A 53,235-nucleotide genomic window follows, 5' to 3' on the forward strand; every position below is an offset into this window, starting at 1 on the left:
GTCGCTGCATATCGAGCCGAAGACGGCGGTGCTGCTTGAAGTGCTGGCCGAAGGCGGCGCCGAGATAATCGGCACCGGCAATCACGGTTCGACGCAGGACGATGTCGTGGCCTTCCTGCAGAGCCAGGGCATCGGCGTGTTCGGCCGTCGTGCCGATACGCTGGCCGACCATCACGCCAACCTGGCACGCGTGCTGGACGCGCAGCCCGACATGCTGCTCGACAATGGCGCTGACCTTGCCGCCGGTATCGCCGAGCGGGGCAAGGCGGCGTCCATCCTGGGCGGCACCGAGGAGACGACGTCGGGCGGCGACCGGCTGCGCGGCGAACTGGCTGGCAAGGTGCCGTTCGCCTCGATCGTCATCAACGACAGCCCGCTGAAGGCGATCGGCGAGAACAAGCACGCGGTCGGCCAATCGGTGGTCGAAAGCTTCATGCGCATCACCAATCTGATGATCCCAGGCCGGCGCTTCTGCGTCATCGGCTATGGCTGGTGCGGGCGCGGCATCGCGCAGTATCTGCGCGCGCTCGGCGGCCGCGTGGCGGTCGTCGAGGTCGACGAGATCAAGGCGCTCGAGGCCGCTCTCGACGGCTATCGCGTGGCACCGCTGGCGGAGTTGGCGCCGTGGGCGGAAGTGTTCATCACTGCCACCGGCCGCGCCGGCGTGCTGCCGGCCGAGGCGATCGCCGCCATGCAGGGTGGCGCGGTGCTGGCCAATTCCGGCCATTTCCCGTGGGAGATCGACACCGAGGGTCTCGCAGCCATGACCACCGGCACCACCGATCTGGACGGCACGTTGCGGCGTCTCGACCTTGTCAATGGAAGGCATGTCATCCTCATCGCCGAGGGGCGCATGTTCAACCTTGCCGGCGTCGAGCCGAAGGGCAATTCGATCGAATCCATGGATATCGGCTTCATGCTGCAGGCGCTGTCGCTGGAGCGGGTGGTGAAGGGCGAAAACCTGGCGACAGGCGCGCAGCCGGTGCCAGACGACATCAACCGGCGCATCGCCCGGCTGATGATGGCTACGATGGGTGCGGCACGCTGACTATACTTGCCCGCAATTCCTGATTCTGGTCCTGGAAAGCTCGCATGGCTGGCAAAATCGCGGAAGCGCCGGATTATTCGGTACCAGCCCTGGAAAAGGCGTTCGACATCATCGAACTGCTGGCCGAGCAGAAGGACGGGCTGAACCAGGGCCAGATTTCCGAGGCGGTCGGCCGCTCGATCCACCAGATCTACCGCGTGCTGCAGGCGCTGGAGCGGCGCGGCTACATCTTCCGCGACCGCCCGGCCGGGCTCTATTTCCTGTCGCCGCGCCTGTTCGAGCTGGCGCACCGGCACGAGCCGCTGCGCGGCCTCGTCCAGGCGGCGCTGCCATCGATGCGGCGGCTGTCGGACGCGATCCAGCAATCCTGCAATCTCGGTGTCCACAATGCCGGAAGGGTGCTGATCGTGGCGCAGGTCGAAAGTCCGGCGGCGTTCGGCTTTCGGGTGCGCGTCGGCGCCGAGTTTCCGCTGTTTGCCACCGCTTCCGGCCGCACGCTGATGGCGTTCCAGCCGCAGGACAGAGTCAGCCAATGGCTGCAAGCCTCTGGCATCCCTGACGAAAAGGCCGGTATGCGCGATGCGCTTGCCCGCATCCGCGCCGCCGGCCATGAGGAGGTCGCGGACGGGCTGCAGCCGGGTGTCATCGATCTTGCCTTTCCCGTCATCGGGCCGTTCGGCCAGTCCATCGCAGCACTCACCGTGCCCTATGTGGCGACCAGCTACAGCATGCTTGACCTTGCCACCGTGCGCCGCCATGCCGCGCAGGCGGCGCAGGAGATCGGGCTGGTGCTGGCGCCCGAGTCCTCAGGCCAAAGCGCGTCGTGACCGATCCCTCCGAACCGATCGTCAAAACCATCGCAATCGATACCGAACCGGCCAGGGTCTGGCACGTGCTGACGACGCCCGGGATGATCCCGCAATGGATGTCCGACGAGGAACTGACCGTCAGCCTTGAAGGGCATGCCGGCGGCGCGATCGTGATCCGTGGGCTTCTGCACGGCATGCCGTTCGAGAACCACGGCACCGTCCGGGCCTTCGAGCCCGAGAAAAGTTTCGCCTACAGCTACTGGAGTACGCTGTCGGCCTCGCGCCTGGCGGACGTGCCCGACAACCACACGCTGGTCAGCTTCACCCTGGCGCCGGGGGATGGCGGCACGCTGCTGACGCTGACGCTCAGCTACTTCGCCGAACCGGCGATCCGCCCGCATGCCGATCTCTACTGGGGGCCGACCCTGCAGATCCTGAAGGCGGTGTGCGAGCGGCGTTGAAGAGGGGCGCGATCACAGCCGCGCCGGTCTTTACCTGGGGCGCTTGGCCAGTGCCCTGATGCGGTCGGCGACATCGCTGTCGATCGGGTTGTAGACGGTCAGGTTCAAATCCGGCCGGCCGTCGACCGCGAAGGACGAATATTCCAGCTCGATGTCCCCCAGTTCCGGGTGCTTCAGACGCTTTGTTCCGTCGCCATGGGCGAGCACGTCGTTCTCCTGCCACAGCGTGGCGAATTCGGCGCTGCCGCTGCACAGTTCGTCCACCAGCTGGGTGACCTCGGAGACCGCGCCGGCGCGCGCCGCATCGGCACGGAAGGCGCCGACCACGAAACGGGCGAGGTTTTGCCAATCGTGCTGCTTGGCGCGGATGTGGGGCGTGAGGAACATGAAACGCAATATGTTGCGCCGGCCGGCGGGGATGGTGCCGTAGTCGGTCAGCACGATCTCGGCGGCGCGGTTCCAGGCGACGACGTCCCAGGTGGCGGTCTTGACCAGAGCGGGGCTGGCCTCGAGCGTATCGATGAGGCGCTGCAGCCGGGGGCTGACGCCCTCGTCGCCCCGGTAGCGGACCTCGGGCGGGCGCCCGAGCCCCAGCATGAACAGATGCTCGCGCTCGGCCTCGGTCAAAAGCAGCCCCTTGGCGATGCGGTTCAGCACATCGGCCGAGGGTGCGCCGCCACGGCCCTGTTCCAGCCATGTGTACCAGGTCGGGCTGATGTTGGCGCGCTGGGCGACCTCTTCGCGGCGCAGCCCCGGCGTGCGCCGGCGCCCGGAAAAGCCGAACGAGGCCGGGTCGAGCCGGGTGCGCCGGTCTTTCAGGAAGGCGGCGAGCGAACCGGGAGTGGGCATGCTGTCAGGCACCCTGTTAGAGATTATACCATGATAAGATCACTACTTTAATGGAATAATAGACCGTCGATAGTACGCAGGCAACCGCAGGAGATTTTGCATGCGTATCTTTCTCACCGGCGCGACCGGTTTCATCGGCTCGGCCATCGTTCCCGAACTCATCCAGGCCGGCCATCAGGTGGTCGGCGTCACCCGCTCCGATGCCGGTGCCGAGGCGCTGGCCGCCGCTGGTGCCGAGGTGCATCGCGGAACCTTGGAGGAACCGACAAGCCTGCGCGCCGGTGCGGTGGAGGCGGACGCTGTGATCCACACCGCGTTCGACCATGATTTTTCGCGCTTTGCCGAGAACTGCGAAAAGGACAAGCGTGTCATCGCGGCCCTAGGTGAAGCGCTCGCCGGATCCGACCGGCCGCTGGTCATCACGTCGGGCGTCGGCATGGGTAGCCCCGGACATGGCCAGCCGGCGTTCGAGGACGTCTTCAACGCCAGCCATCCCAATCCGCGCATCGCCTCGGAACTCGCCGGCAATGCCTTGCTGGAGGCCGGCGTCAATGTGTCTGTCGTGCGCCTGCCGCAGGTGCACAATCCGGTCAAGCAGGGGCTGATCACGCCGCTCTTCGAGATCGCGCGCCAGAAGGGCGTCTCGGCCTATGTCGGCGAAGGCCGCAACCGCTATTCGGCGGGGCATCTTCTCGATGCCGCGCGGCTCTACCGGCTTGCCGTGGAAAAGCGCCAGCCGGGCGCGCGCTACCACGCCGTCGGCGAGGAAGGCGTCGAGGTGCGCGCTATCGCCGAGGCGCTTGGCCGGGGCCTCAAATTGCCGGTCGTCTCGATCGCGCTGGAAAAAGCAGCGGAGCATTTTGGCTGGATGGGAATGTTCGCCCCCATGGACCTGCCGGCATCGAGCGCGCTGACCCAGGCACGGCTTGGCTGGCATCCGACGGGCCCGACGCTGATCGCCGATCTCGACGCCATGCGGTATTGAGGCGCTGCGGCCTCAGCCGGGGCTGACGGCGTAGCGCAAGTGGATCAGCCCATGCGCAAGGGTTTCGCAAGATGTCAGCGACAGTTGCATCTTGCCGGCGAGGCCGCTTTTGCCGAACTCGACAAAGCCCTGGTTTCCCGCCCGCGCATCGAGCGCGGGCGCAACCAGAAGGCTGAGTTCATCGACAAGCCCGGCCGCGAAGAAGGAGCCGTTGATGCCGGCGCCGCCTTCGAGCAGCAGGCGGCTGATGCCGAGTTCGTGCGCGAGCACATCGAGCACCGCGGCGAGGTCGATATCAGCCGTCTCCGACACGATATAGGACACGCCGTCGGCGGCGAGCTCGGCCAGATGGCTGTCGGAGACGCCGTGCCCGAGCAGCACCACGACATGGTCGCCTCCGACATCGGGCTTGGCAAAGTGCAGCTTGCCCGAGGCATCGAGCGCCACGGCAAAGCTGCCGGCATCGCGTTGCGCGAAAAGATGCGGCCGCTCGACCTTGCCGAATTGCGCCGGCGGGTGCGCTCCGGCCTTGCTCATCTCGGCCATGGTGACACGGCCGACGATCCAGGCGTCACCTTCGAGATCGCCGTGGATCTTCTCATAGAGGCCCGACCACTCCGGTACCCCGCCATCGGGGCTCGCCGTGTAGCGGCTCGGATGAAGACTGCCATCGAGCGAGGCGAGCATATGGCAGACGATGTGCGGCTTCATGCAATTCTCCGGGATGGCTGGTCTTACGGAATGGGCTCGGCGCGGTTCAAACTAGGGCCGTGGCGCGAGAATGGAAGCCGGGCAGCCCAGCTCCATCAAAATTCCGACAATTCCGATAATTGGCCGCCCGGCACTGTTATATCGATGTTGCACAAATGGTTGACCCTGGGTTAGCATCCATTTGCTGATGCCGATGGGAGGCAGTTTTTGCAACGGCAATCAGCTGGAGCGGCATGCGCCATCCCGCGCAAGGAGGATGCTCCAACACTTTGAACCGACGCATGATCCCTTCCCAAGACCGATCCCGGTCTTGGGGATTGTGCGTTCTTGTGGAGGAGATCAACCATGAACAGACGTGAATTCCTGATGACGTCCGTGGCCGCGGGCGCCATGATGCTGGCCGCGCCGTCGGCGTTCGCCGAGGACAAGCTCACCATCCTTGGCTCGGTGCCCAATCTCGGCTTTCCGTTCTTCGTGCACATGCTGAACGAGATCAAGGCGGAAGCGCAGGCGCAGGGCGTCAATTTGACCGAAAGCGACGGCCAGAACTCGGCCACCAAGCAGACCGCCGATATCGAGGCGGCACTTGTGCAGAAGGTCAACGCCATCGTCATTTCGCCGCTCGACGTCAACGCGCTGGCGCCGGCCATCGAGGAAGCGGTCAAGGCCGGCGTCCCCGTGGTGACGATCGACCGCCGGGTCGACGGTGTCCAGGGCATCCTCGCGCATGTCGGCGCCGACAACGTCAAGGGCGGCGAGGCGGAGGCCAGTGCCATGGTGGCGGCGTTCCCCAACGGCGCCAAGCTGTTCCATCTGCAGGGCCAGCCGGGTGCCGGTCCGGCCATCGACCGCAACAAGGGCGTGCACAATGTGCTCGATCCCTTGAAGGACAAGTACCAGATCATCTTCGAGCAGACCGCAAACTTCGCCCGCGCCGAGGCGCTGTCGGTGACCGAGGCCGGCCTCGCCGCCAACGGCAAGCCGGACGCCATCATCTGCGCCAATGACGACATGGCGCTCGGCGCGCTCGAGGCGTGCGCGGCGCGCAACTTCACCGACGTCAAGATCTACGGCTTCGATGCGCTGCCGGAAGCGCTGGTTGCCGTGCGCGACGGCAAGCTCGCCGGCACGGTCGAACAGTTCCCCGGCCAGCAGTCGCGCACCGCCGTGCAGATCGCGGTCGCCTACGCCAAGAACAAGACCGAGCCGAAGGAGAAGCTGGTGCTGCTGACGCCGATCGTCATCGGCAAGGACAATCTTGATAAGGCAGAGAGGTTGAGCGAGACGAAGTAGGGCTTGGCGGAGAAAGGCTCATTGGTAAGGCCGGTGGGGCACGCCCCCCCTCTGGCCTGCCGGCCATCTCCCCCACTTGGGGGGAGATTAGCAGCTTCAACGCCGGCGCATCTTCTGCAACGTTGGCGATTGGCGAAAGCCTTCGTGACAGGCAATCTCTCCCCTTGTGGGGGAGATGTCCGGCAGGACAGAGGGGGGCGTGCCCCGCTGACCTGCCACAAACCGGGAGCCACCCTTGCCAGATGAACCCGCATCCGTCCTGCTCGCCGTCGAAGGCGTCACCAAGCATTTTTCCGGCGTCACCGCGCTGAGCGATGTCTCACTCGACATCCGCCCCGGCGAAATCCTCGGTCTGCTTGGCGAAAACGGCGCCGGCAAATCGACGCTCTTGAAAATCCTGTCGGGCGTCATGCCGTCGTCCAGCGGGCGCATCATTTTCGACGGCGCCGACTATGCGCCGTCCAGCCCGCAGGATGCCAAGCGGCTCGGCATCGTCACCATCTACCAGGAACTCAGCCTGATCCCGACGCTGACCGTGGCCGAGAACATCTTCATCGGCCGCGCGCCGGTCGGGCCGCTCGGGCTGGTCAGCTGGAAGCGCATGGAGCGGGATTCGCGCGACATCATCGCCCGCGTCGGCCTTTCCATCGATCCGATGACGCCGGTCTCGGCGCTATCGGTCGCCGAACAGCAGCTGGTCGAGATCGCCCGTGCCCTGTCGCTGAAGAGCCGGCTGATCATCATGGACGAGCCGACCTCGGCGCTGACCGAGACCGAGGTGCAGCGGCTGTTGTCGATCATGGACCGGCTGCGCCAGGACAAGGTCGCCATCATGTTCGTCACCCACCGGCTGGAGGAGGCCTCCGCCATCTGCGACCGCATGACCGTGCTGCGAGATGGCCGGCTGGCCGGCCATCTCGACCGCCAGGGCGGGCCGATCCAACTGCCGCGGATCATCGAGAAGATGGTCGGCCGCGCGGCGTCCGAACTTTATGCAAGGCCGGCACAGCGCGCGGTGGCCGGCGATATCGTGCTGTCAGTGCGCGGCTTGCGCACTGTGCGCGATCCCGAGGCACCGCATGCCATCGTGCTCGACGGTGTCGACATCGACCTCAAGGCCGGCGAGATCCTCGGCGTTGCCGGCCTTGTCGGTTCAGGTCGCACGGAGCTGGCGCGCGCCATTTTCGGCGCCGACCGCATCGCGGCGGGCACGATCACGCTCGACGGCAAACCGATCGCGCCGGCCTCGCCCGCCGATGCCATCGCGCTCGGCATCGGCCTGGTGCCGGAAGACCGCAAGCACCAGGCGATCTTTGCCGCCCTCGGCATCCTGCCGAATTTCTCCGTCGCTTCGCTCGGCGCATTCAGCAATGGTTTCGGCTTCATGGCCGAGCGGCGCGAGCGCGACGCGCTGTCGGGTTTCAGAAAGATGCTGTCGATCCGGATGGCCTCGGCCGAGCAGGCGATCGAGGGCCTGTCGGGCGGCAACCAGCAGAAGGTGATCCTGGCGCGCTGGCTGGCGCGCGATCCAAAAGTGCTGATCGTCGACGAGCCGACGCGCGGCGTCGATGTCGGCGCCAAGGCGGAGGTGCACCAGATCCTGGTGCAGCTGGCGGCGCGCGGCATCGCGGTGATGATGATCTCGTCCGAACTGCCCGAGGTGCTGGCGGTGTCGGACCGCATCGTCACCATGCGCCGGGGCCGCATCACAGGCGAGATGCCGGGTGTCGAGGCAAACGAGGAAAAACTGATGGAACTGATGGCGCTCGACAGCCAAGATGCGCGGGGCAAGACGCCCGGGGGGCAAGACGCGCGGGGCCAGGACGCACAGGGACAGAACGCGGAGGGGCAGGCAGGATGAGCATCGCCGAAGAGCAGAACCAGCGCGGCGGCGTGACGATCGCGCGGCTCCTGATGAGTTTCGGGCCGCTGCTGTTCCTGGCGGCGCTGGTCGTCGTCTTCACCGTGCTGAAGCCGAGCTTCATCGATCCGATCAATCTGTTCAACATCACGCGGCAGATCTCGATCACCGGGCTGATCGCGCTCGGCATGACCTTCGTCATCCTCACCGCCGGCATCGACCTGTCGGTCGGCTCGCTGCTTGCCTTTTGCGGCATGGTCGCCGCCGTCGTCGCCAAGGGCGGTGCGGCCAACACGCTGTCGCTATCGACCTCGGGCACGCAGGGTTATGGCTGGTTCGCGGCACTGCTTGCCGCCGTCATTGTCGGCGCCGCCGCCGGTGGCGTGCAGGGGCTCGCCATCACAAGGCTGAAAGTGCCGCCCTTCGTCGTCACGCTGGGCGGGCTGACGGTGTTTCGCGGACTGACGCTGACCATCTCCAATGGCGGCCCGATCTCGGGCTTCGACGCCTCGATGCGCTGGTTCGGCACGGGGCTGATCGGCCCGGTGCCGGTGCCGGCGATCATCTTCGCCATTGCCGCGATCCTGTGCCACATCGTGCTGCGTTACACACGCTATGGCCGCGCCGTCTATGCCGTCGGCGGCAATGCCGAGGCGGCGCGGCTGTCAGGCCTGCGCGTCGACCGCATCCTGGTCTCGGTCTATGTCATCGTCGGCTTCTTCGCGGGGCTCGCCGCTTTCGTCCTGTCGGCCAGGCTGAACTCTTCCGAAGCGGTCGCCGGCATCGGCTACGAGCTGACGGTGATTTCCGCCGTCGTCATCGGCGGCACCTCACTGTTCGGCGGCATCGGCTCGGTCGGCGGCACGGTGGTGGGGGCGGCCCTGATCGGCGTGCTGCAGAACGGGCTGCAGTTCAACAATGTCTCGTCCTACACGCAGAGCATCGTCATCGGGCTGATCCTGATCCTGGCGGTGGCGTTCGATCGGTGGCTGAAGTCGCGGGTGAGGCGGTGAGCGCTTCTTCCTTCCCCCCTTGTGGGGGAAGGTGGATCGGCGCGAAGCGCCGAGACGGATGAGGGGTGCCGGACGGAACGAGGCGTTGATGATTTTGCGCCGATACACCCGGCACGGAACAAGCGTCGCGCCAAGCTGGAGCACCCCTCATCCGTCTCGGCGCTGACGCGCCGATCCACCTTCTCCCACAGGGGGAGAAGGGAAGACCGCGCATGACCCGCGCAACGTCTCCTCAATCACCCGCGCCTAACCCAGCACCAGCTGCCCGTCATGATCAAACCGCTACCCCCCATTTCCCGGCCCGGTTGCAAAACGATCGGGCCTTGCTAGAAAGGCGCGGGGCGGGTGGCATCGTGAGAGACCTCATGTTTGCCGACATCATCAGGCCGATCAGCTTGAGTTTTTCGCTGTTGCGGCGCTTCTGGCCGCAGCTTGTGGTTCTGGTGCTGGCCGGGGTGCTGGCCGGCGATCTCCTGCTGCAGCTGGCGGCCAAGGTGGCGCTCGCCAATCATTTCGCCGGGCTCGCCATGCTGACGCTGGTGGCGCTGGCGCAGCTGGTGGTGACGGTGGCGATGTTCCATGTGCTGCGCCCCGGCCTGCCGCATCTCGCGGCCGCGCAGCGCAGCGCGGACAAGGCCGCAGACGAGCCGGCGGCCGACCGGCGCGGTTCGCGGCTGGTGGGCATGATCACCATCGCGCTCTTGCCGTTCTTCGCCTACTACGCCGCCTGGGGCTTCCTCGGCGATATCGTGCGGCAATATTCGCGCGAAACGCTCGACCAGGCCGATTTCGGCCAGAGCGCCAATGTGCTCGACGTGCTGGATTCACGCTGGCTGCTGATCTCGGTGGCGGTGTCCTGGCTGATCCGCCGGCTGGCCAAGTTCATGCAGACCAAGACAAAAACCGCCTCGTTCTGGCAGATCGTGGTGGTGATCTGCGAGACCAACTGGATCTTCGTCGGTCTCTACGTGATCAGCCGCTGGAAGGACACGGCGCTGCAATGGCTGATGAGCCGCTCCTTCTGGTCGATGGTGCAGGCCGCCGCCGACGGGCTGGCGAGCCCGGTGCCGATGGCGACGGCCGCCCCCATGGTGCCGGTCGAGCTCACCTCGATCGCGCCTTCGACGGTGGCGATCAATCTGTTCTTCTACATGCTCCTGCCGCTGATCTGGCTGGTGATGGCGGCGCTGATCTACGGCTATGACGTTCGCGACGATGCCGCGTTGATGCGCGTGCACAACCGGGTGGAGCGGTTCGGCAAGCGCTATGCCGGCCTGCCGAAATTCCTGCGCGATTTCGTCGAGCATTTCATCGCCGGCTACCGCTCGCGCTATCTGCCGATCGCCAATGGCGTGCGGCTGACGGTGAGTTCCAGCCTGCTGCTTCTGTGCACGCTGGTCATCGGCTATCGCCTCATCGACTGGGGTGCCGCCTGGCTGTGGCTCGGCGCGACACGGCTGATCGGCCCGCACGAACTCGATGTCTGGCAGATCTTCTCGCACGGCGTGACGCTGCTGTTCGGCAGCCCGTTCCAGGATTCCTCGACCGGCATTCTGATCGAGCCGATCAGGATATGTTTTCTGGCCGCTGTGCTGGAGACGGCGTTTTCGCTCAGCCCCCTTCGCCCCGTTTACGGGGGTGAGGCGCGGTCCGCGTAGCGGACGGAAAGCCAATTGCTTGGCTTTTTGAGCGGCGAATGCCCGGAGCGGCAGCGAAGGGCAGGTGCGGCGGATGAGAGGCAACGCTGACATGGCAAAACCTGGGTCCCGAGAGGACGCTCACTTCGGCGGCCTTTGGAACCGCAGATACCACGGCCGCTCGCTGCCCAGCCCAACAGCGGGCCGGATGGTCTTGATGGCGTCCTCCGGCACGGTGAAAGTGTCGCCGATGGTGAGGACGTCGCCCTTCCCAGCGCCGGAGAAGATCGCCGAGCTGCACTTCATCACGCCCTGCGGTAGGCTGACGCCGGCGATGACGTCCGGCAGCCAGCGGCGCCCGGCGGCGTCGGTCAGCATCAGCTTGCAGTCCAGCCACTGTTTTTGCAGGTCGGGGTCGCCGATGGTTACGGAGAAGGTGGCGATGACGGCGAAGGCGTGGTCGGGCAGGCGGCCGGCCTTGCCGCCGCGCAGATCGGCGAGCTTCCAGTCGCTGCCGCCGAACGGTACGGATTGGCCGAAGTCGACATCCCTGGCGATGAGGTCCTCGCCGTGCAACCATTCGCGCACGCTGTCGTAGCAGGTCTCGGCCAGTGTCAGCGGCAGCAGGATGGCGAGGGCGACAAGGCTGCGCCGCCGCCATTTTTTCTCGGCCTGTCGGTCCGCCGCCGGCTCTGTCGATACGGCGGTCATGACTTGCCCTGCGGAGCGTCGAGATCATATTCGGGCAGGACATCCGCCGGTTGACCGTCCGTTCCGGTTTTCACCTCGTCGAGGCTGATGCGGGCCTGGGCATCGAGCGGGCCGAACTGGCGCGCTGATATCAGCAGCCTGGCGCCACGGATCTGGTCGGGCGGTACTTCGAACACGAACAGGCCACGTCTTTCCAGGCCTGGATCGACACCATGCGGTGGCATGTCCTGGCGGTAGCCAAGCCGTTCCGTCTGGTGGTAGCGCAGCCCGGTCGGACCTTGCCAGGTGCCGTCGGCGACCGTGGTGGAGGCAGCAGTGGCGGTGAGATTGGTGGTCACCACCGCCCACAGGCCGCTGGTGGTCAGCAGCTTTTGCTGGCCGAACTGGCTGGCTTTCAGCGCGCGGGCGAAGATCACCTTGTCGAGCCGGACATCGAAGCTGCGCGCATGCACCGTGTCGTGCATGGCGCCATCGACCGGGATCGGCGCGGTGAGGTCGGCATAATGCGGCTTCGAGACCTGCGTGCCGTAGCTCAGCGCCACGGTGGCGCAAAGGATGGCGAGATTGCCGAGCACGCGGATTTTCATGAGCCGTTTCCCGGCGCGTTCGGCGCCGGCACATCGGCGATCGGCAAGGTGATGGAGCCGAGCCGGTAGGGATTGAACCAGCCGGGCATGCCATAGAGGTTGTCGCGCGGTTTGAAGATCTCGGCGGTGACGCCGAAGCTCAGGCTGGCCGGGACAGTGGCGTCATCGGCCAGCGGCCAGACATAGGCCATGCGCTCGGTCATCCCGGGATGCAGTTCCGGCGTCAGTGTCGCATCGCGCGTCAGCGCGATCATCGGCATGGGGTCGGACAGGGCGAGCCCGTCCGGCTTGAAGACATTGTAATAGGCCTTGTCGGATTGCGCGGTGCGGTTGGTGAGGTCGGCCTCAAGCACCAGCGCCTTCTGGCCGGGCTTCAACAGCACGCCATAGACTTTGTCATGGCTGATATAGGCGCGCACCGGCTGCACGCGCCAGCGCCCGGCATCGATGGCGGTATCAAGCGGCAGTTGCGGCGGCGCGTGGGCGGGCAGGGCACCGAAGGCTCCCATCAGGCCGGCGACGAACAGCGCGGCGATGGTTCCCGCGCCGGCTGTTATCCAAGTCTGAGCTTTTGAGCGGGCGGTCTTGAACATTCCAGATCATGCACGTCGAACGAACAGCCACCCCTCAGCAATCTAGAAAGAAAATCCGGCGGATGGAACCCGGAAATGGCTGGTCCAGCGTGCCGGGTCTCAGGCTGCTTCGCGCGCCCACAGGCGGTGGCCGTAGCGGCGGAAGAAGCGCGCCACGAGACGCTGCTGCCTGGCCCTGGCGAGGTCGGGCAAGCGCCGCTCCTGGCGCCAGCGCGGCATGTTGCGCCAGCAGGCGATGAAGCGGGCGGTGTCCTCGATGGCCTCGTCCGCCGACAGCGCCGGGCCGATCGCGGCCAGGAACAGCGGTTCGGATTGTTTCAACGCGTCGATGACGGCCTTGCGCCGGAAATGATCCTGGCGGGCCTGCGCGATGCCGTTGCGGCGGATCGCCTCGAAGGCTTCGAGCAGAGCTGGGCTGTCGCCGGTGTAACCGCAGGCGCGGGCGAAATCGGCGGCATCCATTGTGGCTCCCGGGTCTGATACGGCAGGCGACTCACATTTGCGAGTTGATAAGAGCATAACTCAAAAATTGATAAAAGAGAAACTTGTGGGAAAGTGTTAAAACTGCGACTCGACTCCTGGCTCAAAACACAGGAATATACGAACAAATCAGGAACAAACGAGGTAGAGAGGCAATGGCATTGCCGGGCAGAAGACCAGTCATCGCGCATGTCGTCTCGATATCGGTCGAGTGCGCCGATTGCGGCCGCAACAGATGGTGGAAACCGGATGAACTCCGGCGTTTCGGCGTGACGGGCAGCACGCCGCTGGCGGAGCTTTCGGGCCGCATCGTCTGCTCGGCCTGCCGCGCCGACGGGCTGCCGGGCACGGCGATCTCGATCCAGGCGGCCTTCATAGACGAGCGCCAACGCGTGCGCAGCGAGGCGCAGATGCTGAGCGAGCGGGAGGTGTTGGTGGAGGAGTCGAGGCGGGCTTGAGGGGGGTGGCTTTCTTCCTTCTCCCCTTGTGGGAGAAGGTGGATTGGCGCGTAGCGCCAAGACGGATGAGGGGTGTTCCAGGGAACGCCGGCGTCTCACCATGGTGCATCTTGAGGTAGTGGTCTGACAGGTGAAGAGCGCAAGATCTCCTGCGCCGCGTTCCGTCACTCACCCCTCATCCGTCTCGGCGCTGGCGCGCCGATCCACCTTCTCCCACAGGGGGAGAAGGAAGAGGCGCTAATACCCCAGCAATTCCTTCAGCGGGATCACCCGCCAGACATGCTTGATGGCATAGCGGTTGAAGGTCAGCGTCTTCGGCGGATTGTATTGCTCGACCACCAGCTCGCCCGCTGTACGCTTGACCAGCTTCTTGATGAAGGCCTTGCCGTTCTTCTCGTTTTCTTCCGGAAACGTCTCGATCACCACATGGTCGCCGGGCACGGCGTCGCGGCCGCCGCAATAGATGAGGTCGCCGGGTTCGTAGCGCGGCACCATGGAGTCGGAGAGCACATGCAGCGCGAAGACTTTCGGCAGGTTGCGCACGCCCGGCGGGCGCTGGACGTAGCCGGCGGGCTCGCCATTGAAGGTGAAGTCGCCGTCATCGCCGCCGACCGCGGCACCCAGCACCTCGATATCCATTGAGCCGGCGGGCATCGGGCCGGCATCGGTGACGATCTCGGCATCCGCCACCGGCCCGGCATCGTCGAGGAAGACGACCTGCCCTTGGCCGAGCGCCACCGGGTCGACGCGCAGGAAGGCGGCGGTCTTCAACAGGTTCTCGGTCTTGGGCAGATTGCGGCCGGTTTCCCAATTGCCGACGGCGGCGACATCAGTGTCGTTGTGCTCGGCAATGTGGCGCATGACCAGGCCGCGCTGCTTGCGCGCCTGGCGTATCGCCGCCCCGACCTTGATCGACAGTTCCGTTCTTGCCATGGCGCCCATGTGAGCGATGAAAGCGGCTCTCGTCTATGAAAGAATGGCTTGCATCTATTTTTGAGTTATGCTTATATCTGGTCATGCAGAACCTGTCCAGTCTTCATGGCGCGGTCGCGCCAGCCTCGCGTGAGGCGAACAAGGCGACCGAAGTCGCCAGCCATTCCCTTCCGTCCCGGCCGTCCTCCCCGGCCGGGGCGAAGCCCGAGCGCCTTGATGCCTCGGGTCCGGTCTGCCCGTCCCTGGCGGCCGGAACGGCCGGAGCCGCCGCTCCCCTCGGCTCCGGCCCCCCATTCGACCGGCATGATGCCGGTCCATACGCGCGCTCCTGCACCCGCACGCAGGACGGCACCGTCATCCTGTTCGAGCCGATGACGGGCAGGGCGGTTTCCGCCCCTGACAGAAAGACAGCCGAGGCGCGGCTGGCGCGCCTGGCCGCCGGGCATTCGATCCGCTCCGGCTGATCCATCCCGCGAGCCGGCTTTCGCACCGAACACCCTGACCGTGGCCCGGACCGGGCCCGAACCCTGACGCCTAGCCGACGGCGCGCTCGCCGGCGCGGCCGAAGGCGGACCCCTGGATGGAGCCTGGACATGGCAAGCTATAGCGACGCCGAATTGCAAGAGATCGCCCGCTGGCTGAAGGAGGGGCTTTCGGCCTCGAGGATCGCGGCGGCGTTCAGTGCGCTGCGCGGCAGCCCGGTGTCGCGCAACGCCATCATCGGCATCGTCCACCGCAACGCCATGCTGGGCGCGATCGGCTTTGCCAATGGCCGGGGGATGCCGCCGGTTGTGAGACAGGCCGCCGGCGAACAGGCAATACGCAAGCCGGCGGCTGCAAAGCAGGGCAAGGCGAGCGGCAAGGCGGCCGCGGAAAAGCGCGTCGGCGTCCATGCCGACAAGGGTACCGCAGCGCGCAAGAGCAACGCCCGGGCCAGGCGCGATTCCTCGCCGGCCTGGCTGCCGCCGCGCCTGTTCGTGCGCGAGGTGGGCGTGCTGATCGCCGATGGCGAGGCCTACCGTCTCAAGGTGCCGGCGCCGCCGCGCGGACCCATCGGCCGCCAGCCGCATGGCGTGGCGATGCGCTTCATCGACTGCTTGTTTTCCCGCTGCCGCGCGCCGCTCGACCTGACGCTGGAAGAGGATCCGGAGAACGACGCGCCGGGCGGCCGGCCCGGCGCCGACATGCTGTGCTGCGGCATGCGGACCAAAGGGCTGAAGAGCTACTGCGGCTACCACCAGGCGCGGTTTCAACGCCGGGTTTGCCAGTGAGCCTATTTCGGTATCTGCCGGCCCTGTTTGGGCATCCGGCTTTGCACGCTGCGTGCCTCCAGCCGCATGGCGGGGCCGGCTTCGGCAACCAGGATGCCGGCGACGCGGGCAAAGCCGGTGAACACTTTCATCGCGTCGGATTCGGAAATCTGTGCCGCGATCGCGGCACTGCAGGCGTTGAGCGCGCTGCGGTAGACATGGCCGCGCCGATCGATCGGCCAGCGTTGCAGGAAATCGGCGGCATCGCTGACGCTGTCGATCTCCTCGACATGTCCATCCAGGCTTACTTTGAGCGGCGTTTTCATCGTACCCACGGCGTTCACCCTCGATCTCGGCGCGGCATTCAAGCCGACGCTCATAAACGCGCGAGGCCGCCAGGCGGTTGCATCGCCTTCGCGCGGGCTTCACGGGTTGGCGGCGGCGTCGAGCCAATCATGCGCCCGGCTTCTCGGCTTGACCACCAATATTCCCTGTTGCCGGGCGGCCTTGCTGAAGGCCTCGAAGGCGGTGCGCGGGCAGCAACTGCCTCCGACCGCCAGCCTGACCAGCCGCACGGCTTCGACATAGGCGGGTGCGGTCTTGTCGGGCCAATGGTGCCGCAACGCCGTTTCGGCGTCGGCGACCGAGCCGACCAGCATGGTCTTGTTGTCGCAAAAGCGCAGCGTAATCGGCATGAAAGCCGTCATCGAAACACCTCCCTCTGGCATGGTCGCGTCATAACGTGCGGGCTGGCGGCTGGTTCCATTAGCGTGCGTGCAAGCATGGGGCAGGCATGAGCGAGCGGCCCTTCATGCAGCTCTACGTCTCCGATTTCGTCGGCGACACGTTGCAGCTCTCCACCGAGCAGATCGGCGCCTACATGCTCATCCTGATGGCGATGTGGAACGCCGGCGGCCGGCTGCCCGACGACGACGCCAAGCTGGCGCGGGTGGCGCGGCTGTCGCTCAAGAGATGGCGCACCATCAGTGGCGATCTGTTGACCTTCTTCGAGCGCGAGTCAGGCGAGATCGGCCACAAGAGGCTGACCAGGGAGCTGCATAAGGCGCAGGGCAAAAGCGAGGCGAGGGCCGCCGCCGGGGCACGTGGCGGCGCCGCCACCGCCTTGAAAACAAAGGCGCATCCTCCAGCAAATGCCGGCGCTTTGCCGCGGCATTCTCCAGACTCCAGAAGCCAGAGTGAAAAAGCTTCCGCTTTTTCCCCTGCGGGTAAAGACAAAACAGCTCCCGTTTTCTCGGGAAAGAAGTCCGGCTGGCAGCGGCCGAAAACCCATACCGACGCCGCCAACGCCATCATCGAGGAGATCCGCAGCCATGACCGCAGCCGAACTGCAGCAGGCGACGAAGGCGCTGGCGGCGATGTTCTCATGCTTCCCGCAATCCGGCCTGACTGATGTCGAGATGCAGATGCGCGGCTATCTCAGTGCTGTGCGCGACGCCGAGCTTGCCGATCTGCAAGCCGCCATCCAGCGCTTCGTGCGCGGCGAGGTGAAGAGCGGCAACGCCCAGTTCTGCCCGTCGAGCGCGCAGCTCTGCATCGAGGTGCGCGAGCGGCGGACGATGCGCGAGCTGATGGCGCGGCGGGGAGCGTAAGTACCGGCGAAGCAGGTGGCAGGATGATTCATCTCCGACAGCCTCTCCAACCAAAGACACCACACCCCAAGCCCAAGGAGCCACCCCATGCCCAAAAAAGCCAAAGCCGCCAAACCGCAGGCGCCGAAACTGCCGAAGGGCGAGGCCGAGCAGGTGCGCATCCGCCGCGAGATCGGCCATGATTTTGCGCTCAGCGACGACGCCTTCGGCCGCAAGCGGCTTGCCGCCGGCACGGCTGAAGCACGACGCGTCTACGAAGTGTCGAATGACGGCTACACCTCGACAGGCGGCATCGTGCGGGTGCGCAATGTCGATCCGCTCATCGGCATCACCTCGCTGTCGCGCCAGCAGCGCGAGGCCGGCCAGCGCTACCGCGACGATTTCCAGTGCAGCCAGCAGGCGGGCGTCAAACCGATGCGCTGGAGCGAGCGCGTCGACGGCGGCCGCCAGGGCGGCGGCATCGCCGACAGCGTGCTCGACGCCGGCCGGGCGCATGCCGCCGCCACGAGGGCACTATGCCATTGGGAGGTCGCAGCTGTGGTGCAGAAAGTTTGCTGCGCGGGGGGCTCGATCAAGAGCCTGGCGGAACAGACGGGTGAGGGAAGGGACGTGGTGACGAAGCTGCTGAAGGTCGGGCTCGACCTGCTGGCGGTGCACTACGGGATGATGATGGCGCGGTGAGATGGCGCACGATCCGACCGGCGGATGCCGGCCGGATCCGTGTCGCCGGGATCAGTTTATCCGCAGACGCGGACTTCCTCGACGATCCTGTGATGATGGCGCCAGTGATTGATCACTTCGATGTGGCAACGGTGATGGTGCCGGTGGAAATAACGCGGCCTGTAGCCGTCATCGTAGGGATCGTAGGGGCTGTAGACGTAACGGCCGCCATAGTCCCCATATCCATCATAATAATCGTTTCCATAATAGTCGTTGTAGCCGCCGCCGATGCCGATAAAGACGTGACTGCGGGCGGCGGCAGGCGCGATCATCGCCGCCGCCGAAGCAATGGCGATAACCGAGGCAAGCAGGAGCTTCTTCATGGCTACCTCCTTCTCAAGGTTGATCTAATATAACCCCCGAGAGGCGGTCCCGTTCCATGGATTTGCAAATGGACTGGCTACCGAGCCCAATCGACGTCGATCGCGGTTGGCTTTGGTAGCCGAAACCGGCGCAGCACCATGAGGCCGGCCGCGAAGGTTATGATGTGGATCAACAAGCCGATATGCAACCAAGGTTTGGCCGGCTCCGAATTTCCACTCCAGTAGTGCTCTAAAATGAACAGCATCGTATTGGTAAAGACGACGTATAAGGCCAGTTCCAAGAGGAAAATGCCGGTGAACACGAGAAACCTTGGCCAGAACGCTGTCCTTGGCGCAATCGCGGCTATGATAAGCGCGAGGAGGAATCCTAGGACAAGCGGAGCCATCGGGTTCTTTGCAACATGGACGTGAAATACGTAGGCGACCTGGGTGACGGCGACTGCTCCGACAAAGGTGGCGAGCGCCAAGGCAACAAGATTGACCGCCAGACGCTTCAACAAGTCTACCCCGCCCATCCTAGACACCTATTTTGATTGCAAGCGTGTTGAAATTTTTCAGAATTGATTCCGGCCGGAAACTGCTCCCAATCAATCGCAAAACCAAAAACGTCTCAAGGCCATCAGTATAAAGCGCAAGCGTTTCGAAGAGCCTACTACCCGCCGACCAGGTCCGAGCGTGGCGTGGTGACGCTTGAGCGCTATGTGGCGAGGTTAGCTGGGGGTGGCTGAGCGGGACTCCCCTTGTGGGAGAAGGTGGATCGGCGCGCAGCGCCGAGACGGTTGAGGGGTGGGTGATGGATCGCCGTCCTCGCCAAGCTGGAGAGCACCCCTCATCCGACCTCGCTTCGCGAGGCCACCCCGGGGCGAGCCACGGGTCTCGCCCGCCCTTCAGGCCCCGCAAGGGGAGAAGGAAGGGCGCGCTCACCCAGCCTAAAACAACGCCTTCTCCAGCAGCCCCTCCAGCGTCTCGGCAAATGCCGTCGCCAGATGATGCCGGTCACGAAACGCCAGTTTGCCGCCGATGAAGACGTGGCACTGCGTCGGGCCGCAGAAGCGGTCGGTGAGGTCGACATAGAGCGTGTCGGGGACGCTTTTGACCACGGCGCGCTCTTGCGCGGCGGCGCCGTCATTGGCGGCCTGGGCTCTCGGTGTGTCGCAGCGCGAGGGGGCTTCGCGCCACCAGAGCGCACGCGCCACGCAGGAATCGGCGAAACTGTCGCCGATCGGCGTGTCGCGGATGACGGCGGTCTCGACGCCGGCCCGGCTGAAGGCCTGCAATGTGGAGCGCAGGCCGGCTTGCCAGCGCGCGGTCTCGGCCTTGCGGCCGGCGGCGGGCATGTCGCGCGTCAGGTTTCCGATTGAGAATTCCGAGATCACCACCAGGCGCGGCTTGCGGCGGATGATGTCGGCGATTGCCTGTTCGCGCCAGGCGTCGCATTCGGTGTAGTCGCGCTTCAGCACGGTGTTGAAGGTCGAAAGCCGCGAGGCGCGGCACGAGGATTTGAGATAGGTGACCACTTTGGTGTCGTTGCGCTTGGCCGCCTCGACCAGCGGTGTCGACCAGTGGTCGGCATGTGAATCGCCGAACAGCACGATGGTGTGGGCGGCATCAGCGGAGCCGAAGGTACAGGGTTTCGGCTTCACCGTGTGGAAATCGAGCAGGCAGTTTTTGTCCACGGCGCGCGCGATGGAGGGCTGTTCGGCGGCCTGTTCGATGCCGCGCTGGGTGGGGTCGATATTGCGGGTGGCCAGATGCGCATTGGCATAGGCCACCGCCACGCCGACGCCGGTCAGCGCCAAGGCGGGGGCCAGCGCTCGAACGCCAACGGTCAGCCAGCCGCCGCGCCGCGCCGGGTTCTCGATCAAATGATAGGTGAGGAACGCCAGCGCCACCGCCAGCGCGCCGCAGCCGAGACGCTGGAGGACGCTGAGATCCGGCGCCAGCATGCCGGCATAGACGATAACAGGCCAGTGCCAGAGATAGAGCGAATAGGAGAGCGCGCCGACCCATTGCAAGGGCGGCAGCGAGAGTGCCGCGCCCGGCGTGAGGGCCTGCCAGCCGGTGGGGCTCCCTGCGTCGCTCTCCTCGCCCGCGCCGCTCAGCAGCACCAGCACCGTGCCGGCAACCGGCAGCAGCGCGTACCAGCCGGGGAAGGGCAGGTCTTCGCTCAATAGGAGATAGGCCGCCGCGATCAGCGCCAGGCCGAGCCAGCCTTGTGCTGATCGCAGCCATGGCCGCTGTTGCTGCAAGGCCGCCGGCGCCAGCGTCGCCAGGCCGCCGGCGGCGAACTCCCAGGCGCGCAGCGGCGAGAAGTAGAAGGCCCAGGCCGGAGAGAGGCTGGTGAGCCACAGGCAGGCGGCGAAAGAGGCGAGGCCGGCGGCGCCGATCACCAGCACCGCCATGCGCTTGCCCGGATGCAGCCAGGCGGCGAAGAGCAGCAGCGCCGGCCAGACGAGATAGAACTGCTCCTCCACCGACAGCGACCAGAAATGGATGAAGGGATTGCTCAGTGCATCCGAAGCGAAATAGTCGAACGACCAGCGCAGCAGCCACAGATTGATGGCATAGGCCGAGGCGAACATGGCGCCGCGCGAATAGAGCGCCTGCTCCTGCGGCGCCAAGATGAAAGTGCCTGCGGCAAGCGTCGCCAGGATGACGAACAGGGCCGCCGGCAGAAGGCGCCGGGCGCGGCGGGCATAGAAACGCCAGAGGTCGAGCCGGCCGGTCTCGGTGATCTCGCGCATCAAATGCGTCGTGATCAGCCAGCCGGAGATGACGAAGAAGATGTCGACGCCGGCAAAGCCGCCGGGCAGTGCCGTGAGGCCGAAATGATAGGCAACGACGCCGCCGACCGCCAGCGCGCGCAATCCCTGTATATCAGGCCGAAACGATGCCGCCACGACAGCTCCTTCGTTATGCCCAGCCCGCCCCGCATGTCGGCCTGGTCAGCCGATATCGCAATGCAGCAAGTTTTTTGCAGCGCAACATGGCCAGAAGAAGGAGGGAAAGAGGCAGGATGCCTCGACCGGCAACGATGGGACGGCCGCGAATACCGGCCGGCGATCACGGAACCTTGTTGGGCTTGACAAGCAAGGGCTTTCGTAGCGACCTGCGCGGGCAAATCCCGGGCATTGGGGCATTCCATGAAGAAGACTTACGAAAAGCCGGTCCTGGTGAAGCGCGAGAAACTGTCCGCCGTCGTCGCGTTCGTGGCGTCCGGTCCGGTCTGAGCAGGGATTTTCGCCGGCCCGTTCGTGGTGACAATGGAACAGGCGGGCTTTCCGGCCGCCGTCACTGGGCTGACATGCCGGTCGCGGCTTGATGCGTGCCGTCCAGGCGGCCTGCAAACGGCGGCTTTATGCGCTTCCGGGCCGGGATTCCCGGCGCATGGGCGGCATTGGCGCCCGCGCACCGCGCGCGGCATAGAGGCCGGTGGCGGCCGCCGCCACGACCAAGGCGGCAAACACCATCAGCTTCCCAGGCGTCACTCCCTGCGGGCCGAAGGCGACGGCATACATGGTGCGGCCGGGGATGAAGGTCAAAAGCCCGGTGATAACAAGGCCGAAAATGTAGGTGCCCTGCATGATGCGGCGGTGGGCGGCAACGTGGCCGCCGCGCGCGGCGCGCACGCCGCGCCACAGCATCACCAGCACCAACAGCGACAGAAGGTGGATCGGGCTGAACGGCCCCCACAGCCGGATCGTCCAGATGAACAGGCCGGAGCCGGCGACCGTCGCCATCAGCGCCACCCAGACACGGCCAAGCGCCCGGTGCAGCCGGTCGCCCTTGGCGCGCCAGAGCTGCATGGCGCCGAGCAGCAGCGCGGCGATGGCGATCAGCGCATGGAGCTGGATGACGGGCGAGGCGTGGAGCAAGGGGCTGAGCGACATCGGTGTTCTCCGCGAGATGGCGGATTATGGCCGATGGGGCGCTGGAGCGGCAAGGGAGGCGGTGCGGCCGAGGTTGCTCCGATCCCGCCGCACAACAAAACGGCCCCATATGCGGGGCCGTTTTGCACGGGCGTGCGACGGGCTACTTGCTGCCGCCGTTCTTCTTCACGCTCGAGCAGAATTCCGGATGGGTGTTGGTCGGGTTGGCGTTCTTGGCCTCATCCTCGCAGGCCTTTGCCATCGCGGTCTGGTCGTCCGGTGTCAGCGCCTTCCAGGCTTTGACGAAATCGTCATCGCCACGCAGCGTCTTCATGCTGGAGTCGGTGTAGAAGGGCTGCATCTTGGCCGGATCGTCGAGAGCGGACGTGCCGGAGTTGGCTGCCGCGAGTGCCGAGCCCGCGACCATCGAAAGCGTCATGGCGCCAAGACAGATCATCTTGATATTCATGATAGGTTCCTTCCCTGTTGCTTTTGTGATCGTCTAAGCAACGATCAAGGACGTAACGGGAAGAATTGGGTGAAAGTTCCAGTTTCTCGCGCGAAATTAGCTCAATTTTGTCAAAATATATCTGCCGGAAGCTTGAGATATTCCCCGGTTATTATCGGCTGCCTGCACGAAAGCTTTCTGTCGCCGGAATTTCCGCGCAACAACTCACCGCTGATGTGACGCCGGGCCGATCGGATGTGGCAGCGTCCGGCGATTTTGAAACTTCCCGGCTCCCTGATTGTTCCGCGCCGGCCGCCTTGAAAAAAGGCCCCACCAGCAGGGGGCCGGCGGGGCATGATCGGAGGTCTGCGATCGCCTGGGAGGCGATCTCGGGAGCAACGGGAACGGCGTTCGAAAAGTTTCACTGGTTTGCGCGCTGGATTGCCGAGGCTGTCCAAACCAGCCTCAGCCACCTGCTGCCCGCCGGCCCTGGCCGCGCCGGGCAAGCAGGTTCGCCACCACCAGCAGAACGATCGACAGCGCCATCATCAGCGTCGCGGCGGCGGTGATGGCGGGTGAGAGTTTTTCGCGCAGGCCGATGAACATTTCGAGCGGCATGGTGCGCTGGCCGGCACTGGCCAGGAACTGCACCACCACCACCTCGTCGAAAGAGGTGACGAAGGCGAAGGCCGCGCCCGAAAGCACGCCGGGCAGGATCAGCGGCAGCATCACGCGGAAGAAGGCGGTCAGCGGCCTTGCGCCCGAAATGGCGGCGGCGCGCATCAGGTTGCGGTCGAAGCCGGTGAGGCTGGCGCCGACGGTGACGACGACGAAGGGGCTGGCAAGGGCTGTATGCGCCAGGATGATGCCGGCATAGGTGCTGGCGAGGCCAATGCGGGCGTAGAACAGATATGAGCCGACGGCGGTGATCACCACGGGCACGATCAGCGGCGACAGAAGCAGCGGCATGACGATGCGGCGGCCGGGGAATTTCTCATTGGACAAAGCAATTGCCGTCAGCGTGCCGAGTGTGGTGGCGATCAGCGTCGTGCCGAAGGCGACGATCAGGCTGTTGCCGATCGCCGACTGCCAGCGCTGCGTGCCGAGCACCACCTCGTACCAGCGCGTCGACAGGCCTTCGAGCGGGAAGACGAAGAAGGCGCCGCTGTTGAAGGAGAGCGGCACGGGGATGAGGATCGGCACCAGCAGGAACAGGATGACCAGCCCGCACCACAGCCAAAGCAGCGCGACGCGGATGCGTTCACCAGGGGTCGGGTAGGGTGAGAGCAGCATGGCTACACCATCTTCAGGCGGTCGAGGCCGAGGATCCGGGCGAAGATGCCGAACAGGGCAAGCGTGAAGACGAGCAGGATGAAGCTCAGCGCCGCCGCCATCTCCCAGTTCAGTTCGACATTGACGTAATTGGCGATGAAATTGCTGATCAGCTGGTCGCTGGCGCCGCCGATCAGGGCAGGGGTGATGTAGTAGCCCAGGCACAGGATGAAGGTGAGCAGGCAGCCGGCCATGACGCCCGGGAAAACCTGCGGGAGATAGACGCGCCGGAAGGCGGTGAACGGCCTTGCGCCGAGCGAATAGGCCGCCTTCATCTGCGAGGGCGCGATGGTGCGCATGACCGAGTAGATCGGCAGCAGCGTGAAGGGCAGCTGGATATGGGTCATGGCGATGATCAGGCCGATGCGGCTGTACATCAAATCGAGCCGTTCATTGACGAAGCCGAGCCACAGCAGCATGTCGTTGACCAGGCCGAATTTCTGCAACAGCACCGTCCAGGCGGCGGTGCGCACCAGGATCGAGGTCCAGAAGGGCAACAGCACCGCCACGATCAGGATCGCCGCCAGACCTTTGGGCACGCTCGATATGAGATAGGCGAGGGGAAAGCCGAGCAGCAAGGTGGCGAGCGTCACCGCGGCGGCAACGAAGAAGGTGCGCAGGAACACTTGCAGGAAGATCGCCTGTTCGGGCGGCACGCGCTCGATGCCGTCATCGGCGTTCCACCTGAGATCGAGCGCGCTCAAGAGATAGAACGAGGTGATGGCGTGGGTGCCGTTGGCGATGACCGGCCAGGTGCCGGGTGCCGACCAGAAGGGCACGGCTTTCATGATCTCGAGCGGCGGCTTGCCGCCGGCGGCTTCGAGCTGGCGTACGGTCTTCAGCACCAGGCTGCGGGCGCCGGGCAGGCGGGCGTTGAGCGCCTTGGCCAGCTCGTAGGCGGTGCCCTTGGCCTGGTTTTCGCTGAGGTCCGCGGCGAGCGCGATGTAGGCGGCATCATCAGGCGGGCCCTGGCCGTTCCAGTCGGACAGGGCCACGCTGGTGCGCGGCAGAGCGTCGGCGATGGTCGGGTCGTAGACGGCGCGCGAGAGCAGCAGCACGATCGGGATGCCGAAGCTCAAGGCGAGAAGCAGGAGCAGGGGGGCCGCCAGCGCCAGCGAACGCAGCCGGTCGCCGAATTCGGCGCGCCGCAGCGCCGCCGACACCGACTTCTGGTCGGTGTCGGCGGCTGACCGGCCGCGGGCCAGCGCGGGCCGGTCGAGTTCGCTGGGCTGCAAGGCCGACATCCTTACTGCGCCAGCCAGGCGTTGAAGCGCTTGACCAGGTCTTCGCCATAGTCGCCCCAGAACTCGGTGTCGGCAACGAGGTAGGCGCCGGCCAGATGGTCAGGCGCGTTGGGCAGTTTCGGCAAGGCGTCCGCAGCGACGAAGGAGGCCGCATCGGTGCGCACCGGACCGTAGGTGATGTAGCTGGCGAGCTTGGCGTTGTTTTCCGGCTTCGAGATATAGGCGAGGTATTTGTAGGCGAGATCCGGGTTCTTGGCGCCCTTTGGAATGGCGATCATGTCGTATTCGAGGATCTGGTTGTTCCAGACGATCTTGAACGGCTTCTTGTCGGTGTCGATGGCGTTCTGGATGCGGCCGTTCCAGGCCGTGGTCATCACCACTTCCTGCGAAGCGAGCAATTGCGCCGGCTGCGCGCCAGCATCCCACCAGACAATGTCCTTCTTGATGGTGTCGAGCTTCTTGAAGGCGCGGTCGACGCCTTCGGGCGTGGCCAGCACCTTGTAGACATCGGCTGGCGCGACGCCATCGGCCATCAGCGCCCATTCAAGATTCTGCGCCGGGAATTTGCGCATGGCGCGTTTTCCGGGGAATTTCTTGGTGTCGAAGAGATCGAGCACCGAGGTCGGCGCTTCCTTCAGCACGGTCGGGTCGTAGGCGAGGATGTCGCCGTAAGCGTCGAGGCCGACACCGCAATCGAGCGCCGAGCCCTCGATGAATTTGTCGCGCGGCCCGATCTTGGAATAGTCGAGGCGCTCCAGAATGCCGGCGTCGCAGCCTTGCAGCACGGTCGCGGTTTCCACCGTCACCAGGTCGATCGGCACGTTGCCGGTGTCGACCATGGCTTTGACCTTGCCGAGATCGCCGAGATATTCCTGCTCGAGGATTTTTGCGCCGGTCTCCTTGCTGAACGGCTCGAACCAGGCCTTGCGCTGGGCATCCTGCCAGGCGCCGCCACTGGCCATGATCGATAGTTCCTCGGCGAAGGCGGCGTGGCCGATGGTGAAGAGTGCGGTGGCTGCCGTGAATACGAGCATCCGGGTTTTTGCGATTTTCATTTTTCTTCCCCTGTTTTTGAGATGGATCTGTTCTTGAGATTGCCTGGTTCAGGACGGCCCCGCCTTGGTGGCAGAGGCATCGGCGGGAAAGGCGCGGCAGTCACCCGGCGCGCAGGAGACCGTGACGGCCTCGCCATTGGCCATGGTTGCCTCGGGGCCGACCTTGACGGTTAGCACCTGGTCGTTGCCGAGCCGGGCGAGAAGGCGCAAATGGTCGCCGAGATAGATGCGGCCGTCGACCGTGGCGGGCAGGGCGTTGCCGCCGGCCGGCATAAGGCTCAACCGCTCGGGGCGGATGGCGACATGGCAGGCGGCACCTTGCGCCACGCCGATGGCGAGCGCGGTGAGCTCGCCGCCGCCGGTCAGCCGCACGCGGCATTGCTGGCCGGAGATGCGGTCGACGACGCCTTCCAGCGTGTTGTTCTCGCCGATGAAGCTCGCCACGAACGAGCTTTGCGGGGCGTTGTAGAGATCGTCGGGCGAACCGAGCTGGGCGATGGCGCCATTGTTGAAGACGGCGACGCGGTCCGACATGGTCAGCGCTTCGCTCTGGTCATGGGTGACGTAGACGATGGTGACGCCGAGCATGGTGTGGATCTGCTTGATCTCGAGCTGCATGTGCTCGCGCAGTTTCTTGTCGAGCGCGCCCAGCGGCTCGTCCATCAGCACCAGGCTCGGTTCAAACACCAGCGCGCGGGCCAGCGCCACACGCTGCTGCTGGCCGCCGGAAAGCTGCGCCGGCTTGCGGTCGCCGAACTGCTTCAGCCGCACCATGTCGAGCGCACGGCCGACGCGGCCGGCAATGTCGGCCTTGCCGACCTGGCGGACGGAGAGCGGGAAGGCGACGTTTTCCGCCACACTCATATGCGGGAACAGCGCGTAGTTCTGGAACACCATGCCGATGTTGCGCTGGTAGGGCGGCGAGCGGTCGACCGGCTTGCCTTCCAGCGTGATGGTGCCGCTGGTCGGCCGTTCGAAGCCGGCCAGCATGTTGAGCGTCGTCGTCTTGCCCGAACCGGAAGGGCCGAGCAGCGTCAGGAATTCGCCGCGCGCGACGCCGAGGTTCAGCCGGGTCACCGCGAAGGCGCGGCCGTCATAGGATTTCTCGACATCGACGAAATCGACGAAGGCCGGGCCGGGTGCCGAGGCTGGCGATGATACGGCCATGGCGCTCATCGGGTGCGACCCCGGAACGCGGCGGCTGAAGCAGTTTGCGGCTTGTGATGCATGGTTCCATCCCATTGGAAGCCCGCATCTCGGCGGGTCGTCCAAACTTGTATGCTCACACAATCTATCTAAAATCGAGCATAGATGCAGACAACTTTGGGCGTCAAACCGGTATTTGCCGCGATTGTGTGATATTTTCGGCTGGCAAAGCCAAATTGATGTCACACAAGTGCTATTGTCCGGCGAATTGTCTTATGCTAAGCCCACGACGAAGCCGAAGCCCCGAATCCATCCAGCATGCTCAGCGATCTCCGCCTTACCGAGGATGAAAGTCCGGTCTATCGCCGTCTCGCCGACGCGATCGCCGAGCGCATTGCCACGGGTACGCTCGCGGTCGGCGACCGGTTGCCGCCGCAGCGTGACATTGCGCGCGCGCTCGGCATCAACGTCACCACGGTGACGCGGGCGCTGGCAACGCTGCAGCAGCGCGGCCTGCTGGAGGCGCGGCCGGGGCGGGGCACGACCGTGGCGGCCAGGCAGGCGGCCGAGCGACCCGGCTTCGTCTCGGCGCCGAGCGACGAGAGCGGCATCATCGATCTCTCGGTCAATCGCCCCGCCACCTCGGCCTATCTCGACGCGCTGGCGGCGCTGCTGCCGCGCCTGCCCAGGGATCCGCACTATGCCTCGCTGCAGGACTATCATCCGCCGGAAGGGCCGCTGTGGGCCCGCGCGGCCGTCGCCGACTGGCTGAAGTCCGTTGCCGGCGACGGCGACCCCGGCCGCGTGGTGCTGGCGGCCGGTGCCCAGCACGGGCTCGACTGCCTGCTTGGCGCGGTGACACGGCAAGGCGAGGTGGTGCTGGCCGACGAGGTGACCTATCAGGGCATCAACGCGCTTTGCCGGGTGCATGGGCTCGATCTCAGGGGTGTCGCCATGGATCGCGGCGGCATGCGGCCGGACGCCTTCGACGCCGCCTGCGCGCAGCTCCGCCCCCGCGCGGTATTCCTGGTGCCGACGCTGCACAACCCCACCACCATTACGCTGAGCGAAGCGCGGCGTTACGAGCTTGCCGCCGTGGCGCGCCGCCACAATGTCATGATCATCGAGGATGACGTCTACCGGCCGCTGGCCGACGAGGCGTTGCCCTCCTTCGCCAGCCTGGAGCCGGAGCTGACGGTGCATATCGGCGCGCTGTCGAAATGCCTGGCGCCGGGCTTGAGGCTCGGCTTCGTCATTGCGCCGCGCGCCATTGCCGGCCAGGTCGCGGCGGCTTTGCGCATCAATTGCTGGAGCATCAGCCCGCTGACGGCGCTGATCGGCGCGCGCATGATCGAGGACGGGGCAGCGGCGCGCATCATCGAGGTGCAGAAGCACGAGCTGCGCCAGCGCCAGGCAATCTTGAGCGAAATCCTCGGCCGCTACGATGTGCAGAGCCAGCCGAGCGCCACCCATGCCTGGCTGCGCCTGCCCGAGCCATGGCGCGGCGCCGGCTTTGCCCGCACCTGCCTGGAGCGCGGCGTGGCGCTGCTGCCGGGCGATGCCTTCGCCGTCGGCCGCGAGCCGGTGCAGCACGGCGTGCGCATCAATGTCGGTGCGGCGCGCTCGCAGGACGATCTGCGCACGGCGCTGACCACCATGGCCGAGCTGCTGTCGGCCGGGCATCTGCAACTGCCCGGTTTTGTCTGAGGTCAGGAACCACATTGTGACAGAGAAAAACGTCGAGATCGCCGTCATCGGCGCGGGCGTAGTCGGGCTGGCGACGGCGCTGCGGCTGGCCAGCGACGGCCGCGAAGTGCTGCTCATCGATCCCAACGAGCCCGGTTCCGGCGCCTCGTTTGGCAATGCCGGCACGCTGGCCGAATATGCCTGCATGCCGGTCGGCAATCCCGCGGTGCTGCGCGCGCTGCCAAAACTGCTTCTTAACGCCGACAGCCCGTTTTCGCTGCGCTGGACAGCGCTGCTGCATCTGGCGCCGTGGCTGCTGCGCTTCGCTAAGCAGTCGCTGCCGGCCGCCACCCATGCCAATGCCGTGGCGATGGCCGGCCTGCTGGCCGATTCCCTGCCTGCGTGGGAGGAGATGGCTGTTGAGGCCGACGCCGGGGACCTGCTGCGCCGCAATGGCTGCCTCTATCTCTACCGCCGCCCGAATGATCTTGCCGGCGGCGCGTCGAGCCGGGCGTTGCGCGCCGAATTCGGCGTCGACCAGGCGGTGCTGAACCCCGGGGAAGTGGCAGCACTCGAACCGAACCTGCCGGCCGTGCAGGGCGGCGGGCTGTTTTTTCCGCAATCGATGAACCTGATCGATCCCCAGACGATGATGGCGCGGCTGCTCAAGGCGGCGACGGACCGGGGCGCCGCCTTGCTGCGGGGCGAGGTGACAGGGCTGCGGGCCGATGCCGGCGGTGTCGACCTCAGCGGTACCGGCTTGCGGCTGCGCGCCGGCAAGGTGGTGATCGCCGCCGGCGCCTTCTCGCGGCCGCTGGCGGCACAGGCCGGCGACCGCATCCCGCTCGAAACCGAGCGCGGCTATCACCTGGAATTCGCGACGCCGGCGCCGCTGCTGACACGGCCGGTGTGCCCGGTCGATCTCGGCTTCTACATGACGCCGATGGCTGGCCGGCTGCGCGTCGCCGGCACGGTCGAACTTGGCCGCCTGGCCGCGCCGCCCAATCCGCGCCGGCTGGCGCTGCTCGACCGTGGCGTGCGGCAGTTCTTCCCTGCGCTCGGCCAGCCGTCGTCAAAATGGCTGGGCTTTCGCCCGTCGCTGCCGGATTCGAGGCCGGTCATCGGCCCGTCGCCTGGCAATCCGAACATCATCTACGCCTTCGGTCACGGCCATCTCGGCTTGACGCTCTCGGCCGTCACAGCGCGGCTGGTTGGCGACCTCATCGCCGACCGGCGGCCCAACAGCGAAAGACTTGCGCCTTTCGCCGCCGGCCGTTTTTAGGTGTCTTTGTTTGAAGCAATTCCGAACGGAAAGCCGCTTCACACTTTTCCTGGAATTGCTTCTAGCCAGCACCAGCCGCCGTCTCGATCTCCTGGAGATAAAACACCTTGCTCGGCTGCAGATGGTCGACGCAGAGCTGTGCCAGCACCCAATTGTCGCGCCGCTTCATCGCCTCGATCATCATCCGGTGGTGCTGGCGCGAGACGTCGAGCTTTTCCTTGTCGGCCAGCGAATTAGCCCGCACCGGCAGGCTGAGCCGCATGTAATGTTCGATCGAGGAGACGAGATAGGCGTTGCCGCAGGCCGAGAACATGGTCAGGTGGAAGCGGTCATTGGCCTCGTGGATGCCCCTGAGATAGCCTGCGTCGACATGGCCGCTGTAGATGCGGTGGATCTCGGTCAATTCGGCGATCAGCGCCTCGCTGGCCGGCAGGCGGATCATCAGCGCGGCCTGGCGCTGCAGCATTTCGCGCACTTCGTAGATCTGCCTGACTTCGTCGGGTGACAGCCGGCGCACCATGGCGCCCTTGTTGCGCTCGCGCGTGACGATGCCGAGCTTTTCCAGCTGGTAAAGCGCCTGGCGGATGGTGTGGCGCGAGACCGGAAAGCGGGCGAGCAGCACGTCCTCGACCAGCCGTTCGCCCGGCGCCAGCCGGCCGAAGATGATGTCCTCCTCCAGCGCGTGAACGGTGTCGGCTTCCTTGCCGCCATAGTCGAAACTGTTGAGCATCGCGAATCCCTGTTAGCCCGAGCCAACGTCCTTTGGTTCGGGACGCCACTCTAGCCTTCGCGGAAAAGGCTGGCCACCAGCTGATCGAGGCGCGGATCGTCGAGGCTGACGATGCCGGACATTTGCAGTGTCTGCCTCAGGCTGATCCTGCCGACCTGCTGGCGCATGATGACCTTGACGCAGACCGGCCTCGTTCCGGTCAGGACGAAGGCGTTGCCGACCAGGACCGGCTCCGAGAACGGCGCCCACTGCACGGCAACGATTGACGGTTCGCCGGTCTGCCGGCGGTTGATGCCGGCGAAATAGATCCAGTTCAGCTGCGAGATCGCCACGCCATAGTGCCAGCCCGGCGCCCGCGCTCCGCCCCGGCGGAGGCCCTCGGCCCAGCGGGTCACGCGCCTGAAGGTCACCAGCTCGGCCTCGCGCCGCACGAAGGTGACCGACCGCATCACAAGATCGGGCCGGTCGGGAACCGCAAAGTAGGTGAAATAGGTGCCGCCGGCGATGGCGGGAGCCGGGCCGCGCACCATGTTCTCGTAAAGCCTCTGGTGGATCGGCAACAGGGTCGGGTGTGCGGGCGCGGCAGCCTCAGGCGCGCGGTACAATTCATCCTCGTCGATGCGGAAATAGGCGCAGATCAGCTTCGCCGTCGCCCGGTTGGGCACGCTCTTGCCTTGCAAATAGCGCTCGAACTGCGTGCGGTTCATGTTCAGGCCGCGGCATACGGCGGCCACCGACGCATGGCTGGAGACCAGCCGTCGCAGATTCGCGGCAAGATTCCTGCGAATTGGCACGACACCGCCCCTCGACAGCCGTCCGACCATTATTCAGTAATTGCTTATATTGCGCCAATCTCGCACAACATCGCGCTGCCGCGAATGGGACCTTTGGCCAATAGCGTGGCCGGCGCGAAGGCCCGGAAACTGTACGATTTCGTACATATCGCCTATGCAAGCCATGCGAATGGGCGTAGTTTCAGGCGAAGAGCGACCCTGGATCGGCCTCTCGACATCGAATGATGGAGAGTGCTTTGGACCACGCAGAGCTGATCAATATTCTCGACTATACTTACACTCAATTGAGCAAGATCCGCCAGGCGGTCGCGGCAAGCGATCACGCCGGCACCATGTTCGCCATCGATTGCCTGATTGGCGCGGCGGCCGAGCAGACCAGGTGCAAGCTCGCTGGCCTGGAACATGCCGGCATGCCCGTTGGGAGGGATGGGCCGGTCGGCAGGGATGGGCCAGTTGGCAGGGATGAGCCCGTCGGCGGAAGCGGCACTGTTGCCCGCTTCCAGGCAAGGGCGGCCAAGCAGCTGGGCGCGGGCGAGGCAGCGACGCGCGTACGGCGCCTGCCTTGAGCCTTTTCGCCAGACTTCGCGCCGGCCGCGCGGAAATAGGCCCGGTATCATCGCCCTGATCAGCCCGGCACGATCTCGCCGATCAGCCTGGCATATTCGGCTTCGGGTTCGCCGTAACTACCATTGGCGAGTTCCAGCAGCCCGGCGCGGTCGCGAATGACGATCTCGCCACGGCGCGAGCGGATGAGCGCGCGGCCTTCCAGCAATTGCAGGGCGACTGTGACGCCAGGCCGCCGCACGCCAAGCATGATGGAAAGAAATTCGTGGGTGATGGCAAGGCGTTCTCCGGGCACCCGGTCGTCGCACATCAGCAGCCAGCGGGCCAGACGCTCCTCGAGTTTCAGCCTTGCATTGACCAGCGCGGTGCAGCCCGCCTGGGTGTGCAGCGTGTTGACGAAGCGCAGCAGGAACAGGCGCAAGGTCGGGCTCGCCGCAAGGGCCGCCTTGAACGGGGCGGCATCGATGCGGATGGCCTCGCCTTCGAGCTGCACGAAACAGGCATGCGCGGCACGATCGTCGCCCATCACCAGCGTTGACCCGGTCATGCCCTCGAAGCCGATGAAGCCCACCTCCGCGTCTCGGCCGCTCGTCGTCCTGGCGACAACCGAACCAATGCCTTGTTCGATGAAGTAGACGGCCTCTATCGCGACATTGGGCGTGACAAGCATCATGCGCAGCGGCAATTCGCAACGCTGCATATGCGGCTCCAGTAATGCGAGATCATCCGCGCTCATGCGCAGCAGCAGCTGGTTTTGGTATTGATTTCGGTCGAGATCAGATTCAGTCATGGCGCGGCCCAATGCAGGGCAAGAGCCATCCGATCTCCCAGCCGTCTGCGCCCGTATCAACGTGCCGACGATTGCATGGATATGGGGACTCGGGACCAAGAAACCTAGGAATGCGGTCTGGAATTCGATGCACGGCGTCCCCTCTCACCGTTTCGCATACGAGAAGATCGGCCGCAGCGTTAGTGTCGCAAACGTACCAAACTCAGCTTGGTACGAAACCGACCTATCTCTTGGGCCCTTGGCTTGGAGGAGCTGCGGTTAAAAATCCGCCGGCTGGTCATGAGCAATTCGCGCCAGACTGAGGAACCCCCGGACAATACGCAGGGTCTCGACAACGCTGGGTTGGTCTGGCACGGGCGGCCCTCCTGTCGGATACAAACCCTGCAGCAGTGGCAACGTTCCACCGCGAATTGACTCGCTATTCGGTACGAAAGCGTACATTTCCCCAGTCGTCCGCCTTACACGGCATACGGACGCTTGGTAGCCAACTCAGGTGCTCCCGCCATCGACGCGGAGGCTGAAATGGCAGAGGACCATTCAGGCAAAGGGGTAACGGCGTTCGACTGCGAGATTCTTCGCGGCGCCTTCAGGAAATTGGTCGTGGAAAATCGCATCACCGAACGCGAATGGCGCATGCACGCCCGGTGCTGGCGCGCGAATTGAACGAACTTTACGAGATCGACCCGGACATTGTGGAGTGGATCGTGCGCAGGTAGGTCTTACCGACTTACGCCTGGTCGGTGGCGGTTCGCGCCGCCTCTTCCTCGAGCTTGGTAAGCTTGGCCTTGATCTCCTCCGGGTCGGCATGTTCCAGCCCGACAACATCGTTTCTGGCGTCGTTGAGCGCGACGATAATCTCGTCGAGCTTGGCATGGATGGCGGCGGTGTCGCGGTAGCCCTGGATCAAGACGACGCCGGTGATGACGATGGCCGCGACCGACAGCGCATAGGTGACGGCGTTTGTCAGACCGAAAGGCACCAAAGCGGTACACACCACCATGGCGATGATCATGACGTAGAAACCCGGCGGGCGAGACAGGAAATCTGCGGCGACGAAAAGGAATTTGTTCATGCCACCCACCAATGGTCGTGACGCGCACCGGGGCCCATAATGCCAGCAAGTTCGTCGAAGGAATTTCGTTCCAGGAACCTGGGCGACCTCTCGAAGTTTGGCTGAGAGGAAGGACAGCCATGCCACGCTATCAGATCCACGAAATGGACGGCGGTGAGCCTTCGGCATCGCATCTCGCCAGCGGCACAACCGCTGTTGAAGCCCTGCAGAAGATCACCGGCAAAACGATTGGGACGCCGGCCTTGCAGAGCCGCTGGTTCAGAGTGGTCGACGAAGACGAGGGCGACGTGTTCGAATACAGCGTCGAGCACGAGTTCACCTCGCGTCGGTAGTTTTGTGCGTCGCCTTTCGGGCGCCAGGCTTGCGTTTTGCCGCAGTGGCGCCGGCGGAAGCCGGGGCCTCTGATGAAAGCCGCTGCTCTCGCAGCCGGGCGGTCTTTGCCTCACGCGCCTCGCGTTCGATGGCAATGATCGATTGAGCTTCGCGGGTGGCGCGTTCAATCCGGTCCTTGTCCTGAGGCAGTCGGGCCACGGTATTCTCCTTTGCTTCGGTGGCACTCAAAATGCGAGCCGACTGAAAACGTTCCAGCAACCGGGCCGGTCGGTACGAAAACGACACCACATTTGTTGTTGCGCGCGCTCGCAATCGCCTTAGAGGTGAGGGGTCACCGGCCACGAAACGGGCGCTGGTGCTTGAGAGCCAGTGGATCATTCGCAAGTGAAGAGGCCGCTCCCCGCCAGGCTGGCGAACGACAATTGCGAGGCTGAAGATCACCTTGTTGTGGTGACATTGGGCATACGTGCCACCCTCGAGGGCCTGGCCGCGCCTGTCGAAATGCTGATCGAGGTCTTAAGCTTCGAAGACCCGGCGGACGCCATCGAGCCGCCGTCGGGGCGGTAGCCAGATATCCTCATCCATCCGCACGCTTGGTCTTGCTGGCGCCCTGTTCGCCGCTCAGAAGACCGAAGTCGGCTGAACGGGTGCCGCTGTTGGCATGCAGAAAGCCCTCGGCGGCCAGGCCGCGGCGCAGCAGCTCACGCACCGCAGCCGCGCGACTCGGCATGCGCTTGTCGAAACGCCATGTGTCGAGCGCCGCGAATTCCTCTTCGTTCAGCATGACCTGCAGTCGTTCGGGGCGTTCAAGATTGTCAGGCATCATGGCCTCCTGCTTCCGGCAATCCAGCCGGTGAGCCGAATGAGTAAGTGACTTATGTGCCTCACAATCTGCCAATGGCCTGTTTGGTTCCGAAGTAGCCAAATACATTTGTTGCATCAGCTACTCAAAGTGCCTCGGTTGCGTCACTGGCTAAACATACTAACTAATTGATTTTATTAATATTTTTTTTACAATTGTCTTGCTTTCCCGAAGCACCTGGCGCATGGTGAAAGTGAGGGAAAACCCAGTCCTTCGGACAGGAGTTTGCCATGCACAACCACCCGGTCGAACTGCGCGACGACCTGAATTACACCTTGGTCAAGACAATCTACGAGTTTGGAATTGTGAACGTTCCGGTCCTGGCCGCTCAACTGGCCGACCGCCACCGAGACCTGTCGTTCGCCGACGCCGAACGGCTGGTGCTTGGCTTCGCACAGCTCTATTCGGCACCGGTCGTGTTCGACCGCTCGGGGTGCGATTGGCGACTGAAAGAGCCTGTCGGCTGGGACAATGACGGCCTGCTTCTCGACATCGTCCAGAACGAGTTTGGCCGCGCCGCCTGACAGCAATTGACTGCTCAGTGGCCAGCGAAACCGACAAATGTGAGCCCACCACCGCAACTCGCTGACTGGAAAATCACGGAGCTCAGTTCCAATTCGAGAGCACGGTTTCCATCTCGACTGTTTCGACCTGCTGCGCGAATCGTTGATGATAGACCGTCAGCAGTGCGTCGTGCGTGGCGTCGGAAGAACTGCAGAGCGCATCGGTGACGAGGACCACACGATAGCCGAAATCGATGGCGCCGAGCACAGTGGCCAACACGCACACATCGGTTTCGCCTCCCGTGATCACCAGCGTGTCGATGCCGCGTTCGACCAAGAGTGCTCTTAGGTGACTTTCGAACCACGGTGAGTAGATATGCTTGTCAATGACGATTGCCGGCGGACAGTAGCCTGCCAACGCCGGTAGCAGGTCGACCATCTCGGGGCCGATGTTGTCGATCGTCATCGACGACCAGCGCTGATAATAGCGTCTCCACGTTCCCGCGCCTTGCCCTGGTTTTTGGGCAGGAACGAACCGCGTGAAAACGGTCTGTTGTGCCCGCTTTTCGAGCAACCGCTCTATTTGTGGGAGCACCCGCGTTATGCATGGTGTCGCCCAGTCCGATGGCTCGGCGAAAAGCCTCTGCATGTCGACACAGACATGCATGCTGCGGTGTCCCAACGGTCCATACTCCAGACGCGGCATCGACATCAGCTTCTCTCCGACGCTGTTATCCAAAGACAATTCACGGAGGTGACTGGCGCCTGAAGGCATTCATGCCCTTCTTGATTTGCTTGCGAGCTCCCGCAGCATCTTGCCAACCCTTGAACTTGATCGTCTTGCTGGTTCCGACCACCGATGAGAGGAAAAATTGTTCGATCTCGCGTCGCAGGTCGTCGGGCACATGATCGGCAGCCACCAGTTCGTCCGCAGCGTCTTCTCTATGGGGACAAAAGATGTAGCGGTCGTTGCGCAAGGCTTTCCTGCCCTCGTCCTTCTGTTTGACACGCAAGGCGCCCAGAAGATTGCAGTTGATTATCACACCCGGAGCGGTTGACGCTTGGTGGATGACAAGCCCGTCGAGCGGATCGCCGTCCTGACCTAATGTGGAGGGGATGAACCCCCAGTCATAGGGGTACATCATGCCGACCGGCAAAGGGCGGACATAGCCGAACGCCTGCATTCCTGGATCAAAGGCAAGTTTGGCCGTCGCGCCGCGAGGCGTTTCGATCACCACCCGAATGAGGCCCTTGGTCGTTGTCGGCAGTTTCAGGTAGTTGGGCATCAAGATGCCTCTCCTTCAGTTGAGGCGGGGATCGCCGCGACTTCCATCACCAATCGCCCCGGCGCGGTGCACGCGATGGAACTTCATGGCTCGCGGAATGTTCCAAACAGCCGGCTGAAGAGAGTGCCCGACATGACCAAATCGTCTCTGCACATGCTTAAAGGCGTGGGCTATGTAATCTCCACAGCGAGTGTGATCCTGCTCGCTATCGTAAGCTGGTCGAGCGCTTCGAAGAGCATAGCGCTTACCGCCTGTCTGGTTGGTGGCGAAGCCTTATCCATCGTCGGCATGTTCTGCCGCTGGCTGACATATGAGATCGAAAGCAGCCGAAACAACGAAAGGGATAAATCTGCGGCCTTGCGTCAGGCGCAATCGAACAGAGGCAGGAATCAGCCAACTGCGTTGTGAGGCAGCGTCCTATCGACTGGCATGCCCCTCATTTCGCTTTCTCGTGGTGGCTGCCTTCTTTGCCGAAGCAGATTTGCTCGCCGCTGAACGTGACGCAGACGCTTTGCCGCCGAGCTCGCCGCCTTTGTGGGCGGCGGGATGGCCCGCATGTTTGCCACGGCCTGAGCCGCCTTCCTTCTTTCCACCGCCATCGTCCTTGTTGACGGTGGCCCATGCGCGTCGTTCAGCCTTCTTCTCGGACACGCCCTTGTCCTCATAGCTTTCGGCTATGTGGTCGGCTTTGCGTTCCTGCTTGTCTGTGTATCTGGATTTGTCTCCGCGCGGCATGGCATCTCTCCCTTTTCCGCTATTCAGCGAAAAACGAGAATGGGTACGGCCGGTTCCAGGTCACTTGAGATCATTTTTTGGAAGCCCGCAATCTCACTCTCAAGCAACGAAAAAACTGTCTTTTGGAAGCCGGGAATGCAGGGATCAAACAGCATACATTTGATGTTGAAAATCGCTGCGGCTCTGCCTTATAAAAATCGCGTTCCCCATTGCTTTCTAGGGAGGCTGCGATGGATGACGTGACGTTGAACAGCAAGGTTTGCCCTTGCGTCGAAGTGGTCGAAGCCTGCGGAGAATGGTTTGTCCGCGTGGTCGAGGAAGACCAAGAACTAACCCGGTCATTCGAGTTGGAGTCCTACGCGCTGGCCTTCGCGGAAGGCCAGCGGGTGCGCTTGGGGCTTGCCGATTTCAAACGGATCTAGGCGCCGTCGGATTCAATATCCGGGCTTCTCGCAAAAGCGACGTCCAATTGTGCGGCCCAAGGAAAGCGATAAGCTCTCGGGCCTGTGCATCGGTGATGCCGGTTTCGTCGACCAAACGGCGAGCAATGCCGCCTATTTCCGCCGGTGGCCTCTGTGGCTTGTCAGTCATTTTCGGATGTCCCTTCCGTGCGACCCAACGGTGCGCCACACGCAATGGTTCCTGACGCAACCCGGGAATTATCCCGCACATCGCCAAGGGATGCCACAAGGCGCAGGCTCGCCTCATGCAGCCGCCACGGCCAGTCGACCTCGTCACCTGCGGGTCCGTAGCGGTTCGCATCCGGGGGCGCCCCGGGCTTCAATACCGGGGTCTTTTGTCGGAGACCACCACCAGCCTTCCTCCCACATTCTGGCACCGTTTGCAGACGAGCTTCGATGCCAGCCGCCTTTCGGTGTTGAAATCATAGTGGGTGCCGTAGGTCTCGATCAGGCCATCGAGATCCAGCGAACGCAGATGACCGCAGCGTGGATTGCCGCAATACGCGCTGAGGCCCATGCCTTGGTCCCGAAGCTCGCCAAGGTTCTTCGGCCCCGCAATCAGCAGAACAATACCTGCCGGCTCCGCCGGATGTGCGACCACAGCCAGGACAGGCTTTCGAATCTCCGTCCGGTCAATGGTGCCGATCGCGTGGACTGCCTTGTCTTCTGCGACCCCAATGAGGGAGTCGATCTCTTCCATGGCGTCGATATGCCCACGGACAAACAAAGCCCGTCGCAGCACGTGCAACGCATCTCTCGTTTCACAAAGTGTCGTGCGCAGGGTGAGGGGCATTTCGCGTTCACTCCTTCATGTAGCTGTCGGGAGCGGCAAGTGCCGCCAAACATGGGGCCATCGGATGGCCAGCCGTCTGCCAGGGCGTCGGCCATTTGAGGAAGTGTACAAAGCACCGAAATGGTGCCGCCACTTCGCTCGTTCGGAATTCCGGAAAACATGTTTGGCCGGTTGACGGTCACTGCATAGCTCCCGCTTGGGCGGGAGAATGTTAAGCGCTCTCAAGCACCAGCGCCCGTGCAAAAGCTGATGACATCTTGATTAAGCATTTAAAAAAGGCGCCGTCTATTAACTATGGCGCATCGGCTCAACAATATCCAATTTGGCTTAACTTTGCCGTTTACTTTGATGGAACCGTACGATTCCGACGATTTTCTCGGCGGGAACTCGCACAAAACCGACAATTCAGGTTGAGCAGGGGTTGCCGGCTCCGGATTTTTGCTTGGATAACCCGACCGGTCACGGACTTATCCGGCCATCCCGCTGCGCCTTGGCAGCGCCAGTGGAACCATTCCCTGTCGGTTGCCGTTGGGTAAGTTGGAAGGGACATCCACCATGATTCAAAACGTGGCAATGCCGCCGAGCCCGGTTCAAGGCTTTACAGTGGTGCAACGCCTCATGGCGGAAACTGGCATTACCGAAGCCCAAGCCATCGAGCTTGTGGCCTTCCTGGGGCTCAACTGGTCATCGCTATTGCGAGAGGCCAAACTCATGAACCCGAGGCACTAGAGCCGCACGAACCAACCGAAATCTGTCTTTCAATAAAAAATGACATACGCCTTTGCGTTTCTGAGTGGCCGGCCTGTCAGGCATCCATTGAGGCCAGGACAGGCATCGGGCCGAGATCGCGCGCGACATTCTCAGGCGGATTTCCGGACCAGCCCGGACACGGCGAGGAGCGACCCTTCGGACGCGTAAGGGGCAGTCCAGCCCGCCTCAGTCAGGCGTCGTACCGGACCTAAGTCCGATCGAAAAAACGCAAAGGTCCGAGCGACGCCGACCAGTGGAACCGCACTCTCTTCGTGAGGTTGTGTCTCCGAAAATTGGGAGAAAACAGATGGATAGGAGTGTTGACCAAGCGCGCTGGTTGCTCGCGCCGATCTTCGCAACCGCCCTCACATTTCTACTCATGGGGATGATCGTCGGCTGACATTCGTGCTGATCCGCGCAGCTATGTCCCTTCCTGCGCAGATAGGGTTCGCCCGCTGCTCCCGTGCGGCGAGCGAACCCTCTATTTAATTCTACTGGATGCGAGGTAATTTTGATGTTTCGAGACAAAGAGACGCGGTTCCTTGAGGCAGGCTTGCTCGCGGCAGTGCCGATTTGCGTAGCCATCACCGCACTGCTCGCATTGTTGACTTTGGCCAGGGTATGAACCGCATCTTGTTCGTGGCGGCCGATTTTCTTTCTCGGCCACCGGGTTTCTACGTCATGATGATGGCGATGGTGTTGTGCACCGCGCTGGTGCCTTTCGGCCTGACAAATGCAGTCACCTACGCACTATCGGTCGCGGCCATCGTGATCACCGGGGTGGTCCTGATACAGGGCTATCGCGACACTGCCGCCATCCACGCCAAGCTTGATGAGATCATCGTTTCACTGGACGAGACGAGAAACGATGTTGTCGGATTGGAGCATGCCGAACCGGAAGAAATCCGGGAAAAGCTGACGATGCTCGAAGCAGAAGCGGCTCGAGCAGCTGCGCGGAATCGGCCCATCTGATTTGTTTGATTTATGATCGCGGTTGAAAACGACGGTCGCGGACGGACTTCCTGAAAGCTCGACGACACAATGTCGAAGGCGAAGGCCGAAACATGGTCTCCGTCATGGGCGGGTTTGTTAGAAATAATTGCGTCAAGAACGAGCGACTGGATTTGGCCTGGCGGTGTGACGTGACCACGGCCAAATCCAGTTGCCGCCGGCATTCTAGCCCAGCTTCACCTTCGGTTCGCGTGCCCAAAGGCGCAGGTCGCCGAGCCTAGTGACGAAGCCCGCGGCATCCTTGGCGGATGCCAGCGCAATGACCGCCTCGTCCCTAGCAATGCCGGCCTTGTCCAACAGCGGTGCGGCCGCTTCGACGAAGCCGATGAACTTGCAGTGCGCGAAGGCGTCGGCGACGAAGTCGCGGGCGGTGGATTCCTTCAGCAGGTCGGCCATTGCGGGTTTCGCCGGCAACAGCGCGACGGCGTCGTAGAGCACCGACGGCGCGCCTGCGATCATCTGCTGCGCGTCGATCCAGCTGCCGTCGCTGGCCTTGGCGCCGCCGACCTTCGGCGCGATGATCTCGAACTTGGCGCCGGCCTTGGTCAGTGCCTGCTTCAGGCCATTGAGCAGAGTAGCGTCGGTGCCGTCGCTCACCAGTATGCCGAGCTTGCGGCCCTCGAAACGGCCGGGGCCGTTCTTGAGGATGCTGAGCGCATCCGATGCAGGCAGATCCCGGCGCGTCGGCACCGCCGCATCGGCGGGCTTCGGCATGGTCTTCAAGCCGAGCGCATCCGCCACCTTGCCGGCCAAGCCATCATCGATGTTGAGAAGGTGGGAAACAATGCGCTCGCGAATGACAGGGGTTTGCACCTTGCTCAGCTCGAAGGTCAGCGCGGCGGCGATGTGGCCTTGCTCCACGGGTTGCTGGCTGATGTAGAACTGGCGCGCCTGGCTGTAGTGGTCGGCAAAGGTCTCCGACCGCAGCCGCGCCTTCGGTCCGGCTTCGACCTCAGCGAAGGAGCGGAACCCTTTGGACGGGGATTCACGCGGGCCCTCATCCCATGAATTGGGCTGGTAATTCGCCCGCCCGACCGGGTTGCGCATCGCCATGTGCCCATCCTGCTGGAAATTGTGGAAGGGGCATTTGGGTGCGTTGATCGGCAGATGGGTGAAGTTGGTGCTGCCCAGCCGTTTGATCTGCGTGTCGAGGTAGGAGAAATTGCGGCCCTGCAGCAGCGGGTCGTTGGAGAAGTCGACGCCGGGCGGCACGTTCTGCGTCATGAACGCGACCTGCTCGGTCTCGGCGAAGAAATTGTCGGGCATGCGATCGAGCACCAGGCGGCCGACCGCGATCGGCGGCAGCACCTCCTCGGGAATGAGTTTGGTCGGATCGAGGATGTCGAAATCGAAACTGTCGGCGAAGGCCTGGTCGAACAGCTGCAGCTGCAGTTCCCATTCAGGGAAATTGCCGGCGTGGATCGCGTCCCAGAGGTCGCGGCGGTGGAAGTCGGGATCGGCGCCGTTGATCTTGACCGCCTCGTTCCAGGCGACCGACTGCATGCCGAGCTTCGGCTTCCAGAGGAATTTGACGAAGGTCGATTCATCCTTGGCGTTGAGCAGCCGGAAGGTGTGGACGCCGAACCCTTCCATGAAGCGCAGCGAGCGCGGGATGGCGCGGTCCGACATCGCCCACATGATCATGTGCATGCTTTCCGGCGTCAGCGAGATGAAATCCCAGAAATTGTCGTGCGCGGTCTGCGCCTGCGGGAAGTCGCTGTCGGGCTCGGCCTTGGCGGCATGGATCAGGTCGGGAAACTTGATCGCATCCTGGATGAAGAACACCGGCATGTTGTTGCCGACAATGTCCCAATTGCCTTCCCTGGTGTAGAGTTTGACGGCAAAGCCGCGCACGTCGCGGGCAAGGTCGGCCGAGCCCTTGTTGCCGGCGACCGTCGAGAAGCGCACGAAGGCCGGCGTCTTTTCACCGGCGCGCTGGAAGATGTCGGCGCGGGTGTATTTGGCCAGCGATTCATACGTTTCGAAATAGCCGTGGGCGCCATAGCCGCGCGCATGGACGACGCGTTCGGGAATGCGCTCGTGATCGAAATGGAAGATCTTTTCGCGGAAGTGGAAGTCTTCGAGCACTGTCGGGCCACGGGCACCGATCTTCAGCGAGTTCTGGTCGTCGGAAACCGGTCCACCCTGGGCGGTGGTCAGCACCGGCGTCGGACCGGAGGCGGTCTGGTGCAGTTCGCCGCCCTCGCCGCGCTGCAGTTTCTGATCGTGAATGGTCGCGGCCGTCGCCGCCGGTGTCGATGATTGCTTAGCCATGATTGAAATCCCTGGAGCCAATGCGCGGGCTGCGCTGGTTCCTCAATCTCTAGATTGGCAATGTGTTCCCTGCCGTTTTCAGATGCGAAAATGAAGAAGGCCGCCGGTCTGACCGGCGGCCTTCAATCGTCTTTTCAAGAGCGAAGAACCTCAGAGGTTCTTGTTGATCGCGGCGGCGGTCTTGTTGGTCGCGTCCTTGACGGCCGACTTCGCGTCGCCGACAGCCTTCTGGACCTTGCCCTTGGCTTCCTGTGCGGCGCCTTCGGCGCGCAGGCGGTCATTGCCGACGGCCTTGCCGACGCCTTCCTTGGCCTTGCCGACGGCCTGATTGGCGAGACCCGAGGCCTTGTCGCTGGTGCTTCCCATGGGATTTCCTTTCGCGGATTGTTTGCTGGGACCAACGTCGCTTTGTTTGGAAAGTTCCGCTCCTCGAAGGGAGGACGCCAAACGAAAAAGGCCCGCCACCGACGCGAATCGTGACGGGCCTTCTGGAGTAGGCCGGGCGTCCCACCGCCGGGCCGTTTGCACAACCTGTCAGCGGGACGATCGTTCCATCACAACAGGAGGCCGCCATCTCGGGGCGAGAGTTTTGGGCCTTGCGGATCAGCCAAATCTTCCCTGCGCGAGGTCGCAAGACCTCGCGATGTTTCAGGCCTCAGGCCTTCGATTCAGATGCAAACCGAGGTGCAAGCAACCGCGGTAACCGCCGAGAGTTTCTCCCGCTTCAAAAGCGTCGGCTTGGCGTAGGTTTTCTTCATGGCCTAGTCCCCCGTGTGGAATCAGACCGCGCAGGGATTCGATGGGGTGCAGTTAGCGGTTATGGCCGACAGCCTGTCACGTTTCACCAAAAGCGGCTTCTGATAGGTCTTTTTCATGCAATCCCCCTTTCCTTGGCAATGGCTGAGGTAAGCGCGTGCACGCGACTTTTGTCAAGTTGGCGCTAAAATAGGGGCCTGCGGACCGAGCCGAGCGGGATCGAGGGGCGCTTGGCTGCGGCGCGCGTCCAGACGGATACCCGTTTGACGATTGGTGCAAACGCCCATTGCTTCGTCATCCACGGGCGAAGCAAGGAGCGAAGCGACGCAGCGCAGACCCGAGGATCCATGCCGGGACTCCGAAGCGTTGCCGCGGTCCAGAATTCTGCTCCGCTGCGCCCTTCGACCAAGGTCACGGCATGGATCCCAGGGTCTACGCGACGCCGCTGCGCGGCTGCTTCGCCCTAGGATGACGAATCTCGGAGAGGCGCCGGCCAATCTCCACGGTTTGCGCTAGTGCAACGCGCGATGGATATTGCCTGCCGGCGGCAGGTCTTCAATCACTCAAAATGTGTCGAGAAACTAACCGGCCGGGCCGATTGGACCACTGCCCGAGGCTGCTTGCTGCGCTGTCACCGCCGACAGCTTCTGCCGCTTGACCAAGGTCGGCTTGTCATAGGGCTTTCGCATGAGTCCCCCTCCCGTTCGAATTGTTCAGGGTCGTTGCATGCCGGCTCATCGTCAAGCGAGCAGGCAGGACGGCGCAAATGCGCTTTCTGCTCTTCTGTCAGTTCTTGTCCATCGGCTTGGAGCGCATGCGCGGGACCGTCTCGCGCTCGGCGCGCTTGGAGCGCAGCGGCTGCAGGCCGCGGTCGATCAGGTTCATGTCTTCCAGCACCATGTCGACCATGCTTGTCGAATCTGTCGCCGAGCGTGCGTCCGATGGTTCCGACGGTCGCCTGAATATCAGGCGCATGACCAGGCCGAAGTAACCGGCCTGCAGGACGACCAGCGTCAGCGCCGACCAGCCAAGGGTCGCCCAGATCGACCCGGTCGCCAAATAGGCCCAGATCGCAACGCCGATTGTCGTTGCGGACATCCCGATAAGAAATTGCGGAAAGTACATGTCGCTTTCCACCCCCATTTCCAACCCGTGGGTTGGGATCCGTCCAATGCCAGCATCCTTTAGTTAAGTTGTCACTAAATTAGTAATAGTGCAATTGCCTGACCGCCAACCGGGAACACGATCATGGCGCGGCCATTGGAGTTTGAGCCTGTGTATGGTGTGCGGTGTTTCTCAAGCCACGGACAAAATCAGCGAAACGGCCGCCTTCGATCAGTTCCGATCCACAGGCTTCGACCGCATCCTCGACACCGTCTCACGTTCGGCGCGCTTGGAGCGCAACGGCGGCAGGCCGCGGTCGATCAGGTCCATGTCTTCCAGCACCATGTCGCCCATGCGCTTGAAGGCAATGTCGAGCGCGCCGGCGCGGTGGGCGGAGCGCAGGAAGCCGGGCAGGGCGCGGACCGGATGGTCGCTCGCCAGCGGCTCTTCCGGGAAGACGTCGCTGGCGGCGACGATGTGGCCGCTCCTCACCGCCGCCATCAGCGCCGGGAAATCGACCACGCCGGCGCGGCTGAGCAGGATGAAGGCGGCGCCCCTGCGCATCGAGGCAAAGGCGTCGGCGCCGAGAAAACCCTGGTTCTCGGAGGTCACCGAGGCGACGACGAAAACGAAGTCGCTCTGCGTCAGCACATCGTCGAGTGAGGCCGGCTCGACGCCATTGTCGATCAGGATCGACGGCGGCAGCCAGGGATCGAAGACTTTGGTGCGGGTGCGGAAGCCCGACAACAGGCGGTTGAGCGCGCGGCCGAGATCGCCGAAGCCGATGATGCCGACATCGGCGCCGGACAAGAGCCGGGCCGTCAGATTGCCGTCGCCGCCCCACAGTTCCTCGCCCTTGCGGAAGGCGAGATCGGCATCGACGATACCGCGGGCAAGGTTGAGCGCCATGGCGAGGCCAAGCTCGGCCACCGGCTCGGCAAAGACCAGACCGGTGGTGACGACATGGATGCCGCGCGCGAACAGCGTCTCGTAAGGCATGTTGTTGAGCAGGTTGGTCTCGACATTGAAGACGCAGCGCAGCGCCTTCATCTCAGCCAGCGTTTCCGGCGAGATCGGCGGTTGGCCGACGATGTAGCGGGCTTCCGCCAGCACATTGGCCGGCAGCTTGGCGACGCCATCGGCCGTGGTTTCCACGATGCGGTATTTCGCCTTGAAGCGCGCCAGCTGCGGCGGCGTGAAGATCAGCTCGAGCGAGCGCGGTTCCGGCGCGCTGATGACCAGCGGCAAGGTCTTGTTTGGCATGACGAATCCTCCCGGCGCGATGCTATCGCGCGTTTTTGCTTTGCCCATGTCGTTGTGCCCCAAAACCGTTGTACAGTTTCGGGCGATATGTGGCTCGGTGGCTAAAATACCGCCGATGAACCGATTTACAACCGCGAAAAATCGATTTACTCCTTTCGTCAACGGATGGAAAATGCCTCTGTCCGCGCCTCGGGAGGAGGAACAATGGCGCATAGGCAGGACCAGCAGCGGCGTGCGTCGATCCACGACGTGGCAAGCCGCGCCGGCGTGTCCGCCGCCACCGTCTCCAAGGTCATGGCCGGCGTCACCACGGTCAAGCCCGAGAATGCGCAACGCGTCCTGGATGCCATCGAACAGCTTGGTTACCGCGTCGATCCGCTGGCCTCGGACATGCGCCGGGCCAAGCGCCGCATCATCGGCGCCATCATGCCGGAATTCGAAAGTGAATTCTTCGGCCAGATGGTCACGCAGCTCGAGAGCCTGGCCGAACAGCGCGGCTATACGCTGGTGGCGGCATCGAGCCGCGAATCCGAAGCACGCGAAACGGAAATCCTCGCCCGCATGCATGACTGGCGGGTGGCCGGCGTGGTGCTGGCGCCGGTGCGCAACGAGCATGGCCCGGCGGCCGCCTTCATGAAGGCCAACGGCATGACCGGCGTGCTGATCGACCGCGTGCTGTCCGACGACGCCTTCGACACGGTTTCGGCCGACAGTGCGGCGGCCAGCGCGGAAGTGGCGCGCGCGCTGATCGGCAAGGGCCATCGCCACATACTGGTCGTCGGCCTCGGCGAGCAGGCGGCGACGGTGCGCGCCCGCCTCGACGGGTTTCGCACCACCGCGCTCCATCTGGCGCCGGATGTGCGCATCGATGTCGTGCTGGCCGAAACGGATGTCGAGCCGCTCAGGGCGCAGTTGCGCGACTACTTTGCAAAGGGCGAGCGCCCGACGGCGGTCTATTCGCTGTTCCTCAAGGGCACGCTGGTGGCGCTGTCGGAATTCCGGCGGCGCGGCTGGCACTGCCCCAACGACATTTCGCTGGTCGGCTTCGACGATGCCGAATGGATGCAGGTGACCTGGCCGGCCATCGCCGCCGTCGTGCAGCCGGTGCGCCAGATCGCCGGCCACGCCATGGAGTCGCTGTTTGCCAGGATTGAAGGCGAGGAGGGGCCGCCGACCGCGCGGCTCGAGCCTTGCCGGGTTTTGATGCGGGAATCCGTTGGCTCGCCAGGCAACGGGCCGCATTCCGGGGGAGGAAACCGACAATAGCCCCCATTGTCGACGAAGTAGCGCTGCGCCTGGCCACGGCTCGCGGCATCAAACATCAACCGGAGGAGAAACAAATGACCTCGTTCATTCCAAAGATAAATCGATTTACTCTGGCCTTTGGCGTTGCCATGGCGCTTTGCGCCGCGAATTCGGCAAGGGCTGAAGACGCCGAATACGGTGTGCTGATGAAGACGCTGGCCAATCCGTTCTGGGGCGCGATGAGCCAGGGTGTCGAAGCCGGCGCCAAGGGCGCCGGCGTCAAGATCTTCGAGCAGGCGGCCGAGAGCGACCAGGCGGCCGAGCCGCAGCTGAACCTGTGCAACACCATGCTGGAGCGCAAGCCGGCGGCGATGATCACCGCCGCCATCAACTCGACCAATCTTCTGCCGTGCTTGAAGGTGGCGCAGGAGGCCGGCGTCAAGATCGTCGACCTCGACAACAATCTCGACCAGGCGGTGCTCGACAAGGAAGGCATCAAGGTCACCTTCCATATCGGCTCCGACAACAATGCCGCCGGCGCGCAAGGCGCCGAATATCTGGTCTCCAAGCTCGGCAAGGACGCCAAGGGTCCGGTGCTGGTGATCGAGGGCCTGTCGGGCAACATCACCGGCGAGAAGCGCGCCAAGGGCTTTGCCGACAAGCTGAAGGAGCTGGCGCCAGGGCTGGAAATCGTCGCCTCGCTGCCGGGTGACTGGGATCGCGGCAAGGCGGCCTCGATCGCCACCGACACGCTGACGGCGCATCCCGACCTCGTCGCCATCTTCTGCGCCAATGACGGCATGGCGCTGGGCGCGGTCGAATCCGTCTACGCCGCCGGCAAGGGTCCGCAAGTGACCATCATCGGCGTCGACGGCAATTCCGATGCGGTGAAGTCGATCAAGGAAGGCCGCCTCAATGCGTCCGTCGCGCAGCTGCCCTATCTCGTCGGCAAGCAGGCGGTCGAGAACGTCAAGAAGGCGCTGGCCGGAGAGAAGGTCGAGGACAGCATCGCCGTGCCGACCCTGGTGCTGACCAAAGAGGTCATCGAGGCCGGCAAGGAGCCGATGCTGGAATACGTGAAATAGGAAGGGAATAGGGCAGTAGGGCAGTAAGGCAGTAGGGGAAATCGGGCGGTTTGCGCGTCTCGGCTCTCTTATTCACCTACTGCCTTACTGCCCTACTGCCCTCTTTAAAGGTGCAAAGAAATGGCTTCTGAAACAGCCCAGCCATGCTTCTGGTCCCGGGTGCAGCGTGCATCCGTCGAACGGCTTCATATCAGGCTGGAATCGCTGCTGGTGCTGGTGGCGCTCAGTGCTGTCATGGCGGTGCTGTCGCCGTATTTCCTGTCGCTGAGCAACTTCCTCAACATCCTGCTGGCGACCTCGACGATCGGCGTGCTGGCGATCGCCGCCACCTTCGTCATCGGCTCGGGCGGGCTCGATCTGTCGCTGGGCTCGGTGATGGGCTTGTCCGGCGTCGTCGGAGCCTTTGTCGCGGTCAATCTCGGCTGGTGGTCGCCGCTGGCGGTTCTCGCCTGCATCCTTGCCGGCGGCATTGCCGGCTACATCAACGGGCAACTCGTCACCCGCGCCTTCGTGCCGGCCTTCATCGTCACGCTCGGCATGCTCGGCTTGGCGCGCGGGCTGGCGCTGGTCATTTCGCAGGGCAGGGCGATCTACGGCCTGCCGCCCGAGATCGTCTATATCGGCCAGGGCCGGCCGTTCGGCGTGCCGATGCCGGTCATCCTGCTGGTGCTGACGGCTGTTGTCGCGCACTGCCTGCTTGCCTATACGCGCTTTGGCCGCCACACGCTGGCGCTGGGCGACAGCGAGGGTGCGGCGCGCGCGGCCGGCATCCGCGTCGAACATCACCGCCGCATCATCTACACGCTGTCGGGTGCGCTCGCCGGCCTCGCCGGCCTGCTGTTCACGGCCCGCGTCAATGCCGGCGACCCGACCGCCGGCATCAACTACGAACTGACAGCCATCACCGCGGCGATCATCGGCGGCACCAACCTGTTCGGCGGCCGCGCCTCGATCCTCGGCACCATGATCGGCGCGCTGATCATGGGTGTGCTGCAGAACGGGCTGACTCTGCTTGCCGTGCAATCCTACTACCAGCAGATGGCGATCGGCGCGGTGCTGATCCTGGCCGTGTTCATCGACCAGTACCAGGTCAGGAAGGAGTCACGCGTATGACGCTCCTTGTCCTCAACGGCATCCGCAAAAGCTTCGGCGCGGTCGATGTGCTGCATGGCGTCGACCTCAGTGTCGAGGCCGGCGAAGTGATCGGCCTGGTCGGCGACAATGGTGCCGGCAAGTCGACGCTGATGAAGACCATCACCGGCATTTATCGCGCCGATTCCGGCTCCATCCAGCTCGACGGAAAGGACATCCTGCCGCTCGATCCCGGCCAGCGGCGCCAGCTCGGGATCGAGATGATCTACCAGGACCTGTCGCTGGCCAAGCAGCAGGACGTGGCGGCCAACATCTTCCTCGGCCGCGAGCCGGTGAAGAAGCTGTTCGGCCTGTTTCCGTGGTTTGTCGACAAGGCCGAGATGGATCGCCAGGCGGCAAAGATGATCGAGCGGCTGGGCGCGCATCTGCCGTCGATCAACCGCTCGGTCGGCTCGTTCTCGGGCGGCCAGCAGCAGACGGTGGCGATCGCGCGAGCTCTGACCTTCAATCCCAAGCTGGTCATCATGGACGAGCCGACGGCGGCGCTCGCCGTGCGTGAGGTGCAGAGCGTGCTCGACCTGATCCGCCGGCTGAAATCGGAAGGCATCGCCGTGATCCTGATCTCGCACCGGCTCAACGACGTGCTGGCGGTCACCGACCGTATCGTGGTGCTGCGCCACGGCCGCGCCGAGGCCAATCTCGTCACCGCGAAAACCAACATGAACGAAGTCGTCGGCCGCATCGTCGGCGGCGGCGACACCAGCGCCGCGGCGGCGCACGAACAGAGAGGCTGAAATGAACACCTTTGGACTGCACACTTTCGCCATCGCCCCGGTCTGGGACCTCGACCTGATCGAGCCGCAGATGGAGCGGCTGAAGGGGCTCGGCATCGGCCTGCTCGAAATCCCGCTGCTGCGTCCGGAAGAGATCGACACCAAACGCACACGCGCCTTTGCCGAACGCTGGAATGTCGAGCTTATTCCGTCGCTTGGTTTGCCGGCTTCACTTGATGTGGTGGCACGGCCGGACGAGGCGTTGGCCTTTCTCGAACCGGCGTTTGGCGTCTGCGAAGCGGTGGGCAGCGCGGCGCTGGGCGGCGTCACCTACGGCACGATCGGCAAGACATCCGGACGCGCGCCAACCGAACAAGAGATCGACGGCATGTGCCGCTTCCTGGTGCGCGCGGCCAAGGCCGCCACGGCGCATGGGCTGAAGCTCGGCATCGAGCCCTGTAACCGCTACGAGACGCATCTGATCAATCGCGGCATCGACGCGACGCGCATCATCGAACGCGTCGGCGCCGACAACATCTTCATCCACCTCGACACCTACCACATGCATATCGAGGAGGAGAGTTTCGCGGCCGGTTTCCGGGCGGCGGCACCCTATCTCGGCTATGTCCACGTCTCGGAAGCCAATCGCGGCGTGCCAGGGCGCGGCATGCTCGACTGGGCGGCCTGCATGAAGGCCATCGCAGACATCGGCTACACCGGCGCCATCACGCTGGAAAGCATGAACCATGTCGATGTCGACATCGCCGGCGGGCTCGCCGTGTGGCGGCCGGTGGCGGAGAATCCCGACGATGTCATCGGCGTCGGGCTGCCGTTCCTGCGCGAGGCGGCGAGGAAGGCGGGGCTGCAGTTGGGGTGAGGGGAAAGACCCTCACGCCATGCCGGGCTCCCGCCGCGGTGCCAATTGGCGCACCTTGCGGCCGATGATCATCAGCTGACGTGCCGTGTTGTTGCGCAGGCGCCGTACGCGCCATTCCAGGCTTGTTTCGGTGGTAATCTGCTTGGCGTAGTAGCTCACTCGCATACCTTCCACATCCGAGGCCACCTTGACCGGGTCGTCATAGAAAGCGCTGATCTTGTCAGCCGCCATGCCAGGCGTTTCCAGCCAGCGCGGAATGTGAACCGAATGGAGCTGATCGACATCGATCATGACCCGCCCGATGCCGACGCCCGGAGTCGGGCATGTCGTCACGAATGCATCGCCAATGAAGACGACCCCGTCGCGACGATGGCCTTGCGTCGTGGTCAGATTGACCTGCCTGACCTCGACGGGGCTTGCCACTTCGAAGTTGCCGCACTGCGCCGCTATTTCGGGCATCAGTTCGCAAAGCATCTTTTGCGGATCCGCGCGGAAATCGCGCGTCCACTGTTCGGCGACGGTGCGATAGACGAACATGTTCGCCCGCATCCTGTCGCCGATGGGAAATACGGTGAGATAGGCGACGCGATCCGAGGCCCGCTTGCCGTAGCAAGTGACTGCTCGATATGCGCAATCACCCGGCGCAATGGCGAGGTCGAATCCCATCGACAGCGAATGCGCCTTCGACAGTTCGATGCGCTCAACGCCGATGGCGCGCCGCACCAATTCGCTGTAGCCGGTGGCCACAACCAGCAGGCGGGCGTTGATGACGGTGCCGTCGGCCAGCACCAACCGCTGCCGGTCCGGTCCGGTCGACACCTCGGTTACCTTGCCGACCGTCAGCGGCACCTGCGGCGGCAAGGCATCGCGCAAGCCATTGATCAGCGGGCCATAGGAAAATGCGTATTCCCACTTCTTTTCACGGGCGAAGAATTGGCCGAGGCGGAAGACATCGACGTCGGTAAACGGAGTGACGAGAGGCATGACCATCTTGTCGAGACCGAGCTTCTCGAACAGCCGCATCTGGTTCGCGCCGATCTTCTCGGCCCGGAACTCGTCGTGATGGACGCGGTGCGGATCGATCAGCGCCACCTTGCGGCCGGCGTTTCCCAACACCGTTGCCAGGGTGGTACCGGCCATTCCGGCGCCAATGATGGCCACGTCTACTTCGGCCGGGCCAGCCGGGACGGTCGTCATTTGTTCACCCTTTCCGCTGGTCATTGTTTTTCTCCACAATCTGTAGTGGAAAATATCTTCCAGCCATTTATCAACCTCAAGCAACCGATGCGCGTACCCGGTAGTAACATTTGTTTACCTTAACGCCGGGCCTGTTGTTTCCAGCGCGGCGCGATCGCCGAGCCATCGATGAATTCCAGGCCGCCCGCCTCGTTGAGCGTGTGCAGCTTGCGTCCATTCCATAGCGCGCCAGGCGTTAAGATGGTCTCGACGACCTGCTCCATGCCGTTCAAATCAAGGTGAGCGACGCGTGCGATGCCAAGGGCAGCGCCATAACTCCTGCGGCAATCCTGCACCGGACGCAGCAATTGGCCGTCGCGTTCGACCATGCGACCGGCCGGCCGCGCCGAGGCAATGTCGACCAGAACGGGATTTTTGGGATGCGGCGTCCAGGGTCCGCGAAAGTCCGGCGCCGACCACAGATGCAACGCATCGGAGAAGGCGCCGCCGCC

The 53,235-nt window shown here is 64.0% G+C and carries 63 protein-coding genes and 2 pseudogenes (2 of these 65 cut by a window edge); 29 read left to right on the forward strand and 36 right to left on the reverse strand.

Annotation, left to right across the window (positions count from 1 at the left end; all coding sequences use genetic code 11):
• The 3 genes in view from AC04SF_RS06870 to AC04SF_RS06880 are tightly spaced (at most 44 nt apart) and all read left to right on the forward strand, a layout consistent with a single transcriptional unit that may run on beyond the window.
• Positions 1-1,048, forward strand: the 3' portion of a protein-coding gene (locus AC04SF_RS06870) for an adenosylhomocysteinase (RefSeq protein ID WP_488477094.1). 152 nt of this gene lie to the left of the window's left edge; the window shows 1,048 of its 1,200 coding nt (coding positions 153-1,200); its start codon lies off the left edge, out of view; its stop codon occupies positions 1,046-1,048.
• A gap of 44 nt (positions 1,049-1,092) precedes the next feature.
• Positions 1,093-1,875, forward strand: coding sequence for an IclR family transcriptional regulator (locus AC04SF_RS06875; RefSeq protein WP_488477095.1), 783 nt, complete (start codon positions 1,093-1,095; stop codon positions 1,873-1,875).
• Entirely contained in the window at positions 1,872-2,318 is a 447-nt protein-coding gene (locus AC04SF_RS06880) for an SRPBCC family protein (protein WP_488477096.1), read from the forward strand. Before AC04SF_RS06875 ends, AC04SF_RS06880 begins: the two co-directional genes overlap by 4 nt.
• 30 nt (positions 2,319-2,348) lie before the next feature.
• Here the strand turns inward: AC04SF_RS06880 and AC04SF_RS06885 are convergent, their stop codons facing one another.
• Positions 2,349-3,167, reverse strand: a complete 819-nt coding sequence (locus AC04SF_RS06885) for a helix-turn-helix transcriptional regulator (RefSeq protein ID WP_488477097.1) — start codon at positions 3,165-3,167, stop codon at positions 2,349-2,351.
• 100 nt (positions 3,168-3,267) lie between these two features.
• On the opposite strand from AC04SF_RS06885, the gene AC04SF_RS06890 reads away from it, so the two are divergent.
• Positions 3,268-4,152, forward strand: coding sequence for an SDR family oxidoreductase (locus AC04SF_RS06890; protein WP_488477098.1), 885 nt, complete (start codon positions 3,268-3,270; stop codon positions 4,150-4,152).
• A 12-nt stretch (positions 4,153-4,164) separates the two neighbouring features.
• Here AC04SF_RS06890 and AC04SF_RS06895 read toward each other — a convergent pair whose 3' ends face one another.
• Positions 4,165-4,863, reverse strand: coding sequence for a RibD family protein (locus tag AC04SF_RS06895; protein ID WP_488477099.1), 699 nt, complete (start codon positions 4,861-4,863; stop codon positions 4,165-4,167).
• 345 nt (positions 4,864-5,208) lie between these two features.
• On the opposite strand from AC04SF_RS06895, the gene AC04SF_RS06900 reads away from it, so the two are divergent.
• From AC04SF_RS06900 to AC04SF_RS06915, 4 genes are all read left to right on the forward strand, one after another.
• On the forward strand, positions 5,209-6,156 hold the full coding sequence (locus AC04SF_RS06900) for a substrate-binding domain-containing protein (RefSeq protein ID WP_488477100.1): 948 nt from the start codon (positions 5,209-5,211) through the stop codon (positions 6,154-6,156).
• Positions 6,157-6,391: 235 nt separating this feature from the next.
• The gene (locus tag AC04SF_RS06905) at positions 6,392-8,017 is read left to right on the forward strand and encodes a sugar ABC transporter ATP-binding protein (RefSeq protein WP_488477101.1); all 1,626 of its coding nucleotides are present in this window, start codon (positions 6,392-6,394) and stop codon (positions 8,015-8,017) included.
• Positions 8,014-9,030 carry an ABC transporter permease gene (locus AC04SF_RS06910; protein ID WP_488477102.1) on the forward strand — a complete coding sequence of 339 codons (1,017 nt, stop codon included), beginning with the start codon at positions 8,014-8,016 and terminating at the stop codon, positions 9,028-9,030. The genes AC04SF_RS06905 and AC04SF_RS06910 overlap by 4 nt, the downstream gene beginning before the upstream one ends.
• A gap of 365 nt (positions 9,031-9,395) precedes the next feature.
• Positions 9,396-10,688: a hypothetical protein gene (locus AC04SF_RS06915; RefSeq protein WP_488477103.1), complete on the forward strand. Its 1,293-nt coding sequence runs from the start codon at positions 9,396-9,398 to the stop codon at positions 10,686-10,688.
• Between the two features lie 120 nt (positions 10,689-10,808).
• Here AC04SF_RS06915 and AC04SF_RS06920 read toward each other — a convergent pair whose 3' ends face one another.
• The 4 genes from AC04SF_RS06920 to AC04SF_RS06935 form a co-directional block, all read right to left on the reverse strand.
• Complete coding sequence (locus tag AC04SF_RS06920; protein ID WP_488477104.1) at positions 10,809-11,378, reverse strand: hypothetical protein; 570 nt, start codon at positions 11,376-11,378, stop codon at positions 10,809-10,811.
• Entirely contained in the window at positions 11,375-11,965 is a 591-nt protein-coding gene (locus AC04SF_RS06925; RefSeq protein ID WP_488477105.1) for a hypothetical protein, read from the reverse strand. The genes AC04SF_RS06920 and AC04SF_RS06925 overlap by 4 nt, the downstream gene beginning before the upstream one ends.
• Positions 11,962-12,558: a hypothetical protein gene (locus tag AC04SF_RS06930; RefSeq protein WP_488477106.1), complete on the reverse strand. Its 597-nt coding sequence runs from the start codon at positions 12,556-12,558 to the stop codon at positions 11,962-11,964. The genes AC04SF_RS06925 and AC04SF_RS06930 overlap by 4 nt, the downstream gene beginning before the upstream one ends.
• Before the next feature lie 99 nt (positions 12,559-12,657).
• Complete coding sequence (locus AC04SF_RS06935; protein ID WP_488477107.1) at positions 12,658-13,020, reverse strand: hypothetical protein; 363 nt, start codon at positions 13,018-13,020, stop codon at positions 12,658-12,660.
• Between the two features lie 173 nt (positions 13,021-13,193).
• Here AC04SF_RS06935 and AC04SF_RS06940 point away from each other — a divergent pair, with 173 nt between their 5' ends.
• Positions 13,194-13,496 (forward strand): hypothetical protein, encoded by a 303-nt coding sequence (locus tag AC04SF_RS06940; protein WP_488477108.1) that lies wholly within the window; start codon positions 13,194-13,196, stop codon positions 13,494-13,496.
• Positions 13,497-13,733: 237 nt separating this feature from the next.
• Here the strand turns inward: AC04SF_RS06940 and AC04SF_RS06945 are convergent, their stop codons facing one another.
• Entirely contained in the window at positions 13,734-14,438 is a 705-nt protein-coding gene (locus AC04SF_RS06945; RefSeq protein WP_488477109.1) for an XRE family transcriptional regulator, read from the reverse strand.
• Between the two features lie 74 nt (positions 14,439-14,512).
• On the opposite strand from AC04SF_RS06945, the gene AC04SF_RS06950 reads away from it, so the two are divergent.
• Complete coding sequence (locus AC04SF_RS06950) at positions 14,513-14,893, forward strand: hypothetical protein (RefSeq protein WP_488477110.1); 381 nt, start codon at positions 14,513-14,515, stop codon at positions 14,891-14,893.
• Between the two features lie 129 nt (positions 14,894-15,022).
• The gene (locus AC04SF_RS06955) at positions 15,023-15,700 is read left to right on the forward strand and encodes a GcrA cell cycle regulator (protein WP_488477111.1); all 678 of its coding nucleotides are present in this window, start codon (positions 15,023-15,025) and stop codon (positions 15,698-15,700) included.
• Between the two features lie 2 nt (positions 15,701-15,702).
• Here the strand turns inward: AC04SF_RS06955 and AC04SF_RS06960 are convergent, their stop codons facing one another.
• Together AC04SF_RS06960 and AC04SF_RS06965 are read right to left on the reverse strand one after the other, a co-directional pair.
• A complete protein-coding gene (locus AC04SF_RS06960) occupies positions 15,703-16,005 on the reverse strand; it encodes a DUF982 domain-containing protein (RefSeq protein WP_488477344.1) in 303 nt (100 codons plus the stop codon).
• A gap of 99 nt (positions 16,006-16,104) precedes the next feature.
• The gene (locus tag AC04SF_RS06965; RefSeq protein WP_488477112.1) at positions 16,105-16,386 is read right to left on the reverse strand and encodes a DUF982 domain-containing protein; all 282 of its coding nucleotides are present in this window, start codon (positions 16,384-16,386) and stop codon (positions 16,105-16,107) included.
• Between the two features lie 86 nt (positions 16,387-16,472).
• On the opposite strand from AC04SF_RS06965, the gene AC04SF_RS06970 reads away from it, so the two are divergent.
• From AC04SF_RS06970 to AC04SF_RS06980, 3 genes are all read left to right on the forward strand, one after another.
• Positions 16,473-17,090, forward strand: coding sequence for a YdaU family protein (locus tag AC04SF_RS06970; RefSeq protein WP_488477113.1), 618 nt, complete (start codon positions 16,473-16,475; stop codon positions 17,088-17,090).
• Complete coding sequence (locus tag AC04SF_RS06975) at positions 17,011-17,289, forward strand: hypothetical protein (RefSeq protein WP_488477114.1); 279 nt, start codon at positions 17,011-17,013, stop codon at positions 17,287-17,289. Before AC04SF_RS06970 ends, AC04SF_RS06975 begins: the two co-directional genes overlap by 80 nt.
• Before the next feature lie 87 nt (positions 17,290-17,376).
• Entirely contained in the window at positions 17,377-17,970 is a 594-nt protein-coding gene (locus AC04SF_RS06980; RefSeq protein WP_488477115.1) for a DUF6456 domain-containing protein, read from the forward strand.
• Between the two features lie 56 nt (positions 17,971-18,026).
• On the opposite strand, the gene AC04SF_RS06985 is transcribed toward AC04SF_RS06980, so the two are convergent.
• The 9 genes from AC04SF_RS06985 to AC04SF_RS07025 form a co-directional block, all read right to left on the reverse strand.
• The gene (locus tag AC04SF_RS06985) at positions 18,027-18,332 is read right to left on the reverse strand and encodes a hypothetical protein (protein WP_488477116.1); all 306 of its coding nucleotides are present in this window, start codon (positions 18,330-18,332) and stop codon (positions 18,027-18,029) included.
• Between the two features lie 77 nt (positions 18,333-18,409).
• Positions 18,410-18,832: a hypothetical protein gene (locus AC04SF_RS06990; RefSeq protein WP_488477117.1), complete on the reverse strand. Its 423-nt coding sequence runs from the start codon at positions 18,830-18,832 to the stop codon at positions 18,410-18,412.
• Between the two features lie 429 nt (positions 18,833-19,261).
• Positions 19,262-21,232 carry an acyltransferase family protein gene (locus AC04SF_RS06995; protein ID WP_488477118.1) on the reverse strand — a complete coding sequence of 657 codons (1,971 nt, stop codon included), beginning with the start codon at positions 21,230-21,232 and terminating at the stop codon, positions 19,262-19,264.
• Between the two features lie 456 nt (positions 21,233-21,688).
• Entirely contained in the window at positions 21,689-22,222 is a 534-nt protein-coding gene (locus AC04SF_RS07000; RefSeq protein WP_488477119.1) for a DUF2306 domain-containing protein, read from the reverse strand.
• A 142-nt stretch (positions 22,223-22,364) separates the two neighbouring features.
• On the reverse strand, positions 22,365-22,670 hold the full coding sequence (locus AC04SF_RS07005; protein WP_488477120.1) for a hypothetical protein: 306 nt from the start codon (positions 22,668-22,670) through the stop codon (positions 22,365-22,367).
• Between the two features lie 444 nt (positions 22,671-23,114).
• A complete protein-coding gene (locus tag AC04SF_RS07010) occupies positions 23,115-23,942 on the reverse strand; it encodes an ABC transporter permease (RefSeq protein ID WP_488477121.1) in 828 nt (275 codons plus the stop codon).
• Positions 23,943-23,944: 2 nt separating this feature from the next.
• Complete coding sequence (locus tag AC04SF_RS07015; protein WP_488477122.1) at positions 23,945-25,225, reverse strand: ABC transporter permease; 1,281 nt, start codon at positions 25,223-25,225, stop codon at positions 23,945-23,947.
• A gap of 2 nt (positions 25,226-25,227) precedes the next feature.
• Positions 25,228-26,280, reverse strand: coding sequence for an ABC transporter substrate-binding protein (locus tag AC04SF_RS07020; protein WP_488477123.1), 1,053 nt, complete (start codon positions 26,278-26,280; stop codon positions 25,228-25,230).
• Between the two features lie 48 nt (positions 26,281-26,328).
• Positions 26,329-27,456 (reverse strand): ABC transporter ATP-binding protein, encoded by a 1,128-nt coding sequence (locus tag AC04SF_RS07025; RefSeq protein WP_488477124.1) that lies wholly within the window; start codon positions 27,454-27,456, stop codon positions 26,329-26,331.
• Positions 27,457-27,744: 288 nt separating this feature from the next.
• On the opposite strand from AC04SF_RS07025, the gene AC04SF_RS07030 reads away from it, so the two are divergent.
• A complete protein-coding gene (locus AC04SF_RS07030) occupies positions 27,745-29,133 on the forward strand; it encodes an aminotransferase-like domain-containing protein (RefSeq protein ID WP_488477125.1) in 1,389 nt (462 codons plus the stop codon).
• A 16-nt stretch (positions 29,134-29,149) separates the two neighbouring features.
• Positions 29,150-30,394, forward strand: a complete 1,245-nt coding sequence (locus AC04SF_RS07035; RefSeq protein WP_488477126.1) for an NAD(P)/FAD-dependent oxidoreductase — start codon at positions 29,150-29,152, stop codon at positions 30,392-30,394.
• A 61-nt stretch (positions 30,395-30,455) separates the two neighbouring features.
• On the opposite strand, the gene AC04SF_RS07040 is transcribed toward AC04SF_RS07035, so the two are convergent.
• Both AC04SF_RS07040 and AC04SF_RS07045 read right to left on the reverse strand, forming a co-directional pair.
• Positions 30,456-31,124: a GntR family transcriptional regulator gene (locus AC04SF_RS07040; protein WP_488477127.1), complete on the reverse strand. Its 669-nt coding sequence runs from the start codon at positions 31,122-31,124 to the stop codon at positions 30,456-30,458.
• Between the two features lie 50 nt (positions 31,125-31,174).
• Positions 31,175-31,918 carry a helix-turn-helix domain-containing protein gene (locus AC04SF_RS07045; protein ID WP_488477128.1) on the reverse strand — a complete coding sequence of 248 codons (744 nt, stop codon included), beginning with the start codon at positions 31,916-31,918 and terminating at the stop codon, positions 31,175-31,177.
• 236 nt (positions 31,919-32,154) lie between these two features.
• Between AC04SF_RS07045 and AC04SF_RS07050 the strand changes: the two genes are divergently transcribed.
• Positions 32,155-32,484 (forward strand): hypothetical protein, encoded by a 330-nt coding sequence (locus tag AC04SF_RS07050; protein WP_488477129.1) that lies wholly within the window; start codon positions 32,155-32,157, stop codon positions 32,482-32,484.
• A 59-nt stretch (positions 32,485-32,543) separates the two neighbouring features.
• Here AC04SF_RS07050 and AC04SF_RS07055 read toward each other — a convergent pair whose 3' ends face one another.
• Both AC04SF_RS07055 and AC04SF_RS07060 read right to left on the reverse strand, forming a co-directional pair.
• Positions 32,544-33,272, reverse strand: coding sequence for a Crp/Fnr family transcriptional regulator (locus AC04SF_RS07055; RefSeq protein WP_488477130.1), 729 nt, complete (start codon positions 33,270-33,272; stop codon positions 32,544-32,546).
• Positions 33,273-33,999: 727 nt separating this feature from the next.
• A complete protein-coding gene (locus AC04SF_RS07060) occupies positions 34,000-34,344 on the reverse strand; it encodes a low affinity iron permease family protein (protein ID WP_095200569.1) in 345 nt (114 codons plus the stop codon).
• A 119-nt stretch (positions 34,345-34,463) separates the two neighbouring features.
• On the opposite strand from AC04SF_RS07060, the gene AC04SF_RS07065 reads away from it, so the two are divergent.
• Positions 34,464-34,676, forward strand: coding sequence for a hypothetical protein (locus AC04SF_RS07065; RefSeq protein ID WP_488477131.1), 213 nt, complete (start codon positions 34,464-34,466; stop codon positions 34,674-34,676).
• Here AC04SF_RS07065 and AC04SF_RS07070 read toward each other — a convergent pair.
• Complete coding sequence (locus tag AC04SF_RS07070) at positions 34,660-34,935, reverse strand: hypothetical protein (RefSeq protein WP_488477132.1); 276 nt, start codon at positions 34,933-34,935, stop codon at positions 34,660-34,662. The two genes, AC04SF_RS07065 and AC04SF_RS07070, sit on opposite strands and share 17 nt — an antisense overlap.
• A gap of 126 nt (positions 34,936-35,061) precedes the next feature.
• On the opposite strand from AC04SF_RS07070, the gene AC04SF_RS07075 reads away from it, so the two are divergent.
• Positions 35,062-35,244, forward strand: coding sequence for a hypothetical protein (locus tag AC04SF_RS07075; protein WP_488477133.1), 183 nt, complete (start codon positions 35,062-35,064; stop codon positions 35,242-35,244).
• Positions 35,245-35,254: 10 nt separating this feature from the next.
• Here AC04SF_RS07075 and AC04SF_RS07080 read toward each other — a convergent pair whose 3' ends face one another.
• Positions 35,255-35,500, reverse strand: coding sequence for a hypothetical protein (locus AC04SF_RS07080; RefSeq protein ID WP_202353279.1), 246 nt, complete (start codon positions 35,498-35,500; stop codon positions 35,255-35,257).
• A 269-nt stretch (positions 35,501-35,769) separates the two neighbouring features.
• Between AC04SF_RS07080 and AC04SF_RS07085 the strand changes: the two genes are divergently transcribed.
• The gene (locus AC04SF_RS07085; protein WP_488477134.1) at positions 35,770-36,063 is read left to right on the forward strand and encodes a hypothetical protein; all 294 of its coding nucleotides are present in this window, start codon (positions 35,770-35,772) and stop codon (positions 36,061-36,063) included.
• A gap of 82 nt (positions 36,064-36,145) precedes the next feature.
• On the opposite strand, the gene AC04SF_RS07090 is transcribed toward AC04SF_RS07085, so the two are convergent.
• Positions 36,146-36,754 carry a cysteine hydrolase family protein gene (locus AC04SF_RS07090; RefSeq protein ID WP_488477135.1) on the reverse strand — a complete coding sequence of 203 codons (609 nt, stop codon included), beginning with the start codon at positions 36,752-36,754 and terminating at the stop codon, positions 36,146-36,148.
• A 34-nt stretch (positions 36,755-36,788) separates the two neighbouring features.
• Positions 36,789-37,328 carry an inorganic diphosphatase gene (locus tag AC04SF_RS07095; protein ID WP_488477345.1) on the reverse strand — a complete coding sequence of 180 codons (540 nt, stop codon included), beginning with the start codon at positions 37,326-37,328 and terminating at the stop codon, positions 36,789-36,791.
• Positions 37,329-37,460: 132 nt separating this feature from the next.
• On the opposite strand from AC04SF_RS07095, the gene AC04SF_RS07100 reads away from it, so the two are divergent.
• Entirely contained in the window at positions 37,461-37,736 is a 276-nt protein-coding gene (locus AC04SF_RS07100; RefSeq protein ID WP_488477136.1) for a hypothetical protein, read from the forward strand.
• A 9-nt stretch (positions 37,737-37,745) separates the two neighbouring features.
• On the opposite strand, the gene AC04SF_RS07105 is transcribed toward AC04SF_RS07100, so the two are convergent.
• On the reverse strand, positions 37,746-38,063 hold the full coding sequence (locus tag AC04SF_RS07105) for a plasmid stabilization protein (protein WP_488477137.1): 318 nt from the start codon (positions 38,061-38,063) through the stop codon (positions 37,746-37,748).
• Positions 38,064-38,293: 230 nt separating this feature from the next.
• On the opposite strand from AC04SF_RS07105, the gene AC04SF_RS07110 reads away from it, so the two are divergent.
• Entirely contained in the window at positions 38,294-38,485 is a 192-nt protein-coding gene (locus tag AC04SF_RS07110) for a hypothetical protein (RefSeq protein WP_096448364.1), read from the forward strand.
• 358 nt (positions 38,486-38,843) lie between these two features.
• On the opposite strand, the gene AC04SF_RS07115 is transcribed toward AC04SF_RS07110, so the two are convergent.
• A complete protein-coding gene (locus tag AC04SF_RS07115) occupies positions 38,844-39,317 on the reverse strand; it encodes a hypothetical protein (protein WP_488477138.1) in 474 nt (157 codons plus the stop codon).
• Between the two features lie 555 nt (positions 39,318-39,872).
• Here AC04SF_RS07115 and AC04SF_RS07120 point away from each other — a divergent pair.
• Together AC04SF_RS07120 and AC04SF_RS07125 are read left to right on the forward strand one after the other, a co-directional pair.
• Positions 39,873-40,046 carry a hypothetical protein gene (locus tag AC04SF_RS07120; RefSeq protein ID WP_488477139.1) on the forward strand — a complete coding sequence of 58 codons (174 nt, stop codon included), beginning with the start codon at positions 39,873-39,875 and terminating at the stop codon, positions 40,044-40,046.
• 642 nt (positions 40,047-40,688) lie between these two features.
• Entirely contained in the window at positions 40,689-41,039 is a 351-nt protein-coding gene (locus AC04SF_RS07125; protein ID WP_488477140.1) for a low affinity iron permease family protein, read from the forward strand.
• 204 nt (positions 41,040-41,243) lie between these two features.
• Here the strand turns inward: AC04SF_RS07125 and katE are convergent, their stop codons facing one another.
• The 6 genes and pseudogenes from katE to AC04SF_RS07155 form a co-directional block, all read right to left on the reverse strand.
• Positions 41,244-43,352, reverse strand: coding sequence for a catalase (katE, locus tag AC04SF_RS07130; protein WP_488477141.1), 2,109 nt, complete (start codon positions 43,350-43,352; stop codon positions 41,244-41,246).
• A gap of 150 nt (positions 43,353-43,502) precedes the next feature.
• Positions 43,503-43,718: a CsbD family protein gene (locus AC04SF_RS07135; RefSeq protein ID WP_019859538.1), complete on the reverse strand. Its 216-nt coding sequence runs from the start codon at positions 43,716-43,718 to the stop codon at positions 43,503-43,505.
• A gap of 971 nt (positions 43,719-44,689) precedes the next feature.
• Positions 44,690-44,797 carry a hypothetical protein gene (locus AC04SF_RS07140; RefSeq protein WP_096448352.1) on the reverse strand — a complete coding sequence of 36 codons (108 nt, stop codon included), beginning with the start codon at positions 44,795-44,797 and terminating at the stop codon, positions 44,690-44,692.
• Positions 44,798-44,894: 97 nt separating this feature from the next.
• Positions 44,895-45,017: pseudogene (locus AC04SF_RS07145) on the reverse strand (hydroxyacid dehydrogenase); the annotation flags it as partial.
• Positions 45,018-45,122: 105 nt separating this feature from the next.
• Positions 45,123-45,251, reverse strand: a pseudogene (locus tag AC04SF_RS07150) (hypothetical protein); the annotation flags it as partial.
• Positions 45,252-45,443: 192 nt separating this feature from the next.
• Positions 45,444-46,475 carry a hydroxyacid dehydrogenase gene (locus tag AC04SF_RS07155; RefSeq protein WP_488477142.1) on the reverse strand — a complete coding sequence of 344 codons (1,032 nt, stop codon included), beginning with the start codon at positions 46,473-46,475 and terminating at the stop codon, positions 45,444-45,446.
• 204 nt (positions 46,476-46,679) lie between these two features.
• Here AC04SF_RS07155 and AC04SF_RS07160 point away from each other — a divergent pair, with 204 nt between their 5' ends.
• From AC04SF_RS07160 to AC04SF_RS07180, 5 genes are all read left to right on the forward strand, one after another.
• A complete protein-coding gene (locus tag AC04SF_RS07160; RefSeq protein ID WP_488477143.1) occupies positions 46,680-47,741 on the forward strand; it encodes a LacI family DNA-binding transcriptional regulator in 1,062 nt (353 codons plus the stop codon).
• A 74-nt stretch (positions 47,742-47,815) separates the two neighbouring features.
• Positions 47,816-48,805, forward strand: coding sequence for a sugar ABC transporter substrate-binding protein (locus AC04SF_RS07165; protein WP_488477144.1), 990 nt, complete (start codon positions 47,816-47,818; stop codon positions 48,803-48,805).
• Between the two features lie 120 nt (positions 48,806-48,925).
• Complete coding sequence (locus AC04SF_RS07170; RefSeq protein ID WP_488477145.1) at positions 48,926-49,918, forward strand: ABC transporter permease; 993 nt, start codon at positions 48,926-48,928, stop codon at positions 49,916-49,918.
• A complete protein-coding gene (locus AC04SF_RS07175; protein WP_488477146.1) occupies positions 49,915-50,691 on the forward strand; it encodes an ATP-binding cassette domain-containing protein in 777 nt (258 codons plus the stop codon). Before AC04SF_RS07170 ends, AC04SF_RS07175 begins: the two co-directional genes overlap by 4 nt.
• A 1-nt stretch (position 50,692) precedes the next feature.
• Positions 50,693-51,547, forward strand: coding sequence for a sugar phosphate isomerase/epimerase family protein (locus tag AC04SF_RS07180; RefSeq protein WP_488477147.1), 855 nt, complete (start codon positions 50,693-50,695; stop codon positions 51,545-51,547).
• Positions 51,548-51,559: 12 nt separating this feature from the next.
• Here AC04SF_RS07180 and AC04SF_RS07185 read toward each other — a convergent pair whose 3' ends face one another.
• Both AC04SF_RS07185 and AC04SF_RS07190 read right to left on the reverse strand, forming a co-directional pair.
• Complete coding sequence (locus AC04SF_RS07185; protein WP_488477148.1) at positions 51,560-52,768, reverse strand: FAD-dependent oxidoreductase; 1,209 nt, start codon at positions 52,766-52,768, stop codon at positions 51,560-51,562.
• A 95-nt stretch (positions 52,769-52,863) separates the two neighbouring features.
• Positions 52,864-53,235, reverse strand: partial view of a glucosamine inositolphosphorylceramide transferase family protein gene (locus AC04SF_RS07190; protein WP_488477149.1) — the 3' portion only. 1,131 nt of this gene lie beyond the right edge of the window; 372 of the gene's 1,503 nt are visible here — the last part of the coding sequence; the start codon falls outside the window, past its right edge — the gene reads right to left on this strand; its stop codon occupies positions 52,864-52,866.

The organism is Mesorhizobium sp. CNPSo 4671 (assembly GCF_057784245.1).

Excerpts from the sequence above, each read along its gene's own strand:
- AC04SF_RS07065 (WP_488477131.1), top strand. The coding sequence starts at position 34,464 with ATGCCACGCTATCAGATCCACGAAATGGACGGCGGTGAGCCTTCGGCA.
- AC04SF_RS07000 (WP_488477119.1), bottom strand. The coding sequence starts at position 22,222 with ATGTCGCTCAGCCCCTTGCTCCACGCCTCGCCCGTCATCCAGCTCCAT.
- AC04SF_RS06985 (WP_488477116.1), bottom strand. The coding sequence starts at position 18,332 with ATGAAGAAGCTCCTGCTTGCCTCGGTTATCGCCATTGCTTCGGCGGCG.
- AC04SF_RS06920 (WP_488477104.1), bottom strand. The coding sequence starts at position 11,378 with ATGACCGCCGTATCGACAGAGCCGGCGGCGGACCGACAGGCCGAGAAA.
- AC04SF_RS07100 (WP_488477136.1), top strand. The coding sequence starts at position 37,461 with ATGACCAAATCGTCTCTGCACATGCTTAAAGGCGTGGGCTATGTAATC.
- AC04SF_RS06950 (WP_488477110.1), top strand. The coding sequence starts at position 14,513 with ATGCAGAACCTGTCCAGTCTTCATGGCGCGGTCGCGCCAGCCTCGCGT.
- AC04SF_RS06980 (WP_488477115.1), top strand. The coding sequence starts at position 17,377 with ATGCCCAAAAAAGCCAAAGCCGCCAAACCGCAGGCGCCGAAACTGCCG.
- AC04SF_RS07015 (WP_488477122.1), bottom strand. The coding sequence starts at position 25,225 with ATGTCGGCCTTGCAGCCCAGCGAACTCGACCGGCCCGCGCTGGCCCGC.
- AC04SF_RS07175 (WP_488477146.1), top strand. The coding sequence starts at position 49,915 with ATGACGCTCCTTGTCCTCAACGGCATCCGCAAAAGCTTCGGCGCGGTC.
- AC04SF_RS07090 (WP_488477135.1), bottom strand. The coding sequence starts at position 36,754 with ATGTCGATGCCGCGTCTGGAGTATGGACCGTTGGGACACCGCAGCATG.
- AC04SF_RS07025 (WP_488477124.1), bottom strand. The coding sequence starts at position 27,456 with ATGAGCGCCATGGCCGTATCATCGCCAGCCTCGGCACCCGGCCCGGCC.
- AC04SF_RS07185 (WP_488477148.1), bottom strand. The coding sequence starts at position 52,768 with ATGACCAGCGGAAAGGGTGAACAAATGACGACCGTCCCGGCTGGCCCG.
- AC04SF_RS07115 (WP_488477138.1), bottom strand. The coding sequence starts at position 39,317 with ATGCCCCTCACCCTGCGCACGACACTTTGTGAAACGAGAGATGCGTTG.
- AC04SF_RS07040 (WP_488477127.1), bottom strand. The coding sequence starts at position 31,124 with ATGCTCAACAGTTTCGACTATGGCGGCAAGGAAGCCGACACCGTTCAC.
- AC04SF_RS06900 (WP_488477100.1), top strand. The coding sequence starts at position 5,209 with ATGAACAGACGTGAATTCCTGATGACGTCCGTGGCCGCGGGCGCCATG.
- AC04SF_RS06875 (WP_488477095.1), top strand. The coding sequence starts at position 1,093 with ATGGCTGGCAAAATCGCGGAAGCGCCGGATTATTCGGTACCAGCCCTG.
- AC04SF_RS06885 (WP_488477097.1), bottom strand. The coding sequence starts at position 3,167 with ATGCCCACTCCCGGTTCGCTCGCCGCCTTCCTGAAAGACCGGCGCACC.
- AC04SF_RS07060 (WP_095200569.1), bottom strand. The coding sequence starts at position 34,344 with ATGAACAAATTCCTTTTCGTCGCCGCAGATTTCCTGTCTCGCCCGCCG.
- AC04SF_RS07155 (WP_488477142.1), bottom strand. The coding sequence starts at position 46,475 with ATGCCAAACAAGACCTTGCCGCTGGTCATCAGCGCGCCGGAACCGCGC.
- AC04SF_RS06945 (WP_488477109.1), bottom strand. The coding sequence starts at position 14,438 with ATGGGCGCCATGGCAAGAACGGAACTGTCGATCAAGGTCGGGGCGGCG.
- AC04SF_RS07030 (WP_488477125.1), top strand. The coding sequence starts at position 27,745 with ATGCTCAGCGATCTCCGCCTTACCGAGGATGAAAGTCCGGTCTATCGC.
- AC04SF_RS07085 (WP_488477134.1), top strand. The coding sequence starts at position 35,770 with ATGCACAACCACCCGGTCGAACTGCGCGACGACCTGAATTACACCTTG.
- AC04SF_RS07120 (WP_488477139.1), top strand. The coding sequence starts at position 39,873 with ATGATTCAAAACGTGGCAATGCCGCCGAGCCCGGTTCAAGGCTTTACA.
- AC04SF_RS07020 (WP_488477123.1), bottom strand. The coding sequence starts at position 26,280 with ATGAAAATCGCAAAAACCCGGATGCTCGTATTCACGGCAGCCACCGCA.
- AC04SF_RS06970 (WP_488477113.1), top strand. The coding sequence starts at position 16,473 with ATGAGCGAGCGGCCCTTCATGCAGCTCTACGTCTCCGATTTCGTCGGC.
- AC04SF_RS07140 (WP_096448352.1), bottom strand. The coding sequence starts at position 44,797 with ATGCGAAAGCCCTATGACAAGCCGACCTTGGTCAAGCGGCAGAAGCTG.
- AC04SF_RS07160 (WP_488477143.1), top strand. The coding sequence starts at position 46,680 with ATGGCGCATAGGCAGGACCAGCAGCGGCGTGCGTCGATCCACGACGTG.
- AC04SF_RS06955 (WP_488477111.1), top strand. The coding sequence starts at position 15,023 with ATGGCAAGCTATAGCGACGCCGAATTGCAAGAGATCGCCCGCTGGCTG.
- AC04SF_RS06910 (WP_488477102.1), top strand. The coding sequence starts at position 8,014 with ATGAGCATCGCCGAAGAGCAGAACCAGCGCGGCGGCGTGACGATCGCG.
- AC04SF_RS07110 (WP_096448364.1), top strand. The coding sequence starts at position 38,294 with ATGGATGACGTGACGTTGAACAGCAAGGTTTGCCCTTGCGTCGAAGTG.
- AC04SF_RS07095 (WP_488477345.1), bottom strand. The coding sequence starts at position 37,328 with ATGCCCAACTACCTGAAACTGCCGACAACGACCAAGGGCCTCATTCGG.
- AC04SF_RS06930 (WP_488477106.1), bottom strand. The coding sequence starts at position 12,558 with ATGTTCAAGACCGCCCGCTCAAAAGCTCAGACTTGGATAACAGCCGGC.
- AC04SF_RS06890 (WP_488477098.1), top strand. The coding sequence starts at position 3,268 with ATGCGTATCTTTCTCACCGGCGCGACCGGTTTCATCGGCTCGGCCATC.
- AC04SF_RS06960 (WP_488477344.1), bottom strand. The coding sequence starts at position 16,005 with ATGAAAACGCCGCTCAAAGTAAGCCTGGATGGACATGTCGAGGAGATC.
- AC04SF_RS06895 (WP_488477099.1), bottom strand. The coding sequence starts at position 4,863 with ATGAAGCCGCACATCGTCTGCCATATGCTCGCCTCGCTCGATGGCAGT.
- AC04SF_RS06925 (WP_488477105.1), bottom strand. The coding sequence starts at position 11,965 with ATGAAAATCCGCGTGCTCGGCAATCTCGCCATCCTTTGCGCCACCGTG.
- AC04SF_RS07125 (WP_488477140.1), top strand. The coding sequence starts at position 40,689 with ATGAACCGCATCTTGTTCGTGGCGGCCGATTTTCTTTCTCGGCCACCG.
- AC04SF_RS06975 (WP_488477114.1), top strand. The coding sequence starts at position 17,011 with ATGACCGCAGCCGAACTGCAGCAGGCGACGAAGGCGCTGGCGGCGATG.
- AC04SF_RS07055 (WP_488477130.1), bottom strand. The coding sequence starts at position 33,272 with ATGACTGAATCTGATCTCGACCGAAATCAATACCAAAACCAGCTGCTG.
- AC04SF_RS06965 (WP_488477112.1), bottom strand. The coding sequence starts at position 16,386 with ATGACGGCTTTCATGCCGATTACGCTGCGCTTTTGCGACAACAAGACC.
- AC04SF_RS06935 (WP_488477107.1), bottom strand. The coding sequence starts at position 13,020 with ATGGATGCCGCCGATTTCGCCCGCGCCTGCGGTTACACCGGCGACAGC.
- katE (WP_488477141.1), bottom strand. The coding sequence starts at position 43,352 with ATGGCTAAGCAATCATCGACACCGGCGGCGACGGCCGCGACCATTCAC.
- AC04SF_RS07165 (WP_488477144.1), top strand. The coding sequence starts at position 47,816 with ATGACCTCGTTCATTCCAAAGATAAATCGATTTACTCTGGCCTTTGGC.
- AC04SF_RS06940 (WP_488477108.1), top strand. The coding sequence starts at position 13,194 with ATGGCATTGCCGGGCAGAAGACCAGTCATCGCGCATGTCGTCTCGATA.
- AC04SF_RS07080 (WP_202353279.1), bottom strand. The coding sequence starts at position 35,500 with ATGCCTGACAATCTTGAACGCCCCGAACGACTGCAGGTCATGCTGAAC.
- AC04SF_RS07180 (WP_488477147.1), top strand. The coding sequence starts at position 50,693 with ATGAACACCTTTGGACTGCACACTTTCGCCATCGCCCCGGTCTGGGAC.
- AC04SF_RS07105 (WP_488477137.1), bottom strand. The coding sequence starts at position 38,063 with ATGCCGCGCGGAGACAAATCCAGATACACAGACAAGCAGGAACGCAAA.
- AC04SF_RS07010 (WP_488477121.1), bottom strand. The coding sequence starts at position 23,942 with ATGCTGCTCTCACCCTACCCGACCCCTGGTGAACGCATCCGCGTCGCG.
- AC04SF_RS07170 (WP_488477145.1), top strand. The coding sequence starts at position 48,926 with ATGGCTTCTGAAACAGCCCAGCCATGCTTCTGGTCCCGGGTGCAGCGT.
- AC04SF_RS07005 (WP_488477120.1), bottom strand. The coding sequence starts at position 22,670 with ATGAATATCAAGATGATCTGTCTTGGCGCCATGACGCTTTCGATGGTC.
- AC04SF_RS06915 (WP_488477103.1), top strand. The coding sequence starts at position 9,396 with ATGTTTGCCGACATCATCAGGCCGATCAGCTTGAGTTTTTCGCTGTTG.
- AC04SF_RS07135 (WP_019859538.1), bottom strand. The coding sequence starts at position 43,718 with ATGGGAAGCACCAGCGACAAGGCCTCGGGTCTCGCCAATCAGGCCGTC.